57 protein-coding genes and 1 tRNA gene (2 of these 58 running past the window's edge) are annotated in these 57,671 nt (G+C 34.9%); 28 read left to right on the forward strand and 30 right to left on the reverse strand.

What is annotated here, in order from left to right:
* Window positions 1–198: the 3' portion of a hypothetical protein gene (locus B0I10_RS15605; protein ID WP_181456885.1), read on the forward strand. The gene continues 45 nt to the left of window position 1, outside the view; the window shows 198 of its 243 coding nt (coding positions 46–243); its start codon lies beyond the left edge, outside the window; its stop codon occupies window positions 196–198.
* Window positions 199–215: 17 nt separating this feature from the next.
* Window positions 216–2,279, forward strand: coding sequence for a glycosyltransferase family 9 protein (locus tag B0I10_RS04140; protein WP_112085231.1), 2,064 nt, complete (start codon window positions 216–218; stop codon window positions 2,277–2,279).
* Window positions 2,280–2,348: 69 nt separating this feature from the next.
* Here the strand turns inward: B0I10_RS04140 and B0I10_RS04145 are convergent, their stop codons facing one another.
* The 4 genes from B0I10_RS04145 to B0I10_RS04160 form a co-directional block, all read right to left on the reverse strand.
* Window positions 2,349–2,732, reverse strand: coding sequence for a hypothetical protein (locus B0I10_RS04145; protein WP_112085232.1), 384 nt, complete (start codon window positions 2,730–2,732; stop codon window positions 2,349–2,351).
* 122 nt (window positions 2,733–2,854) lie between these two features.
* Window positions 2,855–3,265: a BrxA/BrxB family bacilliredoxin gene (locus B0I10_RS04150; RefSeq protein WP_112085233.1), complete on the reverse strand. Its 411-nt coding sequence runs from the start codon at window positions 3,263–3,265 to the stop codon at window positions 2,855–2,857.
* Between the two features lie 124 nt (window positions 3,266–3,389).
* Window positions 3,390–4,514, reverse strand: a complete 1,125-nt coding sequence (locus tag B0I10_RS04155; RefSeq protein ID WP_112085234.1) for an ATP-binding protein — start codon at window positions 4,512–4,514, stop codon at window positions 3,390–3,392.
* A gap of 123 nt (window positions 4,515–4,637) precedes the next feature.
* Entirely contained in the window at window positions 4,638–6,938 is a 2,301-nt protein-coding gene (locus tag B0I10_RS04160) for a TonB-dependent receptor (protein WP_112085235.1), read from the reverse strand.
* An 86-nt stretch (window positions 6,939–7,024) separates the two neighbouring features.
* Between B0I10_RS04160 and B0I10_RS04165 the strand changes: the two genes are divergently transcribed.
* Both B0I10_RS04165 and B0I10_RS04170 read left to right on the forward strand, forming a co-directional pair.
* Window positions 7,025–7,678, forward strand: coding sequence for a metal-dependent transcriptional regulator (locus B0I10_RS04165; RefSeq protein WP_112085236.1), 654 nt, complete (start codon window positions 7,025–7,027; stop codon window positions 7,676–7,678).
* 1 nt (window position 7,679) lies between these two features.
* Window positions 7,680–8,501, forward strand: coding sequence for a ZIP family metal transporter (locus tag B0I10_RS04170; RefSeq protein WP_112085237.1), 822 nt, complete (start codon window positions 7,680–7,682; stop codon window positions 8,499–8,501).
* A gap of 190 nt (window positions 8,502–8,691) precedes the next feature.
* Here the strand turns inward: B0I10_RS04170 and B0I10_RS04180 are convergent, their stop codons facing one another.
* Window positions 8,692–10,932: a TonB-dependent receptor family protein gene (locus B0I10_RS04180; RefSeq protein WP_112085239.1), complete on the reverse strand. Its 2,241-nt coding sequence runs from the start codon at window positions 10,930–10,932 to the stop codon at window positions 8,692–8,694.
* 292 nt (window positions 10,933–11,224) lie between these two features.
* Between B0I10_RS04180 and B0I10_RS15610 the strand changes: the two genes are divergently transcribed.
* The 3 genes from B0I10_RS15610 to B0I10_RS04190 all read left to right on the forward strand — a co-directional run bounded on the left by B0I10_RS15610 (window position 11,225) and on the right by B0I10_RS04190 (window position 14,142).
* Complete coding sequence (locus B0I10_RS15610) at window positions 11,225–11,380, forward strand: hypothetical protein (protein ID WP_181456886.1); 156 nt, start codon at window positions 11,225–11,227, stop codon at window positions 11,378–11,380.
* 94 nt (window positions 11,381–11,474) lie between these two features.
* On the forward strand, window positions 11,475–13,508 hold the full coding sequence (locus B0I10_RS04185; protein ID WP_112085240.1) for an ATP-binding protein: 2,034 nt from the start codon (window positions 11,475–11,477) through the stop codon (window positions 13,506–13,508).
* Window positions 13,480–14,142: a response regulator gene (locus B0I10_RS04190; protein WP_112085241.1), complete on the forward strand. Its 663-nt coding sequence runs from the start codon at window positions 13,480–13,482 to the stop codon at window positions 14,140–14,142. Before B0I10_RS04185 ends, B0I10_RS04190 begins: the two co-directional genes overlap by 29 nt.
* A gap of 103 nt (window positions 14,143–14,245) precedes the next feature.
* On the opposite strand, the gene B0I10_RS04195 is transcribed toward B0I10_RS04190, so the two are convergent.
* From B0I10_RS04195 to B0I10_RS04215, 5 genes are all read right to left on the reverse strand, one after another.
* Window positions 14,246–14,440 carry a hypothetical protein gene (locus B0I10_RS04195; RefSeq protein ID WP_112085242.1) on the reverse strand — a complete coding sequence of 65 codons (195 nt, stop codon included), beginning with the start codon at window positions 14,438–14,440 and terminating at the stop codon, window positions 14,246–14,248.
* A 20-nt stretch (window positions 14,441–14,460) separates the two neighbouring features.
* Entirely contained in the window at window positions 14,461–14,646 is a 186-nt protein-coding gene (locus tag B0I10_RS04200; protein WP_112085243.1) for a Thivi_2564 family membrane protein, read from the reverse strand.
* A gap of 132 nt (window positions 14,647–14,778) precedes the next feature.
* The gene (gene feoB, locus B0I10_RS04205; RefSeq protein WP_112085244.1) at window positions 14,779–16,884 is read right to left on the reverse strand and encodes a ferrous iron transport protein B; all 2,106 of its coding nucleotides are present in this window, start codon (window positions 16,882–16,884) and stop codon (window positions 14,779–14,781) included.
* Between the two features lie 8 nt (window positions 16,885–16,892).
* Window positions 16,893–17,126: a FeoA family protein gene (locus B0I10_RS04210; RefSeq protein ID WP_112085245.1), complete on the reverse strand. Its 234-nt coding sequence runs from the start codon at window positions 17,124–17,126 to the stop codon at window positions 16,893–16,895.
* Between the two features lie 77 nt (window positions 17,127–17,203).
* Entirely contained in the window at window positions 17,204–17,875 is a 672-nt protein-coding gene (locus B0I10_RS04215; protein WP_112085246.1) for an SCO family protein, read from the reverse strand.
* Window positions 17,876–17,992: 117 nt separating this feature from the next.
* Here B0I10_RS04215 and B0I10_RS04220 point away from each other — a divergent pair, with 117 nt between their 5' ends.
* Both B0I10_RS04220 and B0I10_RS04225 read left to right on the forward strand, forming a co-directional pair.
* Complete coding sequence (locus B0I10_RS04220; protein WP_112085247.1) at window positions 17,993–21,373, forward strand: T9SS type A sorting domain-containing protein; 3,381 nt, start codon at window positions 17,993–17,995, stop codon at window positions 21,371–21,373.
* A 3-nt stretch (window positions 21,374–21,376) separates the two neighbouring features.
* Window positions 21,377–23,431 carry a M13 family metallopeptidase gene (locus B0I10_RS04225; protein WP_112085248.1) on the forward strand — a complete coding sequence of 685 codons (2,055 nt, stop codon included), beginning with the start codon at window positions 21,377–21,379 and terminating at the stop codon, window positions 23,429–23,431.
* Between the two features lie 247 nt (window positions 23,432–23,678).
* On the opposite strand, the gene B0I10_RS04230 is transcribed toward B0I10_RS04225, so the two are convergent.
* The 9 genes from B0I10_RS04230 to B0I10_RS04270 all read right to left on the reverse strand — a co-directional run bounded on the left by B0I10_RS04230 (window position 23,679) and on the right by B0I10_RS04270 (window position 30,107).
* Window positions 23,679–24,845 (reverse strand): iron-containing alcohol dehydrogenase, encoded by a 1,167-nt coding sequence (locus B0I10_RS04230; RefSeq protein WP_112085249.1) that lies wholly within the window; start codon window positions 24,843–24,845, stop codon window positions 23,679–23,681.
* Window positions 24,846–24,990: 145 nt separating this feature from the next.
* Window positions 24,991–25,371, reverse strand: coding sequence for a hypothetical protein (locus B0I10_RS04235; RefSeq protein ID WP_112085250.1), 381 nt, complete (start codon window positions 25,369–25,371; stop codon window positions 24,991–24,993).
* 230 nt (window positions 25,372–25,601) lie between these two features.
* Entirely contained in the window at window positions 25,602–26,183 is a 582-nt protein-coding gene (gene nadD, locus B0I10_RS04240) for a nicotinate (nicotinamide) nucleotide adenylyltransferase (RefSeq protein WP_112085251.1), read from the reverse strand.
* Between the two features lie 17 nt (window positions 26,184–26,200).
* Entirely contained in the window at window positions 26,201–26,566 is a 366-nt protein-coding gene (locus B0I10_RS04245; protein WP_112085252.1) for a four helix bundle protein, read from the reverse strand.
* Window positions 26,567–26,636: 70 nt separating this feature from the next.
* Complete coding sequence (gene gmk / locus B0I10_RS04250; RefSeq protein WP_112085253.1) at window positions 26,637–27,209, reverse strand: guanylate kinase; 573 nt, start codon at window positions 27,207–27,209, stop codon at window positions 26,637–26,639.
* The gene (locus B0I10_RS04255; protein WP_146740308.1) at window positions 27,202–27,822 is read right to left on the reverse strand and encodes a hypothetical protein; all 621 of its coding nucleotides are present in this window, start codon (window positions 27,820–27,822) and stop codon (window positions 27,202–27,204) included. The genes gmk and B0I10_RS04255 overlap by 8 nt, the downstream gene beginning before the upstream one ends.
* Window positions 27,823–27,908: 86 nt before the next feature.
* Entirely contained in the window at window positions 27,909–28,769 is an 861-nt protein-coding gene (locus tag B0I10_RS04260; RefSeq protein ID WP_112085255.1) for a YicC/YloC family endoribonuclease, read from the reverse strand.
* A gap of 95 nt (window positions 28,770–28,864) precedes the next feature.
* Complete coding sequence (locus tag B0I10_RS04265) at window positions 28,865–29,758, reverse strand: DMT family transporter (RefSeq protein WP_112085256.1); 894 nt, start codon at window positions 29,756–29,758, stop codon at window positions 28,865–28,867.
* Window positions 29,751–30,107 carry an arsenate reductase family protein gene (locus tag B0I10_RS04270; protein ID WP_112085257.1) on the reverse strand — a complete coding sequence of 119 codons (357 nt, stop codon included), beginning with the start codon at window positions 30,105–30,107 and terminating at the stop codon, window positions 29,751–29,753. Before B0I10_RS04270 ends, B0I10_RS04265 begins: the two co-directional genes overlap by 8 nt.
* 151 nt (window positions 30,108–30,258) lie before the next feature.
* Between B0I10_RS04270 and B0I10_RS04275 the strand changes: the two genes are divergently transcribed.
* Window positions 30,259–30,332 (forward strand) — tRNA-Ile (locus B0I10_RS04275).
* A 249-nt stretch (window positions 30,333–30,581) separates the two neighbouring features.
* Here the strand turns inward: B0I10_RS04275 and B0I10_RS15615 are convergent.
* On the reverse strand, window positions 30,582–30,740 hold the full coding sequence (locus B0I10_RS15615) for a hypothetical protein (RefSeq protein WP_181456887.1): 159 nt from the start codon (window positions 30,738–30,740) through the stop codon (window positions 30,582–30,584).
* 19 nt (window positions 30,741–30,759) lie between these two features.
* Here B0I10_RS15615 and B0I10_RS15890 point away from each other — a divergent pair, with 19 nt between their 5' ends.
* On the forward strand, window positions 30,760–30,834 hold the full coding sequence (locus B0I10_RS15890; protein ID WP_394336174.1) for a hypothetical protein: 75 nt from the start codon (window positions 30,760–30,762) through the stop codon (window positions 30,832–30,834).
* Window positions 30,835–30,854: 20 nt separating this feature from the next.
* Here B0I10_RS15890 and B0I10_RS04285 read toward each other — a convergent pair whose 3' ends face one another.
* Window positions 30,855–31,445 (reverse strand): riboflavin synthase, encoded by a 591-nt coding sequence (locus B0I10_RS04285; protein WP_112085259.1) that lies wholly within the window; start codon window positions 31,443–31,445, stop codon window positions 30,855–30,857.
* Between the two features lie 58 nt (window positions 31,446–31,503).
* On the opposite strand from B0I10_RS04285, the gene pdxA reads away from it, so the two are divergent.
* The 8 genes from pdxA (at window position 31,504) to B0I10_RS04325 (ending at window position 39,888) form a co-directional block, all read left to right on the forward strand.
* Window positions 31,504–32,553 (forward strand): 4-hydroxythreonine-4-phosphate dehydrogenase PdxA, encoded by a 1,050-nt coding sequence (gene pdxA / locus B0I10_RS04290; protein WP_112085260.1) that lies wholly within the window; start codon window positions 31,504–31,506, stop codon window positions 32,551–32,553.
* 84 nt (window positions 32,554–32,637) lie between these two features.
* Window positions 32,638–33,177, forward strand: a complete 540-nt coding sequence (locus B0I10_RS04295) for a YceD family protein (RefSeq protein WP_112085328.1) — start codon at window positions 32,638–32,640, stop codon at window positions 33,175–33,177.
* Between the two features lie 9 nt (window positions 33,178–33,186).
* A complete protein-coding gene (gene rpmF / locus B0I10_RS04300; RefSeq protein WP_026709628.1) occupies window positions 33,187–33,381 on the forward strand; it encodes a 50S ribosomal protein L32 in 195 nt (64 codons plus the stop codon).
* A gap of 163 nt (window positions 33,382–33,544) precedes the next feature.
* Window positions 33,545–34,543, forward strand: a complete 999-nt coding sequence (locus B0I10_RS04305; protein ID WP_112085329.1) for a beta-ketoacyl-ACP synthase III — start codon at window positions 33,545–33,547, stop codon at window positions 34,541–34,543.
* 23 nt (window positions 34,544–34,566) lie between these two features.
* Entirely contained in the window at window positions 34,567–35,061 is a 495-nt protein-coding gene (gene accB, locus B0I10_RS04310; protein WP_112085261.1) for an acetyl-CoA carboxylase biotin carboxyl carrier protein, read from the forward strand.
* A 91-nt stretch (window positions 35,062–35,152) separates the two neighbouring features.
* A complete protein-coding gene (accC, locus tag B0I10_RS04315; RefSeq protein ID WP_112085262.1) occupies window positions 35,153–36,499 on the forward strand; it encodes an acetyl-CoA carboxylase biotin carboxylase subunit in 1,347 nt (448 codons plus the stop codon).
* Between the two features lie 543 nt (window positions 36,500–37,042).
* On the forward strand, window positions 37,043–38,359 hold the full coding sequence (locus tag B0I10_RS04320) for a glycosyltransferase (RefSeq protein WP_112085330.1): 1,317 nt from the start codon (window positions 37,043–37,045) through the stop codon (window positions 38,357–38,359).
* A gap of 194 nt (window positions 38,360–38,553) precedes the next feature.
* The gene (locus B0I10_RS04325; RefSeq protein WP_112085263.1) at window positions 38,554–39,888 is read left to right on the forward strand and encodes a sigma-54-dependent transcriptional regulator; all 1,335 of its coding nucleotides are present in this window, start codon (window positions 38,554–38,556) and stop codon (window positions 39,886–39,888) included.
* Here B0I10_RS04325 and B0I10_RS04330 read toward each other — a convergent pair.
* From B0I10_RS04330 to B0I10_RS04345, 4 genes are all read right to left on the reverse strand, one after another.
* Window positions 39,877–42,291 (reverse strand): hybrid sensor histidine kinase/response regulator, encoded by a 2,415-nt coding sequence (locus B0I10_RS04330; protein ID WP_112085264.1) that lies wholly within the window; start codon window positions 42,289–42,291, stop codon window positions 39,877–39,879. The two genes, B0I10_RS04325 and B0I10_RS04330, sit on opposite strands and share 12 nt — an antisense overlap.
* A gap of 133 nt (window positions 42,292–42,424) precedes the next feature.
* On the reverse strand, window positions 42,425–44,860 hold the full coding sequence (locus tag B0I10_RS04335) for a ribonucleoside-diphosphate reductase subunit alpha (protein ID WP_112085265.1): 2,436 nt from the start codon (window positions 44,858–44,860) through the stop codon (window positions 42,425–42,427).
* A gap of 136 nt (window positions 44,861–44,996) precedes the next feature.
* Window positions 44,997–45,974, reverse strand: a complete 978-nt coding sequence (locus tag B0I10_RS04340; protein ID WP_112085266.1) for a ribonucleotide-diphosphate reductase subunit beta — start codon at window positions 45,972–45,974, stop codon at window positions 44,997–44,999.
* 257 nt (window positions 45,975–46,231) lie between these two features.
* Window positions 46,232–46,804, reverse strand: coding sequence for a DUF3109 family protein (locus B0I10_RS04345; protein ID WP_112085267.1), 573 nt, complete (start codon window positions 46,802–46,804; stop codon window positions 46,232–46,234).
* A 125-nt stretch (window positions 46,805–46,929) separates the two neighbouring features.
* Between B0I10_RS04345 and B0I10_RS04350 the strand changes: the two genes are divergently transcribed.
* Genes B0I10_RS04350 through B0I10_RS04360 form a run of 3 tightly spaced genes read left to right on the forward strand, consistent with a single transcriptional unit; the run spans window position 46,930 to window position 48,356 of the window.
* Window positions 46,930–47,505 (forward strand): MarC family protein, encoded by a 576-nt coding sequence (locus tag B0I10_RS04350; protein ID WP_112085268.1) that lies wholly within the window; start codon window positions 46,930–46,932, stop codon window positions 47,503–47,505.
* 39 nt (window positions 47,506–47,544) lie between these two features.
* Complete coding sequence (locus B0I10_RS04355) at window positions 47,545–47,745, forward strand: hypothetical protein (RefSeq protein WP_112085269.1); 201 nt, start codon at window positions 47,545–47,547, stop codon at window positions 47,743–47,745.
* Window positions 47,746–47,747: 2 nt separating this feature from the next.
* A complete protein-coding gene (locus B0I10_RS04360) occupies window positions 47,748–48,356 on the forward strand; it encodes an FAD-dependent oxidoreductase (protein WP_112085270.1) in 609 nt (202 codons plus the stop codon).
* A gap of 343 nt (window positions 48,357–48,699) precedes the next feature.
* Here the strand turns inward: B0I10_RS04360 and B0I10_RS04365 are convergent, their stop codons facing one another.
* The 3 genes from B0I10_RS04365 to B0I10_RS04375 are packed head-to-tail and all read right to left on the reverse strand — an operon-like array spanning window position 48,700 to window position 51,342.
* On the reverse strand, window positions 48,700–50,271 hold the full coding sequence (locus tag B0I10_RS04365; RefSeq protein WP_112085271.1) for a S41 family peptidase: 1,572 nt from the start codon (window positions 50,269–50,271) through the stop codon (window positions 48,700–48,702).
* A gap of 25 nt (window positions 50,272–50,296) precedes the next feature.
* Window positions 50,297–50,725 carry a deoxycytidylate deaminase gene (locus B0I10_RS04370; protein WP_112085272.1) on the reverse strand — a complete coding sequence of 143 codons (429 nt, stop codon included), beginning with the start codon at window positions 50,723–50,725 and terminating at the stop codon, window positions 50,297–50,299.
* 23 nt (window positions 50,726–50,748) lie between these two features.
* Window positions 50,749–51,342, reverse strand: coding sequence for a HupE/UreJ family protein (locus B0I10_RS04375; RefSeq protein ID WP_112085273.1), 594 nt, complete (start codon window positions 51,340–51,342; stop codon window positions 50,749–50,751).
* A 175-nt stretch (window positions 51,343–51,517) separates the two neighbouring features.
* Between B0I10_RS04375 and B0I10_RS04380 the strand changes: the two genes are divergently transcribed.
* Complete coding sequence (locus B0I10_RS04380; RefSeq protein ID WP_112085274.1) at window positions 51,518–51,949, forward strand: tellurite resistance TerB family protein; 432 nt, start codon at window positions 51,518–51,520, stop codon at window positions 51,947–51,949.
* A 108-nt stretch (window positions 51,950–52,057) separates the two neighbouring features.
* Here the strand turns inward: B0I10_RS04380 and fbp are convergent, their stop codons facing one another.
* Complete coding sequence (fbp, locus tag B0I10_RS04385) at window positions 52,058–53,065, reverse strand: class 1 fructose-bisphosphatase (protein ID WP_112085275.1); 1,008 nt, start codon at window positions 53,063–53,065, stop codon at window positions 52,058–52,060.
* Window positions 53,066–53,336: 271 nt separating this feature from the next.
* Between fbp and B0I10_RS04390 the strand changes: the two genes are divergently transcribed.
* From B0I10_RS04390 to B0I10_RS04400, 3 genes are all read left to right on the forward strand, one after another.
* The gene (locus B0I10_RS04390) at window positions 53,337–53,807 is read left to right on the forward strand and encodes a GNAT family N-acetyltransferase (RefSeq protein ID WP_112085276.1); all 471 of its coding nucleotides are present in this window, start codon (window positions 53,337–53,339) and stop codon (window positions 53,805–53,807) included.
* Between the two features lie 44 nt (window positions 53,808–53,851).
* The gene (locus tag B0I10_RS04395; RefSeq protein ID WP_112085277.1) at window positions 53,852–55,105 is read left to right on the forward strand and encodes an aspartate kinase; all 1,254 of its coding nucleotides are present in this window, start codon (window positions 53,852–53,854) and stop codon (window positions 55,103–55,105) included.
* 181 nt (window positions 55,106–55,286) lie between these two features.
* On the forward strand, window positions 55,287–55,862 hold the full coding sequence (locus tag B0I10_RS04400) for a fasciclin domain-containing protein (RefSeq protein ID WP_112085278.1): 576 nt from the start codon (window positions 55,287–55,289) through the stop codon (window positions 55,860–55,862).
* A gap of 107 nt (window positions 55,863–55,969) precedes the next feature.
* Here the strand turns inward: B0I10_RS04400 and B0I10_RS04405 are convergent, their stop codons facing one another.
* Window positions 55,970–56,641: a glycosyltransferase family 2 protein gene (locus tag B0I10_RS04405; RefSeq protein ID WP_112085279.1), complete on the reverse strand. Its 672-nt coding sequence runs from the start codon at window positions 56,639–56,641 to the stop codon at window positions 55,970–55,972.
* A gap of 151 nt (window positions 56,642–56,792) precedes the next feature.
* On the opposite strand from B0I10_RS04405, the gene B0I10_RS04410 reads away from it, so the two are divergent.
* Window positions 56,793–57,131 carry a DUF202 domain-containing protein gene (locus B0I10_RS04410; protein WP_245942948.1) on the forward strand — a complete coding sequence of 113 codons (339 nt, stop codon included), beginning with the start codon at window positions 56,793–56,795 and terminating at the stop codon, window positions 57,129–57,131.
* A 240-nt stretch (window positions 57,132–57,371) separates the two neighbouring features.
* On the forward strand, window positions 57,372–57,671 hold the 5' portion of the coding sequence (locus tag B0I10_RS04415; RefSeq protein ID WP_112085280.1) for a hypothetical protein. It continues 3,108 nt past the right edge of the window; 300 of the gene's 3,408 nt are visible here — the first part of the coding sequence; its start codon is at window positions 57,372–57,374; its stop codon lies beyond the right edge, outside the window.

Here is a 57,671-nt window from a genome sequence, read left to right on the forward strand (position 1 = left end):
GTAAGTTCCGCTTTAGTAATCACGGGAAGTTTAGTTGCTTCATGTTCGTCAGACAGTGATGATTCTTATGATGACGGTTATTATGACGATGGATACTACGATGACGGCTACTACGACGATGGCTATTACGACGATGGCTATTACGACGATGGCTATTATGATGATGGTTACTACGATGATGGCTATTATGATGATTAATCTTCTATAACTATTCATTGAAGAAAATACTTTTTTTACATGATACCGACACCTCATTAAAACGTGGTGCCGAGTTAACTATAACCCAACTGGTGGCTCTTGGCAATCAATTGGGTTACTTTGTTGAAGTGGATTTGTTGACTGATTTTGAAGTAACAAAAAGTAGAATTCAGCAGTCAGACTTAATTGTTTTAAATAATACATCACGATGCCGGTTTGAAAAAAAATTACTTCATTATTTAGTTGATAAAAAAGTAAATTACATCAAAATTGAATTTGATTATAATTTTTGCATCCGAAGAAATATTTTATGCACTGTTGACAGAGGAATCAGAAATTGTTGCGACAACGAAAAATACCATTTGTACCATCAAGTTTTTGGCAATGCAAAGTTGAATGCATTTCAATCTCCCAAACATTTTGAAGATCATTTTGCTTTTTATGGAGAATCTGTTGCCAATAAAATTGTCATGCCACCCACGGTTGAGGTTGATAATTTGCATATTTCGGATCGTAAAAACGAAACAGTTATACCTTTTTTTGGTGATTTAAGTTATTTGAAAGGTGGAGAAGCTTTGTTGGATTATGCCATTGAAAATCCACAATTTACTTTTCAAGTGTATGGGAAAAATGAGTTGAGAAGAGAATTGCCTTCTAATGTTATTTTGAATGATTATATTCCAAATGAAGAAGTTCTACAAATTCTTGGTCAATCAAAGTACTTTTTCTGCAAACCGGTTTGGCCGGAACCATCCGGAAGATTGGCAGCCGAAGCTTTTTTGTCGGGTTGCCAAATGATTACGAACGACAGAGTAGGAACATGGTCTTTCGATTTTTATCCCAACGATAAGGAAAGAGCCAAACAGGAAATGAAAGAAACGCCACAACTATTTTGGGACAATGTAATTCGAATTTTAAACCAAAATGAAAGCGAAAATGTTTCCGATTTAGGTCATGTTTTGGTTTATAAAAGTTATGGCGGTTTGGGCGATATTTTCTTTTGTTTGCCCAGTTTAATCAATTTAAAAGAAGTTTCTAAATCGGTGAGTTTTGCGGTTCATCCTAGATTAGTTTCTTTCTTTACGAGGTATTTTAAAGAGATTGCGATTGTTGATGAAGAAAAAATCAAAGAAAAAGAATTCGATTTTGATAAAATTATTGAATTAGGAAATTATCCTGCTTTCCGTGGTTATGATTGGCCAAATGCGGTCAAATATTCAACACATAAAAAAGTAAAACAACATTCCATTCAGCATCACATTGACGGATTAGCAAAGTTTCATAAAAATTATTCTAACGAAAACAAAGGTTATCCCTATTTTGAAAGAGATACCGATTATGAAAATCCGTATTACACCGTTCATCCCGGTGCCGGTTTTTTATTAAAAATATGGCCAACGGAAAGTTATGCTAAATTAATTGAGGAGTTACATCATCTATTTCCAAAACTAAAATGTAAAATTATTTTGGGGAAAGAAGATCCAAATCCTGCTGATTTTTTCACGAAAGAAATGCCTCATATCGAGTATGTTACCGGAGGTTTAGATGATATTGGAAAAGCCATGGAATCCGCATTTTTCCATATTGGAAACGATGCCGGAATCACGCACGTAGCCGGAGCATTTAACGTTCCGACCGTTGGAATTTACGGCCCAACCGGACCTGGTTCTTGGGGCAGTTTTGCCAAGTTTAATGAAATTATCTGGGGAAAAAAAGGCAATTGCGAGTTGCGTTGCAACTATGATGTTATTATCAATTGTCCGGATCGGGTTTGTTTGTCTTCCACAACGGTTCCACGTGTTTTAAATGCCTTGTATTCACTTTTGCAGAAAGCTTACGAAGAAATTGCTTTCGATTTAAAGGTGAATCCGCTTTTAGAAGTTGATTTTTCTGAAAAAGATTGTTTACTTAAAATCAATCAAAATGAATTATTGATTGAATACCGCGACTTATCAATGAAAAATTCCGTCGAAGAAATTTTAAAAGGAAATTTTAAAGAGAATTATTCAGAAGAAGAAGAATCGCTTATTCACGTTTTTATTGAACAAAAGGTGCTTTTTTGCATTCCTGAATTTAAATAATTTAACCCATGAAAAGAGAGTTATTCTCTTGTAAAAACAACTCTCTTTTCATGGGTGATCAATTTTTTACTAATTGACAACTATCACACAACCGCCATTAGCACATTCCACCGTTTGGGGAGGTTGAACAACCGCACAGTCCGAAACTGCATTCGTTTGAATATTGTATTCCAAGTTTAATTGATTATAACTTTCAACCATTACCTCTAATTCGTTTAAGTTTATGGAGGAAGGGAAAGTTAAATACTCAACAGGGCCACCACAAGGTTTTACGCCAAATGTAATTGTGTTGCAGTTTTCGGAGTTGTAACATTCAAAACTAGCGATGTAATCAATAATTTCTTGTTTTTTGAAACTTAGTTGTTCTGATGTAATAGGATCAGAATTATTGTCATCACACTGAAAACTTTGAAGCAACAAGGCCAATACAAATAATTTTAAAATAAATTTCATAGCTTTTTTTATTGGTTAACATATGTAGGATGAAATATTTTTTCAAAGGTTGCGTTTTTAGTTGAAATAAAAAATCCTTTCAAATTTACATCTGAAAGGATTTAATTTTTATAAAATAGAGTTTAACAAAACTCGTTATAAGCATCTTTTAAATTCTCTGCAATCATTTCTGCAGGGCGACCTTCAATATGGTGGCGTTCCAACATGTGAACCAATTCACCATCTTTAAACAAAGCCATGCTTGGCGACGATGGAGGAAAAGGAAACATGTGTTGTCTCGCGGCATCAACAGCATCTTTATCAACACCTGCAAAAACAGTCACTAATTGATCCGGTTTTTTAGCACCGTCTAAACTCATTTTTGCTCCCGGTCTTGCATTTCTGGCAGCGCATCCGCAAACCGAATTCACAACTACCAAGGTTGTTCCTTTTTGTGAAATTGCATTTTCCACCGCTTCTGCACTATGTAATTCTTGAAAACCTACTTCCGATAATTCGGCTCTCATTGGTTTTACCATTTCTTCTGGATACATATTATTTTTGATTATTAGATTTTTAGATTTTTGTATTCTCGGTTTCTCAGCATGCAAAGTTAGTAAGAAATCATTTTGATTGGATGATTTGAATCATAAAGATTTGTTATGGTTTGATAAGCAATTAGGTTACAAAATCAAGATAATTTTCTGGTGTAATAATATTTATTTCCGCCTCAGGATAGTTGGATGTAAATGTTTTTGTTGTTTTGTGATTCTTTTTGCTGTTCCATTTGAACTCGTAGGCAAAAAGATTACCGTTTTTTTCTTCCAAATAATCTATTTCCTGTTGTGCTTTCGTTCGCCAAAAATAGGTGTTACAGTAATTTTTATTATACACGTTTCTTTTCATTCGTTCCGCAATTAAATAATTTTCCCACAAAGCTCCAACATCTTGTCTTATTGCAATTGACGAAAAATTATTAATCATTGCATTCCTGATTCCGTTGTCGTAAAAATAAATTTTCCTGGAAAATTTCAATTCATTTCGCAAATTTCTACTAAAACTGTTTAATTTAAAAATAACGAAAGATTGTTCTAACAAATCTATATAGCGTTCAACTGTTTTGCTATCTAAACCTACTAAACCTGCAATTTCATTATACGATACTTGAGAACCTACTTGCAAAGCTAATGCTTGAAGTAATTTTACTAATTTTTCTGGTTTTTTAATTCCGTCTAACATCAAAATATCCTTAAAAAGATAACTGTCAGCTAAGTTTTTCAACAAATCTATTTCGTCTCCTTGGTTGTTTACAACATCCGGATAATAGCCGTAAATTAATCGATGTTGAAGTAGTCTGTTTTCATTTAAAACACCATATTGATTTATGAGCTCTTTAGTGGAAAATGGGAATAACTTATATTCCAGTTTTCTCCCTGTTAAAGGTTCGTTGGTTTTGTTTCTTAATTCAAAAGCGGAAGATCCTGTGGCAATTATTTTGATTTCAGGATAATTATCATGCACTAATTTGATGGTTAGTCCAATATCATCTATACGTTGAGCTTCGTCAATTATCACCGTTTTGTGGTTTCCAATTAATGCTTTTAAACTGATGGAAGATTGGTTTTGAAGCATCATCCGCACATCACTTTCATCTCCATTTAGCCAAAGTACGCTTTCTTCAGGTCCTATTAGTTTTTTTAATAAGGTTGTTTTTCCGGTTTGTCTAGCACCAAACAACAGAATTACTTTGTGTTTAAGCAAACTTTTTTGCACTGTTTCAAAAAGCTCTCTTTCAATACTCATGACTTCTTTTTTGAAAACAAATGTACTAAATTTGTATTAAAACACTCAAAAGTTATGTTTTTTTTGGATTCAAATCCTCAAAAGTTATGTTTTTTTTGGATTCAAATCCTTAAAAGTTATGTTTTATAACAAATCAGTTCCTATTTTTAAACCAATAAATATCGTTCTTGGTCGAGATGGGCCGTAAATATAACTCGCATCTCTATTCACACCCTGGTCAAAATCATTTTGATATTGATTAAAAATATTCTGAATTCCACCACTCAATTGAAGGTGCATTTTTTCTTTTACCACAAATGTATACGATGATTTTAAATTGACTTCATAAAAATCTCCGGTGGTTTCCAAACGATCGTCGGCGATAAATCCGGCATAATGTTGAGCATACATTTTTCCGGTGTAAACCACAGAAATATTGTTTTGAAATGCTTTTTTAGGTGAAAAAGTTGCCATCATATTGCCATACACATTTGGTGAACGAAAGAAATTTCGATTCGTATTCGTCAAATTTTCACTCCATTGAACCGGTTCGTCATACAACGCTTTTTGAATCGTTGCTCCGGCTTGAAACTGCCATTTTTGTCCCGGAGCATATTTTGCTTCTAAATTAATTCCGTAAACATCAGCCCCTTTTCCATTGCGTTTTTCCCAGATCGTTTCTGATAGTTGTTCTAATACAAACGGGTCGTTTAATCGCGTGTAAAATGCTTCAAAGGTTAATCCGGCTTCTGAATTGGGTGAGATTTTACTCCAATCTAACGAAGTTAAAAAAGAATGGGATGTTTCCGATTCTAATCCGTCCGCTAATTCAACTAAAGCGACTTCTCCGGCGGCAATTCGGGCATGAATATCTTCCGAGAAAACTTGTGGAGCTCTAAAACCTTTGGCATAACTGTTTCGCCATTGCAAATTTTCTTTAAAATTATAGAGAATGTTCAGTCTTGGATTAAAAATCACGGCTTCATCGGCAGCATTGTGAAAATCGGCACGCAATCCGCCTAAAACTTTCAGTTTTTCATTGACTTTCCACTCTTGCTGAGCATAAATCCCTAAAATATCCAAGGTCTGATTTACAAACGCATTATAACCCGGTTTTTCATCCACCATTTTTTCTTTTTTATATTCTGTTCCTGCTGTCAACGTGGCCGATCCGCCAAAAAAAGATTCTTGTTTTCGATTGTATTGAGCACCACCAATAAATGTAATTACTTCTGTATTTCCATAACCGCGAATACTTTCTTCATAATCGATATTGCCAAATTCATCATCGGCTCGACCGCCATAAAAATTGTCGTTTTTAGATTGTTGGGTGTTGATGTAAACAGCATATTTATTCTTTTCATTTTCAGAATAATTCTCGAATGTGAGTCCGCCACCCACCATTTTGGATGTAATTTGTTCTGTGGTAAGAGCTTCAAAGGGTTGCAAATCAAAATTATTTTCGCCACCACGTCTGAATTCGTTTATCGTATGAAAATCGGCAGTAATTTTACTTCTTTCAAACGGACGGTAAAACGATTTGAATCCGAATGTTTGGTTTTGCATCGTGGTGATTTCTGTAAAATTATCATCATTTGCATCAAAAGCACCACGGTCACGAAGCATCGCAAAAAGTTGAATACCATGGTTTAAATCATCTGACAAGACTGTTCCGTTTAAAGTCAACGCTTTATCCGGTACTTTTCCGTCAATCAAACCCAAATGCGAATTAATCTCAAAAGAATCTTCAATAGGATCTTTGGTAATGATATTGATGGTACCTGCAATCGCGTTTGATCCATATAACGATGAACCGCCACCACGAACCACTTCAATACGTTCGATCATATTAGTCGGAATTTGATCCAATCCATACACACCATTTAAAGCAGAAAAAATGGGTCGACTATCCATTAAAATTTGAGAATAGGCTCCATCTAAACCGTTCATTCGAACTTGTGTAAATCCACAATTCTGGCAATTGGTTTCCATTCGCAATCCGGGTTGAAAGCTCAAACCTTCGGATAAGCTAATGGCTTGGGCTTTTTGTAAAACCTCCGAATTGGTAACGGTTACAATCACCGGAGCTTCCGTTCTTTTCTGCAATCCGCGAGTGGCTGAGACAACCACCTGATTCAGTCCGAAAACACTTTCTTCTAAATTAAAATCCAAATGAATTTTTCCACCGGATGTAACATTAATATTTTTTTCCTGGTTCTTAAAACCAATCGCTTGCACAATGATGGTCTGCTTTCCGGACGGAACTTCAATCGAATAATTTCCGTTTTCATCAGAGGAAGTTCCTGTTGTTGCATTCTTTAATAGAATGCTTGCAAACGGAACCGCTTGACCTTCAGATAAAACATGACCCACAACGGTTCCTTTTTCTTGACCTTGTGAAAATAGTGTAAATGATAATGTGACTAAGAGGAGAATTTTTTTCATACCAAAAAATAAATTTAGACAAAACTAAAAATTATTTTACTCATATCAAATTATCTTAGTATATTTGTTTTAAATTAATTGAATTTATGACCTATTCGGAAGAAAATTATATCAAGGTAATTTATCATTTATCGTTGGTTTCGCCCAAAGGAATCAACACGAATGCGATTGCCGGAATGATTGAAAGTAAGGCTTCTTCGGTAACGGATATGGTTAAGAAATTAGCCGAAAAAGAATTGGTTGATTACCAGAAATACCAAGGTGTGACGCTCACTCAAAAGGGACTTCATGCGGCGAAAATGATTGTGCGAAAACACAGATTGTGGGAAGTTTTTTTGGTTGAAAAATTAGATTTTACATGGGATGAAGTGCATGCTTTGGCAGAGGAATTGGAGCACATTAAATCGGAGAAATTAATCAACCGGTTGGATGAATTTTTAGGCTTCCCTAAAGAAGATCCGCACGGCGACCCGATTCCGGATCGATATGGACAGATGATAAAAGTGGAAAAACAATTACTTTCTGAAGTGGGTTTGAACAAAAAAGTGATGTGTTTGGGTGTAAAAGATAGTTCGCCTAGTTTTTTGCAATATTTAGATAAACATCAAATTTCGTTAGGGTCGGAAATTGAAATTATCAATAAAGAAGCCTTTGATATGTCGTTGACTATTTTAATGAATGGGAAAGAGATTTTAATTTCGAATAAAATTGCCGGTAATTTATTTGTAAAAGTAATATAATATGTTTGATAGCATTGTTGCCTACTTATCGAGTATTGATCCTATTTTAGCGGCTTTGTATGCCACTTTATTCACTTGGTTTTTAACCGCTTTAGGCTCATCAGTTGTTTTCTTTTTTAAGACAATGAATCGTGCCGCCTTAGACGGAATGCTTGGTTTTACAGGCGGAGTGATGGTTGCTGCGAGTTATTGGAGTTTGCTTGCGCCTGCCATCGAAATGTCGGAAGGAGAAGGTTTTGTAAAAGTAATGCCGGCCGCGGTTGGTTTTCTACTAGGAGCTTTTTTCTTATTTGGTTTGGATAAAGTTTTACCTCATTTACATATCAATTTTAAAGAAACAGAAGGTGTAAAATCACCCTGGCAAAAAACAACACTTTTGGTTTTGGCTATCACGTTACACAATATTCCGGAAGGGTTGGCGGTTGGTGTTTTATTTGGTGGTGTTGCTGCCGGAATTCCCGAAGCATCGATTGCCGGAGCTACGATTTTAGCGATTGGCATTGGAATTCAAAATTTTCCGGAAGGAATTGCCGTTTCGATGCCGTTGCGACGAATGGGAATGAGTAGAAAGAAAAGTTTTTTGTACGGACAATCGTCTGCTTTAGTTGAACCGATTGCCGGCGTTTTGGGAGCGGTTGCGGTTACTTTTTTTACACCAATTTTGCCTTATGCTTTAGCCTTTGCTGCCGGAGCGATGATTTTTGTGGTGGTGGAAGAAGTAATTCCGGAAACACAACAAGACAAACATACAGATATTGCTACTTTAGGATTCATTGGTGGATTTGTGGTCATGATGAGTTTGGATGTGGCGTTGGGAAGTTAACGACAACCACAATCATCGCTACCGCAATTCTTCTTCGATTTTTTTTTACCAAAAAAATGAAAATAGAGCACAGCGATGGCAATTCCTAAAATGATAAATGCGATTATTTCTTGAAAATCAATCATACTACAAAGATAAAAGGTTCTCCATTAAAAACAGAGAACCTTTAACAAACAAATATAAAACACTTTTAAAATTGTGCTGTAATTCCGAAATGGATTCCGAATGGCATTCCCGGACGGAGCCCGGCTGGCACTCTTGAAACAGCGTATTCTTTATCTAAAATATTCACGATATTACTCATTAAACTTACTTTTTCCGTTAAATGATATTTGGCCGAAGCATCTACAATAAAATTGCTTTTTACCAATTCATTTTCTGGGATCGAACCTTGTCCGGCAATCGTTCTAAACTGATCATTGTATTTTCCGCTTATGGAAACATTGAATTTTTTGTGATCTAATCCTGCAATGATAGAAAATTGATTTTTGGCGATGTATGGAATTTCGTCACCCATTTCGATTGTTCCCCACGCTTCAGTTCCACTTGTGAAATTGTTTTTTAATTCAGTGTCGGTATAGGTGTAGCTAATGGTAATGGGTAATTTAAATTTAGAATTTTCATCATTTAAAACATCATACGAAACCAAAACTTCCAAACCTTGCACTTGTGCTGCTCCGGCATTAAACAAATCGCCTGTTCCGGTTCCACCAGCTGCATTCGTATCGGCACCTTGCAATCGGTTGAAATCATTATAAAAAGCGATAATTTCTCCAGATAATGCTTTTTTAGTGAATCGGAAGCCGGCCTCATAATTCATGCTGCTTTCTCCCTTGTCTTCTTCATTTACACCTGGAGGAGAAAATCCTTTATGTAAACTAGTAAATGCAGAGTAATTATCATTAAACTTATATAAAATACCTAAACCGGGAATGAATTCTTCGGTTCTGTTTTGTCTGCGATTTAAGTTTGTTCCGGTTCGGTCTAAATCGGCTGTTCCATAATTCAAACTGCGACGAATGATGTTTTCATATCTCATTCCCGGTGAGAACGTAAATTTTTTGTACGTTAAATTATATAAAACGTGAGCAGAAACCGCTTCGGCACTTTCAACACGGTTATCTTGTGTTCCGGGAGTTCCGGCAACCGTTCTGAATAAGGCATTGTTTTCGATTTTATAACGGTCATCCCACTGAAAACGGTCTTCACTATCTAAATGATAACGAACACCAAAATCAATATCGTGTGTAACTACATTACTGTTAAGTTTGAAATTAACCACCGTTTGAATCCCTTCGGCTAAGTATACACGATTATTATTTCGCATTCTCAATGCGTTATCAGCGGTATTAACTGCTCCTGTTATAATGTCATAACCTGCTTGATTAGTTTCTGGATTATCTAAAATAGAGGCTAAAGAAACAGTTGAACCGCCTACATTGACATCGTGTAATTTATACCAATTTCGTTTAAAATTATTGCGGTAGGCTTTAGTAGTGATGGTCAAATAATCAACCGGAATAAATAAATGCGTTAACATTAATTGGTCGTGTTTCGTATCGATTTTATCTGCTTCGGAAGACAAATAACGACGGTAAGGGTTGTTATCAAAATCAGCTTGCGTTAATCCTAAATAGGTTTCATCTGAAAACTCATTTGATAGCTGAGCTTTCAACGTTAAAGATTGAAACATTTTTGCTTCGGGACTTGTGTTCACTCTAAATTTGGCCACATAATCATTTCCGTTGAAACCTGTTGTGTTGTTGCTAAAATCAATTTTTTTGAATCCTTCCGAATTTCTATTGTTATATTCTACCAAATAACCAAAGTTATTAAAGTTGTCACCAACATTTACATAGGTGTTTCTAGTGTTAAAACTTCCCATTGAAGCCACTACTTTTCCCGAAAATTGCGATGGAATTTGGTTTGAAACCATATTGATCGCACCGCCGGTTGTATAAGGACCGTATTGAATTTGGCTTCCACCTTTTAAAATCTCAAAACTTTGAATTCTATTTACAGTAGGAAAATAGTAGGCTGCCGGAGCAGAATAAGGAGCTGGTGCAATTAAAATACCATCTTCCATTAACGTTATTTTTGAAGCTCTTGACGGACTTGTACCTCTTAATCCAATGCTTGGACGAAGTCCGAAACCTTCTTCTTCTACCACATTCACACCCGGAACAGTTCTCAAAATCCTATTGATATCTGAATAATTGAAGGTTTTTAATTCTTCTGGAGAAATAAAATAGGTTGAACCGGCTCTATTTTTTGCTTTGAATTTGCTTCCTACCAAAACATCGGCATTAACTGTAACACCTTCTAATCTTCTAACAGTGTCATTTAAAGCTAAATCCTCTTGTGATTCTGAATTTTGAGCAAAAGAAAAGCTTGATAAAGCAAGCAATAAAAGGGAAACAATATTTTTCATTTTTGTTATTTAGAATTAATCTACGTTGCAAAAGTAATTATAGTTTTTATTTAGACAAAATATAAATAATAAATATTTTCAACTTTTTTTAACCTGTTGAAAATGAATAAATAGTGTTTTTAGTTTCTTTTAAAGAAACCCTAAAACCCATTGATTGAGTTGTTCAAATTTTAACAAAATAGGTAGAAAATGTGCAATGAACGATAGGGGCGAAGTTATACTTTTGGCAAATAATAAGGGAATGACTCTTTTATTGTAGAAAAAACTAAATAACTTAAAAAAACCTAATACCATGAAAAAAGCATTATTTATCTTAGGAATTATTTTAACATTTGCTACAACTACAGTTTCTTGTACTACAGACGATATGGAAATGGAAACACAAGGAAATACAACTATTACAGAAAACAACGATCAAACTAACATTGATCCGAAAAAAGGAAATTAATTAATTGGTTTTGAAGTAATACGTCGAAAAGTAGCTGTAAAGGCTACTTTTTTTTGTTTAAAAAAGTACCTTTGTTACAATTCAAGTAAAAATTATGACAAAGTACCTCGCGATAAGTGTACTGCTACTTTTTTTATACGCCTGCAATAAAAAAGAACACTATTTACAGGGTTATGACAAAATAGATAGTTTAATAACAACTGTTAAGAATCAAAATTCCTATTCTGCTGAGGTAAACGGAATGTTGTCTGACGCTTACACGCTTTTAAATGAAAAGCCAAACGATTCGATAAAGCGACTTTACATGCTAAAATTATCTGATCAATATTATAATTTTGGTTTAAAAGACGATTACCTTAGGGTATGTAAACTCAATTTAGAGTTGTCTTTAAAGGCAAAAGACAGTTTGCGTTTAGGAATTATTTACAATGACATAGCTGATTATTACAGAGGGAAATCATTTAACGATACGGCTTATATCTTTTATAATAAATCGCTCCATTTTCTCGATAAGAATAATTTTGAAAAACGTGGACGAGCCATTCTGAATAAAGCTTATTTGTTACGTTTTGAAAATAGTTTAGTTGAAAGTGAAATTCAAACCATTAAAGCCCTGGAGGCAGCTAAACAATCAGGTAATAAACGATTAATCTACGATTGTTTAAACAATTTAGGAATTATCAACAACGATATAAAGAACTACGATTTAGCCTTAGATTATCATCAACAAGCACTAGAACAATTAAATAAACTTAAAAGTGATCCTCAATATTTTATTTTGGTGGCTCAAACAAAAAATAATATGGCGGTTTGCTATCATCGATTGCAAAATAACAGCAAGGCCATTACACTTTTACATGAGGCAACGAGTTCCAAAAATTTAAAAAACGAGAGTATCCTTTTATATGCCGTTTTAATTGATAATTTAACTTATTACAGATTCAAATCAAATCAAGAAGTTAGACAAGAAGATTTTGATCTTCCGTTAAAAATTAGAGATAGTTTAGACAATAAATTAGGTGTAATTGTGAGCAACACCCGAAAAGGAGAGTATTTTTTGAGTCAAAATGATACTGCCAAAAGTGTTTCTTATTTTTTGAAAGCAAAAGAAATCGCAAAAGACATTAAAAGTCATCGTGATGAATTATTGCTTTTAAATTTTTTAGCCGAAGCAGAACCGGATAAAAGACTTTTTTACAAAGAAAAATATATTCAACTTAGTGATAGTTTAATGGAATCTGAACGAGCAGTGCGAAATAAATTCACACGCATTGAGTATGAAACAGACGAAATTATTCAGCAAAAAGAAGTCTTAGCAAAGCAGCAACAATTTATTGTATTAACATCTATTTCAATCATTTTACTTCTCATATTAACCTATATTATTTTCCGGCAGAAAGCCAAGCAAAAGGAATTGCTATTGATTCAGGAACAACAAAAAAGTAATGAAGAAGTGTATCAATTGATGATTGATCAGCATCATAAGGTAGAAGAAGGTCGGGCTTTGGAGAAAAATAGAATTTCGCTTGAACTTCACGACGGAACTTTGAGTATGTTGGCCGGAATACGCTTCAATTTATATGGATTTCAAACGGAGGAAAATGCAGAAATAAATGAAAAATTCCTAAACCAAGTTGATCAAATCAAAACGGTTGAAAAAGAAATTAGAAACATTGCTCATGATCTGAAAAATAATTTATTTATAAAAAAAGAAAGTTTTTTAATGCTTTTAAATGATTTTATTGAGGACCAAAAAATAATTTCAAAAATAAATTATGAATTGCAAATTGATTCAGAAATTGAATGGGAAAGCCTTAGTCAATCGTTAAAAATAAATTTTTTCAGAATAATTCAAGAAGGTGTTTACAATAGCCAAAAGTATGCTCAAGCAAAAAACATTTCGATTTCTATTCAACTCAGCAAAAAAAATATGGAACTTTGTGTAAAAGACGATGGTGTAGGGTTTAATTCAGAGGCAAAAACAAAAGGAATCGGTTTAGAAAACATCAAACAAAGGGTTTCTGCTATGGAGGGCTTTGTTAAAATAAAATCAATCAATCAAATCGGAACGCAAATTATTTGTAAAATACCATTTCACTATGAATATCAAAATATTGATGATAGATGATCATCCGCTTATTCTAGAAGGTTACAAAACAACTTTAGCTCAAAATAAGTTAGGAATAACACTTTTAGCCAGAACCATAACTTCACTGGAAGAAGGGTATAATTTAGCTCAAAACAAAGCAGAATTAGCACAATACTCTATTTGTTTTATTGACAGGAATATGCCACCTTTTCTTGAAAAAGATATTGAAAACGGCGAAGATTTAGCGGTTTTACTCAAAGCCACAAATCCAGATTTAAAGATTGTTATTTTGACTTCTCACGACGAGCCGATCTTGCTTTATGAATTAAAAAACAGGCTCCAGCCAGAAGGAATTTTAGTCAAAAGTGATTTGGATTACAGAAGTATGCAAGATGCTTTTCAAAAAATTGTTGATGGGAATTATTACTATAGCCAAGTGGCGAGGCAAGGTTTTGATACGATTAAAAAACACTTAAATATTTTTGATCAAACCGATCGTAAAATAATATTATTGCTTTCACAGGGCCTACGAACAAAAACGTTGCCTGAATCGTTAAGTATAACACTTAGTGCAATTAACAGTAGAAAGAAAATAATAAAAGATAAATTAGGAGTGCCACATGGTGATGACGAAGCAATTGTAAAAGCAGCCAGAAGAGTTGGTCTTTTATAATTAATTTAAGAGGGCCATCCCACTATAAATAAACAAAACTTCCCAATAAACAGGAAGCTTTATTTCAAACTAACGTAAAAACCAATTTTTTTAAAGAAATTAGTTATGATTCATCTTTTGTGGTTTTAATCAATCCTATTCCTGAGACAAAAAACACCAATCCCAAAATGCCATAAACTAATGCTGTTTTGAGTGTCTGATTGTTTTCGCCTAGGGTAACTGTTAAATAAGCTGTATAAATTAGCCCTGCTATTCCTAGTATTGTTAGAATTGTTCCAAAAATTCTTTTTAAGTTCATGCGTTTTGGATTTAGTTGTTTTAAACAGTTATATTACTCAATGAATCAAATAATCCAAATACTTTTAGTAACCAGATTATTACTGCAATTACTACAACTAAATTAAAAATACTCTTAATTTTTTTATCCATTGGGATATAGGTATTTACCACCCAAAGTAAAAACCCAACGATAATCAATACAATTAAAATGTTTAGAATCGGCATGTTTCTTTTTTTTAAAATTAGACTTCAAAGATATAGTCAGAAGTATCAATTACATTTATAAAACTATGGGCAAAAGTTGTATAATTCCCATGGATATAGCATTTGATTTTAAAAAAGAATAAATTTGGGTATTTAATCTAACAATTGAAAAGCAACAAACGCCACTAAATAGGCAAATCCACTCATTACAAAAAGTTGAATCATGGGCCATTTCCAAGAGTTGGTTTCTTTTTTAACCACAGCCAACGTACTCATGCATTGCATAGCAAAAGCATAAAAAAGAAGAAGTGAAATTCCCGAAGCAAAGGTATAAATTGGTTTTCCGGACGCTGGATGAACTTCTGCTCTCATGCGTTTTTTAATGGTATTTTCTTCTTCATCGTGACTGCCAACGCTATAAATAGTAGCCATTGTTCCCACAAAAACCTCTCTTGCAGCAAAAGAGGCAACGATTCCAATTCCAATTTTCCAATCGTAACCAAGAGGCTTAATCACGGGTTCAATTGATTTTCCGATTATTCCGATATAAGAGTTTTCTAACTTATACGATGCAATTTTATCTTGCAAATCATCTTCTGCTAATGATTGATTTTGTGGTTCGGATGCAATATTTTTTTCAGCATTTGCAAAATTATCCGTCGGTCCATACGAAGCCATAAACCATAAAATAATTGATAATGAAACAATTATTTTTCCTGCTCCAAAAACAAAAGCTTTTGTTTTTTCAATTACATTCAAACCAACATTTTTGTAATAAGGAATTTTGTAGTTAGGCATTTCAATCACAAAAAAACTCTTGGATTTAAATTGTAGAATTTTGTTCAAAATCATAGCAGAGATAATTGCCATAAAAAACCCAAGCAAATATAAAAGCATTAAAGTCAGCCCTTGCAAGTTTAAAAACCCAAGAATTCTTTTATCCGGAATAATCAAGGCTATTAAAATTGTATATACCGGAATTCTTGCCGCACAAGTGGTAAACGGCGTAACTAAAATAGTAATTAATCGTTCTTTCCAATTTTCAATATTTCGTGTAGCCATAATAGCCGGAATAGCACACGCAGTTCCCGAAATTAAAGGCACAACACTTTTTCCGCTCAGGCCAAAACGACGCATGGTTTTGTCCATTAAAAAAACAACGCGACTCATATAGCCACTTTCTTCCAGCAACGAAATAAAGAGAAATAAAAACGCAATTTGCGGAATAAAAATAACCACACCACTAATTCCAGGAATTACTCCTTGAGCTATCAAATCATTTAGTTTTCCTGCAGGTAAATGTTCGCTAATCCATGTGCTCAAAGAGGCAAACGATTCGTCTATAAAATCCATCGGAACACTTGACCATTCAAAAACAGATTGAAAAATCAAAAATAAAATTCCCAAAAAAATTACATAACCACCAATTTTATGGGTAAGAATTTTGTCTAACCTATTGCGTAAATCTTTTGCTTTTGTAACATCAACTTTTTTAGCTATTTTGAGTAAATCATTGATAAACTGATAGCGTTTCACGGTTTCCTTGTGCTGGAGTTTTTTTAATTCATCATCTGATTTTGAAAAGGAATTGTTCTGAATTACATTTTTTGAAAGCTCTCCAAAATTTACATCCTGAGAAATAACTAACCAAAGTTTGTACAATTGTTGGTTGGGATAGATGCGCCGTAAATTGTTGAAGTAGTCCAAGTCAATGTCGGAAGCATTTAAGCAGGGTTCTGTTGAAAGCGTTTCATAATTAACAATCAAATCTTTCAATTCAGCAATTCCGGTTGCTTTTCTGGAACTGATTAATGCAATTTTTGTTTTTAAAGCTGCTTCTAATTTTGGAATATCCAGTGAAATGCCTTTTAAAGCCATTTGATCAGCCATGTTGATGACTAAAACAGTTGGAATTTCAAGGTCTTTAATTTGAGTGAAAAGAAGTAGATTTCGTTTTAAATTTTCAACTTCGGTTACCACCACAACCACGTCCGGATAGTCCTTGTCGTTCTTGTTTAAAAGCAATTCGATTACTAAATTTTCATCCAACGAATTGGCATTTAAACTGTATGTTCCAGGCAAATCTAGAACCATTGCCTTTTTATTTTGTGATAAACTGCAGGAACCAACTTTTCGTTCAACCGTAATTCCGGGATAGTTTCCAACCTGTTGTTTCAATCCTGTAAGTTGATTAAATAAGGATGTTTTTCCCGTATTTGGATTTCCGACAAGAGCAACTTTTATTGGCGAATCTTTCATGTAAGCAATTAATTTTCGATGATTTCAACAACAATATCGCTCGCCATTTCTTTTCGAATCGCCAAATGTGTGCCGTTGATGTTTAAATAAAGAGGATCGCCAAAAGGGGCAGTCTGAACCAATTCTATGGAGTGACCTTCCATGCAACCCATTTCAATTAATTTTAAAGGAATTGTATCTAAATTAAACGAAAGGATAATCGCTTTTTGCTCTTTTTGAAGTAGGTCTGCGGTTGTTTGCAACTTTATTTAGAATTAATATAAATACAAAAATACAGCTTTTTAATTTGTATATGAAAGAGAATTTTCAAAAAATGAAGTTAATTTTTTTCGGTTATCAAAAAGCGAATGTCTTCGATTAATCTGTTGATTTCTTCTTTATTTGTTCCGTCATAAAACCCACGAACACGTCTTTTTTTATCCACTAAAATGAAATTTTCGGTGTGAACCATATCGTATAGTTCGCCTTCGGTTTCCGTTTTTACCGCCAAATACGATTTTCGGGCAATGTAAAAAATATCTTTTTTGTCGCCGGTAACCAGATTCCATTTTGAGTCTATCACGCCTTTTTCTACAGCATATTTTTTTAGAACGGGAACACTATCAATATGAGGCATCACAGTATGAGATAACAACATCACATCCTGAACATCTTTAAAAGCATTTTGAATTTCTACCATATTGTCTTGCATAATCGGACAAATTGTAGGGCAAGTCGTAAAGAAAAAATCCGCTACATAAATTTTTCCTTCATAATTTTTTTGGGTAATGATTGCTCCATTTTGATTGGTAAAAGAAAAATCGGCAATGGTGTGGTATTTGCTCACATGTTGAACTGTACTGTCAACCAATTCCGGATTCACATCGGAAGGGTTGAAAATAGGTAGTTTTTTCTTGGGTGTTAATAAGTAAAAAGAAATCGAAAGAAAAACAACCGAAAAGGTCAGAAAAGCTAAAATTTGAAATTTATAGCGTTTAATATAAGATAACATAGCATTTATTTTCACAAAGGTAAAAAAGATATTGCCAAAACTTCTGCTTCTACAACTGTTAATTAATAGTTATGAATTGAAAACGTTTTTCTATTTTTGATTATTAATCCAAATTAGATGAAGAAAATTCTACTAGTATTGATAATAATTCAATGTTCGTTTGCTTTTGCTCAGTTTAATTCAACCGCTCCTTGGATGGATACGGTTCAGAATAGCGACGATAAGGAAGCAACGATAGATGAAATCAAAACAGCTTTTGAGGCCTATTGGCAGGATAAAAATCATGAAGCCAGAGGGAGTGGTTACAAACCTTTCATGCGTTGGGAAACTCATTGGCGAAATAAGGTTGATGAAAACGGAAACCTAATGACACCTGCTCAAATGTGGGAAGCATGGAATCAAAAACGAGAAAGACTTTTGAGTCGAAACGAAGTATTGAACGACCTTAGCAATTGGCAACCTTTAGGGCCTTTTAATCATATTAACACGGGTTCCTGGTCGTCCGGACAAGGAAGGGTGAATGTGGTGGTAGTGGACCCAAACAATGCCAACACCGTTTACATTGGTGCACCGGCCGGAGGAATTTGGAAATCTACTGATGCTGGTCAAAACTGGACTCCGTTATCGGATTATTTACCGCAAATTGGCGTTTCAGGTATCGCAATAGACCATACTAATTCTGACATTATATATATAGCTACGGGCGATAAAGATGCCAGTGATACATATTCAATAGGTGTTTTAAAATCAATTGATGGAGGCCAAACCTGGAACACAACCGGTTTAACGTTTAACAACACATCCACAGTAGCAGCAGATATGTTTATGCACCCAAATGACCCATTAACACTTTGGGTAGCCACCAGTGCTGGTCTTTTTAAAACCTCTAATGGCGGAATAACTTGGACAAACAACCTTAACGGAAATGTGAAAGATTTAAAACTAAAACCGGGCAATCCAAACATTGTTTATGCGGTTACTAACAATCGTTTTTATCGTTCAACCAATGGAGGAAATAGCTTTACTATGATTACTTCCGGCATGCCAGCCAATTCTGGACGTCTAATTATTGATGTAACGCCTGCTAATCCGGAATATGTGTATGTGTTGAGTGCCAGAACAAATTGGAGTCATCAAGGACTTTATAAATCAACTAATTCGGGAATTAATTTCAGCATGACGCAAAATACTGTTGATATTTTTGAAGCAAATCAAGCTTGGTTCGATTTAGCTTTGGCCGTTTCAGATACAAATCCGGAAGAGGTTTATACCGGCGTTTTAAACATTTGGAAGTCATCTGATGGAGGTAATAATTTTACTAAAATAAATAGTTGGTCAAACCCTTTTCAAGCGACTTATACACACGCAGATATCCATTTTTTACGTTTTTATAACGGCATCTTATACTGTGGTAGTGATGGGGGCGTTTATGTTTCAGATAACAACGCGTCGTCGTTTACCGATTTAACCGCAACAGCACAAATTGGTCAGTTTTACAGAATTTCGGTCTCTAAGCAATCTAGTTCTAAAATTGCAGGCGGACTGCAAGACAACGGGGGATATGCATTCAGCAATAATCAGTGGAAAAATTTCTACGGTGCAGATGGCATGGAAACAGCTATCGATCCAAACAACAGCGATAGGTATTTCGGGTTTATTCAAAATGGAGGTGGATTGTATTTTACCAACAATGCTGGGGCATCACTTTCAGGGTCAATTGGAGCACCGGAGGGAGAAAACGGAAATTGGATTACGCCACTAGTGTTTAATGCTGCGGGTGAATTATTTGCCGGTTATTCCAGTTTATACAAGCTGATTAATGGTTCCTGGCAAAATGTTTCAATAAACACCTCCTTTAATGGAAATATTGAACGAATTGTTGTTGACCCATCCAACGATGATATCATGTATATCGCTGATGGTCAAGATCTATACAAAAGTATAAATAGAGGAGTGACGTTTGAGTATGTTTTTACTTTCCAATCTACAATCACTTCAGTCGAAGTCAATGTCAACGATAACAATATTATTTACGTTACAGCATCAGGAATTAATGGAGTCGTATCCAAATCGATTAACGGTGGCTTATCTTTTTTTAACTTTGCTCAAGGATTGCCATCAATTGGAAGAAATGTTATCAGACACCAACCTAACCACCCTTTAAATCCCGTTTATCTAGGAACAAGTCTAGGCGTTTATTACCGTGATGATTCAATGAATTCGTGGACACCATATGATACCAATTTACCAAATGTGGCTGTTACTGATTTAGAAATTAATGTTTTAGACGAAAAAATTGTGGCTTCAACCTACGGAAGAGGTGTTTGGATGTCTCCTATTCCTTCGCAATTAGCTGATAATGAAATTGCATTACTTGGTATTGAAAATCCTTCTACATCAAATATTAATTGTAGTACGGATAGTTTATCATTTTTAGTCAAAAACACCGGTTTATCAACCATTACTGATTTTACATTAAATTATTCTATTAACGGTGCAGAAGCAAGTTATAGTTGGAGTGGAAATTTACCATCATTAACCAATTCAACAATTGAAATTCCAAACATTACTTTGATTAGAGGAACTTCAACTATTCAAGCAAACGTCGTGATGGCGAATGATGCTTTTTCAAATAATAACATAATAAATAGTCAAATTTTAAATAACGATAATGGACAAGTAGGCGAAGTAAATACATTTGAAACGCAAGAATCTGAATTATTGACTAATTATGAAGGAGTCGAAAATAGCTGGCAAAGAGGTGTTCCTTCAGGTATAATACTAAATCAAACGTCATCGGGATCAAGTGTTTACGGAACCAATTTAAACGGGAATTATCTTAACAACACAAAGGCATTTTTATATTCGCAATGTTATGATTTAACACAGATTACTAATCCCGTAATGCGTTTTAAGATGGCGTTTGACCTAGAGTTAAATTGGGATGTACTTTATTTGGAATACTCAACTGATTTTGGCGAAAATTGGTCTGTTTTAGGAACAGCCAATGATATAAATTGGTACAACAGCAATAGAAATCCACAAAGTGGGGGAGATTGTGAAATTTGTCCCGGAGCTCAATGGACAGGAACAAATGCTACTCTATCTGAATACAGTTACCAGCTCAACGCAATGACCAACGAAAGTAATATCATCTTCCGATTTGTGTTTCACTCCGATTATGTAATTACACAAGAAGGAGTAATTATAGATGATTTTGTAATCGACGGAACCCTATCAAATCAAGAGTTTGCATTCAATTCAATCGCAGTTTTTCCAAATCCTACCAAAGGTTTATTTACCTTATCGTATGGAAATTTTAAACCGCAACAAATTGAAATTTATGATGTTACAGGAAAGAAAGTGCTTTTAGTTGACAACACTAAATTACGCGAAAATCAAACAGAATTAAATTTATCAGCTGTTTCAAATGGAATTTATTTTATTAAAATTTCAAATGAAAATGGTCAAACCGTTAAACGAATAATTAAAAATTAATAAATGAATACTATTAAAAAAAATCTTTTGTGTGTTTTAACAATTTCTGCTTTCACCAGTGGATTTGCTCAAGAAACTAAAAAAGAAACCATTGGAATCAACTTGGAATATATGGATAAATCCGTTAAACCAAGCGATGATTTTTTCAGATTTGTAAATGGAAATTGGTTAGATAAAAATGAAATTCCAGCAGACAGAACGCGTTGGGGAAGCTTTGATGAACTTCGTAAAAAAACAGACGATGACATGAAAGTTATTCTCAATGAAGCGTTGCAAAATCCGGCTTATACAAATGAAACCGATCAAGGAAAAGCACTAAATCTTTACCGTTCAATAATGGATACAGTTTCTAGAGATAAACTTGGAATCAAACCGTTGGAACCTTATTTGAAAAAGATTAATGCGGTAAAAAATGTTTCTGATTTAAAGAGACTTTTAATCGAAATGGAAACGCAAGGCGGCATTGGTTTTTTTGGCGTCGGCGTGGGAACAGATGCTAAAAACAGTAACCGAAATGTAGTGAATGTCGGATTAGGAAGTTTAGGCTTACCGGATAGAGATTATTACATTTCAGACGAAAAAGACAGCAAAGAAAAAAGAGAAAAATACCATGCTCACATTGTCAAAATGATGAGTTATCTAGGTGAAAAACCAGATCAAGCCAAAGCGAGTGCTGATCAAATTTTAGCTCTTGAAATTGCTATGGCTACCCCTCGTTTAGATCGTGTAGAAAGAAGAGACAGAAGAAAAACATACAACCCCATGACGGTGGCCGACCTTCAAAAATTAACGCCAACAATTAATTGGGCAGAATATTTAAAAGGCGTTGGCTTGCCGGTAGTGGATACCTTAATTGTTTCGCAACCAAAATACATGACCGCTTTAGAAACTATTTTCAAAGAAAATAAAGTAGAAGACTGGAAAGCCTATATGCGTTGGACATTGCTAAACCGGTCGGCAGGAATGCTTTCTACCGAAATTGGAAATGCTAACTGGGAATTTTTTGGAAAAACATTAACCGGTGCAATAAAACAAAGACCCTTGGATGAAAGAGCTTTACAAACTGTAAATGGCTCATTTGGTGAAGCATTAGGTAAAATTTATGTAGAGAAAAAATTCCCACCAGAAGCGAAGGAAAAAGCACAAAAAATGATAGATAATGTGTTTTTAGCCTTTGAAAACAGAATCAATAATCTACCTTGGATGGCACCATCAACAAGAGCAAATGCAATTGCGAAGTTGAAAAAATTCAACGTAAAAATAGGTTATCCTGACAAATGGAAAGATTATTCTAAAATAACCATCATTAGTCCGAAAGATGGTGGAACTTATTTTGAAAATTCTAAACGAATTACGAAATGGCGTAACGACGAGAATTTTGCTAAACTTGGAAAGCCGGTCGATAAAACCGAATGGGGAATGTCTCCTCAAACGGTAAATGCTTATTACAGTCCGTCGTTTAATGAAATTGTTTTCCCGGCAGCTATTCTTCAACCACCTTTTTATGATTACAGAGCAGATGAAGCGGTGAATTATGGTGGAATTGGAGCGGTAATTGGTCACGAAATTTCACACGGTTTTGACGACAGCGGTTCACGTTACAACGCCGATGGAAATTTAGTTAACTGGTGGAGTGACGAAGATTTAAAACAATTTACAGAATTAGGCGGAGCTTTAGCAGATCAATATTCGCAATTAGAACCGTTACCGGGAATTTTTGTGGATGGTAAATTTACATTAGGAGAAAACATTGGCGATTTGGGTGGAGTAAGTGCCGCATTAGACGGATTGAAAATCCATTTGAAGAAAAGTGGAAATCCTGGTTTAATTGATGGTTTTACGCCGGAACAACGTTTCTTTATTTCTTGGGCAACCATTTGGAGAAGCAAAGCCAGAGACGAAGCGATAAAAAACTTAGTAAAAACGGATACGCATTCTCCTGGTCAGTATCGGGCGTATGTTCCGCTTCAAAATGTAGATGCTTTTTATGAAGCATTCAATATTAAACCAGGCGACGGAATGTACATTGCCGAAGACAAAAGAGTGCGAATTTGGTAATTATTATAAAATATTAAAAATCAATACAATAAAAATAAAAACACTACGTTTTAACTCAACAATCATTTGCTCAAGGGCAAGTTAGAGTTAGTTAAATTTTGTTTTGGTGTTTTGAAAAAGGCGTTCCGGAAATTACTTCTGGAACGCCTTTTGAATTTTTTTCTGAGTGGCTGAGTTACTGAGAACGTGAGTTTCTATGGAATACGATAATGATTGCATTTTTATCTCAGCCACTCAGCTACTCTTTCTAATAACTCATCTCCACAATTTGTCTCACTTTTTCTAATGTGATATTTTGTTTTTCACCCATCGCTTTCCAACCTCTTTCTTCAAAACGATTTACGATAAAATCGGATGCTTTTTCATAATCGGAAGTATAGTTAGAAAGTTTGGTTTCCATTCCCATTTTATGAAGGAATTCAACAGTTTTTTCAATGGCTTGCGTTGCTTTTTCTTCAATTGAGTTTCCTTCAACATTCCAAACGCGTTCTCCGTATTGAGCTAATTTTTCTTTCTTCGTTTCAAACATCGTGCGGTACAAATTCGGACCAATAATAGCTAGTGTTCGGGCATGATCAATTTCGTATAAAGCCGTTAATTCGTGCCCAATCATGTGTGTTGCCCAATCACTCGGAACACCTTTTTGAATCAAACCATTTAATGCCATTGTTGCACACCACATAAAGTTGGAAGCCAATTTATAATCGGATGGATTTTGAACCACGTCCGGACCAATTTCAATCAACGTTTGCAAAATACTTTCGGCAAAACGGTCTTGTAAAAGAGCATCGTGCGGATAGGTGAGGTATTGTTCCATTACATGCGTAAAAGCATCGACCACGCCATTTTCTAATTGTCTTTTAGGTAAAGAAGCCACCACAGTTGGATCACAAATTGAAAATTGTGGAAACAATGCACTTCCGCCCAACGTTAATTTTTCTTGTGTAGCTTCGATCGTCACTACTGCACCGGAATTCATTTCGCTACCGGTTGCAGGTAAGGTTAAAACCGTCCCAAACGGAATGACTTTAGAAACATCTTTGAACAAAACGCGTTTTTTCAAAATTTCAATCGCATCGCCTTCAAAATTCACGGCTCCGGAAATAAATTTTACTCCATCAATCACACTTCCGCCACCAACGGCCAAAATAAAAGTGATTTTTTCGTTGCGAATGATTTCTACCGCTTTCATTAAGGTTTCATAACGCGGATTGGGTTCGATACCACCAAATTCTACAATTTCAAAACCGGAAAGTGCTGATTTTACTTGATCATAAATGCCGTTTTTAAAAATACTTCCGCCACCATAAGCCAATAAAATTTTGCTGTTTATCGGAATTAATTCAGGTAGTTTTGCTATTTGACCCTTTCCAAAAATGTAATTGGTTGGGTTGTATAAATCGAAGTTTGTCATTGTATGATTGTTTAAGAGGTTAAATGTTTAAGAGTTTAAAAGGGTTACTACTTAAACGCATACAAAGTTACAAAACGATTAAAAGAACAAGTGGTAAAGGAGTGTTAAGAGATATTATATAAAAAGGAACTTTCTTTCAAACAAATCATTTTGTTACTTTTCTTGCTAACTTTTCTTTCAATAAAAAAAGTTCAAATTCTTTGTAAACAGTATTTGATGTAAGTAAAGAATCTTTTTTTAAAAGCATAAAATCAAATTTATCAGATGAAGTGAATTCAAAATCATTGATTTTTGTATTTACAGACTTACTAAACACATCTTTTATTTCCTTAAAAGTGAGACCATTTGATTGTAAAATAGTATCTTTTGATGAAAAGTCTAAATTAATCTTTTTTTCGGAAATGAAGTTATTATCAACTTTATAAATAATTTTGATTCGATCAGATTCGTAATTTTTTTCAATGTTTTCACCGCATGAGATAAAGACGATGCAAAATAGTAATAATATAAACTTCGTTTTCTCCATTTTAAACTTTTTATAAATCGGTTGTTCTACTTCTTAATTCCTCTCCTGTAATTGCGCTTTTTATTTCCTTTTTAAAATCAAAAGAATTTTGTTGCTTTCTAAAATCATCAATTTGCCAAATAATTGTCTTATCCTCTAATGAGGATAACCATTTAATTAATTCTGTTTTTTTGTTGCAACACTCATTAATTCAAAAACTTTATTCAAAAACACAAAAAATTACTTTTATATTACCTCCTATAAAACAAATTATGATCTAAAAAAGCCCACACGTTTTCGGGTAAAACGGCTCTCACATTTTTGCCGTGTTTGATACTTTCGCGAATAAAGGTAGAGGATAATTCAATCACCGGAGCACCTACTCGATGAATTTTTGGATGATTGATAAATTGTTCGTCAATCACACCGGAGTTTAATCTCGGATAGATAAAAATGTCATGGTTTTGAAGAATAACTTCATAATTTTTCCATTTATGAAGTGAATTTAAATTGTCTTCGCCCATAATTAAAGCAAATTCATAATTCGGATATTTTTCCTGCAAATGAGCTAATGTATTAACGGTATAATTCGGTTGAGGTAATTTGAATTCGATATCCGTTGGTCTTATTTTCGGATAATCTTTGGTCGCCAAATGAACCATTTCCAAGCGATGGTAATCATCCAACAACGTACTTTTTTGTTTATGCGGGTTATGTGGCGTAACCACCATCCAAATTTGATCTAAATCGGAATATTCAGCCATGTGGTTGGCAATGATTAAATGCCCCACATGAATGGGATTGAAGGTGCCGAAATAGAGACCGATTTTCATAGATTAGTTCTTAGTCCTTAGTTTTTGAGAGTTTTTGAAAAGGAATAAATCATTTTTGACTCTTCCTGAATCATAAGTATGAGTTCATCAAATAAAGTTTCATCTTTAACAAAATCTAATTCTTTGGAAATAATGAGTTGTGTTTCAATTTCATTTAATGATCCCTTAGCGATATCAAGAAAATAACTGAATGATTTATCTGTATTTCTTCCAAAACCTTCAGCTATGTTAGATGGAATTGAAACAGATGCTCTTTTTAATTGACTTGTTAAAGCAAATCGTTCGTCATCAGGAAATTTTTTAACTAGTTTATAAATTAAAAGGACAATTTTTATGCCTTTTTGCCAAATAAGTAAATCTTTGTATGAATTTACAGCTGCCATAAATATGTTTTTTATTAAGTACTACAACCTAAGGACTAAGGACTATTTACTAAGGACTATTCACTAAATACTATCGACTAACAAATTCCCTCACCAATTCATATGCTTCCGCTTTTGCGATCTCCAAATCATAATTTTTAATTACTTTATCAAATTGTGGTGCTGTTGCCAATTCTACCGATGCTTTCGCAATTCGCATATTGATTTTGTCTTCACTTTCTGTAGAACGTTTTTTTAATCGAATTTTCAACTCGTCAATGCTGGGAGGTTTTACAAAAACGGCTAATGTTTCGGTCCTAAATTTCGATTTTATTCGCAATCCGCCCGCTACATCAATATCAAAAATAACATTTTTTCCTTTGGCCCAAATGCGTTCGACTTCACTTTTTAAAGTGCCGTAAAAATTATCGCGGTATACTTCTTCCCATTCCACAAAATCTTCGGCTTTGATGTGGTTTTTAAATTCTTTGAGCGATATAAAATAATAGTCCTTTCCGTGTACTTCTTCGCCTCTGGGTTCCCGCGTGGTACAGGAAACTGAGAATTCCAAATTCAAATCAGGTTGTGCTAGCAAATGTCTCACAATTGTGGTTTTTCCTGAGCCCGATGGTGCTGAGAAAACCAATAATTTTCCTTTATTCATGGTGTTGTTTTGCGATGGGGAGTGAACCAAAATACATACTTACTGACTTTTTACCATCTCGTTTAATCTTGATCGGAAGTGACTTTCCTTTTTCTAACCCCCACTCATCAAGTAAATCTGTATTGATGTAAATAATTTCTATTTTATCTGAGCTTTTTTCCAGTTCCTCTAGCCAAAGAAGGTTTTCTTTGAATCTCTTTTTCGATTCCAAATATTTGTTCCAGGTTTGAAAAAGATAAAATTCGGCTTCGGGGAGCGAATTTTTATCAATCTTCTCGCCATTCTGATTAATCAATATGGCGAGAAAATCGTCTAGCGAAGGCTCAGCTACGTCAGTACAAGGTGTATATTTTTCTTCAAAGTTTTTAAAAGCTTCCTGCATCTGTATTCCAGAGCATTCCTCGGTTCCTAAAAAGCAGTGTTTTTCGCCAGTTTTTGCATTGAAAAGCATCATATCTGAATTAAAACCAAAGAGAAAACGATTAAAAATTTCTGTGGAATCTCTTTTACTTTTTACCGTTAAGTAATTCGTATTAATGTCAAATTTATTTTCAGCAAGATAACGCTGAATGCTTTCTCTAGATTCAACTTTAGGATCCTTTAATCCTGTCAAAACCCTAATCGTGGGTCCGCAGGAACTAAAAATAAAAACTAAAAGTAGGAACAACCAATGCCATTGATTTTTCATAATACTTTAAATTACAGCACGTTCAAAACTTGTTCTTTAATTTTCTCCAATTCATCTTTCATCATTACCACTAATTTCTGCATTTCGGAATGATTGGATTTAGACCCCATGGTATTGATCTCGCGACCAATTTCTTGCGTAATAAAACCTAATTTTCGTCCGTTTGCTTCCGTTCCCGCAATGGTTTCGATGAAATAATTGAGGTGATTTTCTAAACGCACACGTTCTTCCGTAATATCATATTTTTCGAGGTAAAAAATCAATTCCTGTTCAAAACGGTTTTCATCAACGTTGGCACCTAATTCGTCTAATGCGGTTCGTAAACGTGTTTTCACAGTTTCAATTCGCTCCGTATCCATACCTACGGCCTGATTCATATAATTGCGAATGTTTTCAATTCGAATAACAAATTCGCTTTCAAGCGATTTCCCTTCGTCTACACGAAAAGAAGCAATGTTTTTCATCGCATCATCCACAACTTTTAGAATTTCATTCCATTCATTTTCATCAATTTCGTCGCGTTCTGTTTTAAGAGCATCGGGCATTCTGACGGCCATTTTCATCAATTCGGTTTCGTCGGCATTTGGAATTACCGCTTTCATTTGATTGATGTAACCTTTCACAATTGGCACATTGATTTTGGAGGAAGTTTCTTCGCCAGTCACTTCAATAAAAATTGAAAAATCTACTTTGCCCCGTTCTAATTTTTGAGAAATCACATTGCGTAAGCCCAACTCCATTTCACGGTAAACAGAAGGCATTCGCACATTCAAATCGAGTCCTTTGCTATTTAGTGACTTAACTTCTACAGTGATTTTTTTGGTTGAAAGTTGCTTTGATGCTTTTCCAAAGCCGGTCATTGATTGTATCATAAATTGTAAAAAATGTTTTCAAAGATAATTAAAATGTTGTTAGTAATTAGTGAATAGTGACTAGCAATATAGTATTATTAGCCAATTACTAATCACTATTCACTAATTACTTTTTTCTTCTGTGTTACCAAATAAACGCCTATGAATATCAAAATTGCTGAGCCGATTTTTACCCAACTCAAATCGTCTTTTCCTAAACTTATGGCAAAAATAGTAGCAAATAATGGTTGAAGATAGATGAATACTGCAACAGTAGTGGGTTTTAATTCCCGCATCGAAACTAAGTTTAATAAATACGTCAAAAAGGTAGAAAAGACAACTACAAAACCTATTTTCCAGTAAATTTCTGTTGGAATTATGTTCCAATTTACGGCATCAAATTCGTTCCATCCAAAGGGCAAAACCATAAGAAAACCAAAGGTGTAAATCCATTTTACAAACGTAAATGCATTGTATTTATCCATCAATTTTTTTACGATGATGAGATAAAAACCATAGGAAACAGCATTAATGAATACCAATAAATTCCCAAGCATTTCGTTCGGAGCATTAATCATTGATTTTCCATAAAGAATAAGTGAAATAGTTCCTGCTAAGCCTAAGATGATTCCGAAAATTTTTCTCTTTATCATGCGTTCTTTCATAATAATAGCTGAAAGAATAAGCACAATCATGGGTGTGGTAACCATCAAAACTGCTCCCATGATGGGTGAAGTATAACTTAAACCCTTAAAAAAAGTGAGCATGTTTAACGCCACGCCAAAAAAAGCAGCAGCAATAATTCTGGGAAAATCAGTTAAAGCAATTTTTTCTTTTGGACCAAAAAGCGAAACCATCCAAAACAAAATTACGGAACCTCCAACCCGAAGTAAAATGAATCCGAATGGTTCAATAAATGCGGGCATAACATCTTTGGCAATGGTAAAAGTGACACCATAAATTATGGAAACCAAGGTGGCCGCCATCAACGCCCAATGTCTTTTACTCATTTGCTAAAAAACCGATGGCTGCTTGAACTGTTTTTGGACTGTTTCCGATGAAAATATTCTTGTCAATCACAATAACCGGACGGTTTAAAAACGTATAATGTTCTAAAATGTATCGTTTGAAATCAGCTTCGGTGAGTTTTTCATCTTTCAAACCCATTTCTTTATATAATTTAGCTCTTTTGCTAAAAAGCACTTCGTAGTTTCCGGCTAGTTGATGAATTTCTTCTAATTGTTTAACAGTTATAGGCTCTTCTTTAATATCCTGAAATATAAAACCGGTTGTATTTGGAAGTGATTTGATGATTCTTTTACAAGTATCACAGGTTTTGAGGTAGAAAATTTTTCGCATCACAGTTTTTTTGCAAAAGTAAGTACTTTTTGACTAATTCTAAATCAACAAATTAAAGTGTTCTTTCCTTTAGCTTAAACTAAAGTCTACAATAAAACGATTTATATTTTGAGTAAATCAAAAATAGTAGTAATATTGCACTCTCTAAACCGGTCCTATAGCTCAGTTGGTTAGAGCACCTGACTCATAATCAGGTGGTCCTTGGTTCGAGCCCAAGTGGGACCACTAAACCTCTCTCTAATGGGAGGTTTTCTTATTTTTAAAAGTGTTATTGCCATTTTTTTGGATAATTATAAACCAAAAACAAACATTTTACGTTAATATAATTTTGAAATCAAATAAGTTAACAAAAAAAATGTATTTTTGGCGATGAATTTTGAATTTCAAAGAATAACGTTAAAAAAACAACAACATAGTTTTTGTTTTATAGAGATTTTTACTTTATTTGTCAAAATATTTTGTTAAAGAGAAAATTTATTTACTTTTACACCCTATGAGAATTGTTCCAAATAAGTTTTTAACCACCCTAAAGGGTTGCTTCATAGGGATGGTTTCGTTAACTACTATTGCTTCAGCATCAGCAGCGAACCCAAACCCTCCGCCTCCCACTCCGCCTCCGCCGGGTTTACCCATTGATGGAGGAATTGTTCTTTTGTTACTACTAGGTTTGGTATTTGCTTTTTATAAGTACAACTACAATCAAAACATAAAAAAAACGCTGAAATAATTCAGCGTTTTTTATTTTTCTTATTTTCGAAGTTCATTTAATCGAGAAACATACTTTCCAATCACATCAAATTCTAAATTAATCACAGAGCCTTTCTCTATCAAATGAAAGTTTGTGTGTTCATATGTATATGGGATAATAGCTACGCTAAATTCATTTAGTTTTGAGTTAACAACCGTTAGACTTACACCATTTACAGTAATAGAACCTTTTTCAATTGTAATATTATTCAAAGAAGCATCGTAATTAAAGGTATAATACCAACTTCCATTAGCTTCCTCTACAGCAATGCACGTTCCAATTTGATCCACATGTCCCTGAACAATGTGCCCGTCTAGTCGATCCCCCAATTTCATTGCTCTTTCTAAATTGACAGTATCTCCTTCTTTCCAAGTGCTTAAATTAGTTTTGTCTATTGTTTCTCCTATGGCTGTAACAGTGTAATTGTCATTATCAATAGCCACAACGGTTAAGCAAACCCCATTGTGGGCAACACTTTGATCTATTTTTAATTCGGAGGTAATGGTGGAAGTAATTGTAAAGTGAACATTATTCTGTTCTTTTTCAATAGATTTTATTCTTCCGAGAGTTTCTATAATACCGGTAAACATTTGTAGTTTTATTTTTGTAAATTTGCACTTCAAAAATAGCAATAAATTACGTCTTGTCATGGTTAAAAAAGCAGAAATTATTCTTGTGGGAATTTCAATCGGAGATTTAAACGGAATTGGAAGCGAAGTCGTTCTCAAAACATTTGAAGATTCTAGAATGTTGGAGCTATGTACTCCTGTTATTTTTGCCAACGTAAAAATGTTGTCTTTTCTAAAAAAAAGTTTTGAATCTACCACAATACTTCACGGAATTGACAATTTAGATCAGATTGTTCCCGGTAAAATAAATGTTTTTAATCTTTGGAAAGAAAGCTTTAATCTAGAATATGGTGCTGCCAATGATATTGTTGGAAGTTATGCGGTAAAATCATTTGTAGCTGCAACAAAAGCATTAAAAGAAGGAGTTATAGATGTTTTAGTTACAGCTCCAATCAACAAATATAACATCCAGTCGGATGAATTTAAATTTCCGGGTCATACCGATTATTTAAATCAAGAATTAGAAGGTGATGCTTTAATGTTGATGGTAAATGATTCGTTGCGAATTGGATTATTAACCGATCATATTCCGGTGACTGAAGTTTCTAAACACCTAACCGAAAAGTTAATCAAACAAAAAATTGAAACGGTAAAGAAAACGTTAATCCAAGATTTTAAGATTGGAAAACCAAAAATTGCTGTGTTAGGGTTGAATCCGCATTGTGGAGATAATGGTGTAATTGGTAAAGAAGATGATGAAATCATCCGTCCAACCATCAAAAAAATGTTTGATTCCGGAACTTTCGTTTTTGGTCCGTATGCTGCAGATAGTTTTTTCGGAAATAAATCACACGAAAAGTTTGATGCTGTCATTGCTTGTTATCACGACCAAGGATTAATTCCGTTTAAAACATTATCGTTTGGAAATGGCGTTAATTATACCGCCGGATTAAACAAAATCAGAACGTCACCCGATCACGGAACCGCATTTGAAATTGCCGGAAAAAATCAAGCCGATTTTAATTCATTCAAAGAAGCGGTTTATTTGGCAATCGACATTTATAATTCCAGAATTGAATACAACCAAATTACCGAAAAACCCCTGAAAACAAAGGAAAGACAGTTTTAAACAAAAAAATGTTCATAACTGTCTTGCATTTGCGATAATTTTATATCTTTGCAAACCGAATTTTTGGGACAAATTGCTGTTGAGATGAAAGTATCTAATGAATATTTAATTCCGTTTATCGGATTAAAGCAGGGAAAACATCAATTTGACTATCAAATAGATAAAACGTTCTTTGATCGCTTCGAATATGATGAATTTGAAAGTTGCAATGTTAAAGTTGATGTTGTTTTAGAAAAAAAATCAACAATGCTAGAATTGCATTTCAAGCACAAAGGAACAGTTCATGTACCTTGTGATTTAACCGGAGAGCCATTTGATTTGCCTATTAAAGGTAAAATTAATGTGGTAGTTCAGTTTGGTGATGCTTTTAACAATGAAAATGAAGAATTGCTCATCCTTCCGCACGGCGAACACCAAGTGGATGTATCACAGTATATTTATGAAATGATTGTGCTTTCAATTCCATTAAAAAGAATTCATCCCGGTGTAAAAGACGGAACATTGAAATCGGAAGCAATCGAAAAATTACAAGCACTGACAGTCAAAGCGAAGAAAGAAGAAACAAAAAGTGAAGAAACTGATCCTAGATGGGATCAATTAAAAAAACTATTAACGGATAAATAATATAGTAAAATGGCACATCCAAAGAGAAAAACCTCGAAAACCAGAAGAGACAAAAGAAGAACTCATTATAAAGCAACTGCTGCTCAAATTGCAACTTGCCCAATTACAGGTGAGGCACATTTATACCACAGAGCGTATTGGCATGAAGGTAAAATGTACTACCGCGGACAAGTAGTAATCGACAAAACAGAAGCTGTTGCTTAGTACTTTCTTATCGTATATAGATAAACTCTCACCTCGTGGGAGTTTTTTTGTTATACCTTTATTTTAACAAAAATAAGCCAACCCAAAACAATCAAGTTTAGATTTTTTTTTGTAATTTCCACCTCTTTTATCCTTTATGGGAAAAGAAAAACAATCAAACCCTATGAGTAAAATAACAGCCGCCATAACCGCAGTGGGTGCTTATGTTCCGGACTTTGTATTATCTAACCAAGTACTTGAAACCCTTGTGGATACAAATGACGAATGGATTACATCCAGAACCGGAATAAAGGAAAGAAGATTATTAAAAGAAGAAGGAAATGGAACTTCTTTTTTAGCGATAAAAGCCGCTCAAAATTTAATTGAAAAAAGTAAAATCAATCCGGAAGAAATAGATTTAGTAATTGTTGGCACCGCAACACCGGACATGCCCGTAGCTTCAACCTCTGTGTATGTGGCCACTCAAATAGGTGCTGTAAATGCATTTGCCTATGATTTGCAAGCGGCTTGTTCCAGTTTTCTTTACGGAATGTCTACAGCAGCAGCCTACATTGAATCAGGCAGATATAAAAAAATACTTTTAATTGGAGCAGACAAAATGTCTTCCATCATAGATTATACCGACCGTGCAACCTGTATTATTTTTGGAGACGGTGCAGGAGCTGTTCTTTTTGAGCCTAACCATGAAGGTCTTGGCCTTCAAGATGAGTTCTTGCGAAGCGACGGAATCGGACGTGAATTTTTAAAAATTGATGCCGGCGGATCTATTCTTCCTCCATCGGAGGAAACTGTAAAAAACAGAAAACATTTTGTTTATCAAGATGGTAAAACGGTTTTTAAATATGCCGTTTCAGGAATGGCGGATGTGAGCGAAAAAATCATGCAACGCAACAACTTAACACATGACGATGTAGATTGGTTGGTGGCTCATCAAGCAAATAAACGAATCATTGATGCCACTTCAAGTCGAATGGGGGTTGATGAGAACAAAGTACTTATCAATATTGAAAAATATGGCAACACGACTTCGGCAACATTACCCTTATTGCTAAGTGATTTTGAACATAAATTAAAAAAAGGAGATAACCTTATTTTTGCCGCTTTTGGTGGCGGATTCACTTGGGGTTCAATCTACTTAAAATGGGCATACGACAAAAAATAAAAACTAAACTAAACTAAAATATCATGGATATTAAAGAAATTCAAAACCTAATTAAATTTGTAGCAAAATCAGGAGCTACCGAAGTAAAATTAGAAATGGATGATTTTAAAATCACCATCAAAACCACCGAGGCAGGTGCTGCAGAAGCATCTTATTTTCAAAATTATCCAAATGCTCAACCGATGCAAATGGTTCCGCAACAACAACAGCAACCACAAGCTCCTGTTCAAGCTGCTCCGGTTGTACCGGCTGTCGTAGAAGCAGATGAAAATTCGAAATATGTGGTGATAAAATCACCAATGATTGGAACTTTATACAGAAAAGCGGCTCCGGATAAAGCTCCGTTTGTAGAAGTAGGTGCAACGATTTCAAAAGGTGACCCGGTTTGTGTGATTGAAGCAATGAAATTATTCAACGAAATTGAGGCAGAAATTTCAGGTAAAATCGTGAAAATTTTAGTAGATGATATGTCGCCTGTTGAATTTGACCAACCTTTATTCTTAGTAGATCCATCTTAAAAAGTTAGAAGTTAAGAGTTAGGAGTTAGAAGTTTTTCTATCTTTTTAATTGTCTAATTGACACCTTGTCTAATTATCTAATTTAAAAAATATGTTTAAAAAAATATTAATTGCCAACCGTGGAGAAATTGCACTTCGTGTGATTAGAACCTGTAAAGAAATGGGCATTAAAACAGTTGCGGTGTATTCTACTGCCGACGCTGAAAGTCTTCATGTGAAATTTGCAGACGAAGCGGTTTGTATTGGTCCGCCACCTAGTAATTTGTCTTATTTAAAAATGTCAAATATTATTGCAGCGGCAGAAATTACGAATGCTGATGCGATACATCCGGGTTACGGATTTTTGTCTGAGAATGCTAAATTTTCGAAAATTTGTCAGGAACATGGTATCAAATTCATTGGTGCTTCACCTGAAATGATTGATAAAATGGGTGACAAAGCATCCGCCAAAGCAACTATGAAAGCCGCTGGAGTTCCTTGTGTTCCCGGTTCGGAAGGATTGTTGGAAAGCTACGAGCAAGCCGAAAAAATTGCCAAAGAAATGGGTTATCCCGTGATGTTGAAAGCAACGGCCGGTGGAGGTGGAAAGGGAATGCGTGCCGTTTGGAAAAAAGAAGAACTCCTCAAAGCTTGGGAAAGTGCTCGTCAAGAATCGGCAGCAGCCTTTGGAAACGACGGGATGTATATGGAAAAGTTGATTGAAGAACCTCGTCATATCGAAATCCAAGTGGTGGGTGATGCATATGGAAAAGCCTGTCATTTATCAGAAAGAGATTGTTCGGTGCAACGTCGTCATCAGAAATTGACGGAAGAAACGCCTTCTCCCTTTATGACGGATGAATTGCGTCATAAGATGGGTGAAGCGGCTGTGAAAGCGGCTGAATTTATAAGTTACGAAGGAGCTGGAACAATTGAGTTTTTGGTGGATAAACACCGTAACTTCTACTTTATGGAAATGAATACACGAATTCAAGTAGAGCATCCTATTACGGAACAAGTGGTGGACTATGATTTGATTCGTGAGCAAATATTAGTGGCTGCGGGTGTGCCAATTTCAGGTAAAAATTATCTACCGCAATTGCACTCGATTGAATGTAGAATTAATGCGGAAGATCCTTATAATGATTTTCGTCCTTCGCCGGGGAAAATTACAGTTCTTCACGCACCTGGTGGACATGGCGTTCGTTTAGATACGCACGTGTATGCAGGTTACACGATACCGCCCAATTATGACTCAATGATTGCAAAGTTGATTACCACGGCCCAAACCCGTGAGGAAGCAATCAACAAAATGAAGCGTGCGTTGGATGAGTTTTATATTGAAGGAATTAAAACTACCATACCATTTCACCGCCAATTAATGGAAGAACCGGATTATGTTTCCGGAAATTATACCACAAAATTTATGGAAAGTTTTAAAATGAACGATCCGGAATAAATAGGAAATCCTTGAGTTAAGTTAGTAATCAGTTTACTAATTTGAGCCACCAATTTTATAAAAAATGAGTCCGAAAAATATCGGACTCATTTTTTTTTAGTTCAATCTTTATGTTATGCTTTATATTTTTCCTTTTATACAATCCAAACTGTGTAACCTGCATTTGATTTGGGTAAAATATACACAATTTAATAAATATTAAAAAAAGTTATGTATCTGTAAATCAATATTTTGTAGTTTAGGCATGCAGCTTGCTTGCCGTTTGTAGTATATTCTCAATTACACATAGATTCAATAATAGCATGTTAAAAAATAGAGAACGTCAACTACAAAATTAAAATAAGGATGGAAAGCCAAAATTTAAATTCAACCAAATCTTTCTCCTCTCAAAAAGAGAAAAGAATTCATGATCACAACGTGTACAGTTTTATCTTACCTGTTTATAGCAAGTCGTTACATCAGATTATTTCCATTGGATATTTCAGGATTCAGGAATATATAAGCAACTTTTATTCAAAGACAAATGATACAAAAGTTGGTTTAATGAATAAAACTGTCTTAATCAGTACATTTTTAGTCATGATGGGTGCTGTATTTTTGGTATATGAATTACAACCAAGTTTTGAGCAGTTCAATTTAGAACGAATGAACACTACTTTAGGCATGACTTTTTTAGTCTTATCGATTACTTTAGTGGCATATAAAATTTGCTTTTTCCTTTTTAAAGCATATTTATATTTTCGCTATACAGCTATTGAATCGGTTTCAGATGAAGAGCTTCCAACGTGTACGATAATTGTGCCTGCTTATAATGAAGGTAAATTGGTTTGGGAAACATTAAAAAGTATAGCAAACAGCGATTATCCGAAGGAAAAACTACAATTATTAGCGATTGATGATGGAAGTAAAGATGACACTTGGTATTGGATGCAACAAGCTAAATTGCAATTGGGTGACCGACTAACAATTTTTCAACAGCCGGAAAATAAAGGAAAACGTCATGCTCTTTATCGTGGATTCAACCTCGGAACCGGTGAGGTTTTTGTGACGATTGACAGTGATTCGATTGTAAAAAAAGATACTTTGCGAAATTTGGTGAGTCCATTTGTTACGAATGATAATTGTGGTGCTGTTGCAGGAAATGTTAAGGTTTTAAACAACGAAAAAGCCATGTTGCCCAAAATGTTGAATGTGAGTTTTGTGATGAGTTTTGAATTTGTGCGTGCGGCCGAAAGTATGTTAGGTTCGGTGCTTTGCACCCCCGGGGCTTTAGCAGCTTATCGAAGAGAGGCGGTATTCAACTGCCTTCCGGAATGGATAAACCAAACCTTTATGGGTCAACCTTCTGACATTGGAGAAGACAGAGCCATGACAAATATGATTTTAAAACAAGGACATCATGTTTTATTTCAAAGAAACGCACACGTGTTAACCAATGTGCCTGAACAGTATAAAGGCTTATACAAAATGTTTATTCGATGGGGAAGAAGTAATGTGCGTGAAAACATCATGATGGCAAAATACGTTTTTTCTAATTTTAGAAAAGAATCAACAGCAGGAGCAAGACTTTTATTCGTTAATCAATCGCTGAATATCATCATGGCCTATCCGTTTTTGTTGTTTATGTTGTTTTTTGTCGTAACACATCCCATATTATTTTTAAGTTCAACATTAGCAAGTATATTAATTATATCGTCTTTCCCTGTGTTGTTTTATGCAAAAAGATACAACTTATCTGAATCGATTTGGGCTTATACTTACAGTATTTTATACACTTTTGGTCTTTTCTGGATAACACCCTATGCCATTGCCACAGCGGCTAAAAGTGGCTGGTTAACCAGGGAGTTGCCGACAAAATAATTTGAAGTTCAGCTTTTATTTTAGCAGAATAAAAGATGTTAAAATTTGGTTTATCATGTATACTGAGATAAATTTCCTAATTAAATTTATCTACATCAAAAGAGGTCTCGGGGTGACCTCTTTTTTTATTTAAACAATTTTTAAGAAAAACATCAAGAGAATCGCTTATTTTAGCTAAAACATAAGCTCAACAAATGAAGAAGATTTTATTGATAGAAGATGATATTGCCTTTTGTAAAATGGTGAGCACTTTTCTGTCTAAGAATAATTATGCCGTTTCAACCGCTTATTCTGCCTCAGAAGCTAAAAATATCGCAAAAGAATCTGATTTTGATTTAATCATCTGTGATTTGCGTTTGCCTGATAGCGACGGAATTGAACTGATGAGCGAGTTAAAAGCTAGCTCTCAAGATATTCCGGTAGTGTTAATGACAGGTTATGCTGATGTAACTACAGCCGTGAAGGCTATGAAAAAGGGGGCCTCAGATTATATTTCAAAACCTTTTGTTCCAGAAGAAGTTTTATTGGTTTTATCAAATGCGTTGTCTAAAAATGAAGAAAAGGCAATTCTATCAAAAACAACAGATCAAAAAAAGGCAGTAACAACTACAGACTTTGTTGGAGGAATTAGTGCCGTTTCAAAAGTGATGAATAGCCACATTCAATTGGTGAGTCCTACTAATTTATCGGTTTTGATTATTGGAGAAAGTGGAACAGGAAAAGAAGTTGTGGCCAAAGAAATTCATAAACTCAGCCATCGAAAATCGGCTCCTTTTATTGCCGTAGATTGTGGTGCTATCCCGAAAGAATTGGCTACCAGTGAGTTTTTTGGACATTTAAAAGGATCGTTTACTGGAGCCGTGACAGACAAAATCGGTCATTTTGAATCGGCTAATGGAGGAACGTTGTTTTTGGATGAAGTGGGAAATTTATCCTATGAAAATCAAATACAGTTATTACGAGCCTTGCAAGAGCGAAAAATTAAAAAAATTGGAAGCAGCACAGAATTTGATGTAGATATACGTGTAATTGCAGCCACAAATGAAGACTTAAAGGAAGCTGTTAAAAATGGTGCTTTCCGAGAGGATTTATACCACCGATTAAACGAATTCTCCATCGTCGTGCCGACTTTAAACGAACGGAAGCAAGACTTATTGATGTATGCCGATTTCTTTTTAGAAAAGGCAAACGAGCAATTAAATAAAAATGTTTTAGGTTTTTCACCGGAAGTCATTCGGATTTTTCAAGCCTATTCATGGCCGGGAAATTTAAGAGAATTGCAAAATATTATACGCCGTTCAACTTTGTTAACACAAGGAAGTTTAGTTGAAAAAGAAGTAATTCCACCCGACTTTTTTGAAGAAGAAAACCAATCTAAATCAGTTTTTTCAAAATCGAATAACGAAAAAGAAATGATTATTAAAGCTCTTCAATTGTGCAACGGAAATAAATCGGAAGCTGCAAAAATGCTTGAAATAAACAGAAAAACGTTGTACAACAAATTAAAATTATATCAGTTAGAGGAGTAATTCTTTTTGAATAAGCGTTAGTAATCGAGTTGCCTTCTCATTAATTTCATCAAAAATAGTTTTTTGTTCTTCCATTGATAATTCGGTTTTTTCGCATTCCTCTAATTGTTGAAGCAAGAGCACGGTTTCTTTCGCATCCAATTGACTCATCATCGGAATCATGCGGTGCGAAATGGCGGCTATTGTTTTTTTATCTGAATTAGAAATGGCCTCTTCAATGATGGCAAGATTGGAAGAAGTATTTTCTATAAATGCTTTTAAAACTTCCTTGATTGCAAGGTCATCGCCATCTAACATTGTTTTCAGGCTCTTCAAATTATATTCGTTTATTGATACTTTTGATACGTCTTTCAAATCGGGTTTAACAGCAATATTTATGTTTAACACATTGTTCAAAACATGCAATAGCTCCGCTGATTGATAGGGTTTGTGTAATACAGCAGAAAAACCTTTTTCAGTATAAATGTGTTTTTCCAAATTCCTTTGTCCGGTAATCGCAATAATCGGAATTTCCTTTGGAATCTTAGAAATCAATTCAAAACCGCTCAATGTTGGCATTTGAATGTCGGTAATAATTGCGTCATAAACATCTGTTTTTAATGAGGAAATTAGTTCTTCAGGATCATCAAAAGAGCTTACATTGAAATGGTAAATTTTTAAAAATTCGGTGGTTAACTGTAGAAGGGAACTATCATCATCTACCACTGCAATGGTAAATTTTTTGTTTTTATTTTCCGTAACAACAAGAATTTCCTTTTTATTTTCAGTCATTTTTGCGGGCAAGGTTAATTGGAAAATGCTTCCTTTGTTTACTTCACTTTGCACGGTCAAATTTCCATATAAAATTTCAGCTAATTTTTTGCAAATAGTTAATCCCAATCCGGTTCCACCGTATTTTTTTTCAATGGAGGTATCGGCTTGTGTAAATTCGTTAAAAATTAAATTTAGTTTACTGCTTTCTATCCCAATGCCACTGTCTTGAACCACAATGGTTAATTGATTTTTGATATAAGTTGTATTGATTTTTATAAAACCCTTTTCAGTAAATTTATAAGCGTTTCCAATAAGATTGTTCAAAATTTGTCTGATGCGTAATGCATCATTTTCAATTGATAAATTGGCAATAGAATCTAATTCAAATTGTAATGAAATAGGTTTTGATGGATATAAGGATTGGATGCTTTCGGCTACTTCGACAATCAATTTATCTAATTCGAAAACCGTGTTTTCCAGTTCAATTTTACCGGCTTCGATTTTGGAAAAATCTAATAAATCATTCACCAGTTGATTGATGTAGATTGATGAACTTTTGATATTTGACAAATAATAATTCTGCTTTTCGGAAACCCCGCCCATACTGATTAATTCGCTAAAACCTTGAATCGTATTTAAAGGTGTTTTTAAATCGTGGCTTACGGTGGCAATCAATTGCTCTCTGGCCGTTAAAAGTGATTCTGTTTTCTTTTTTTCAATTTCCAATTGTTTTCTGTACCGTTGATTTTTTAGAAAATCACTTGTAATAAGAAGGAAAAATAACCCGGTCATTATTAACCCGATTACTGCCGCCATGGTTAAGATGGAAACTGTTTTTTGTTGTGCTTCTTCTCTGGAAAAATTGTTTAAGTTTGCTTTTTTGATGACATCCGATTCAAATTCAACCAAAATTTCATTTAGCTTTTGCGAAATAAATAAATCGTTTCGAAGCAATTCTATTTCTTTGTTTTTTTGAGTAGTCGTTTTTTCTTGATTTTTTAACCGAACTTCTTCTAAAATTTTCTTTGAAGAAACAAGAATTGAATCAATTTGCTTGTCGGTTAAGGTTTTTTCTGATTCTTTGGGAACATTTTCATTCAGATAATCCACGTAATCTTGATACACTCTTCGTTCATAGGTGGAAAGCTTGGAAGGATCTATTTTTAAACTTTCCAATGTGATTTTACCCATCGACTCTTCAATTCGAGTTAAATTGCGCAATGCATTATCAATTGGAAAGTAGGTGTTTTGTGATTTATTGATTTTTTTTAATTCTTCGATATTGGAAACTTTTTGTTGTAGAATAATTTTTAAACTATCTAAAAGAACTATTTGTTTTTCGTTATCAATTTTTTTTCCAAAGGAATCAATTGCGGTGCTTAAGCTTCGGTTTTCTTGATCGAATAATTCAAAATCTTTTGCCAGATTGGTTTGAATGGCTACCCGTCCTAAATTATCAACATCATAAATTTTTGAAAGTAAGGAACCTAATCGAATGAGTTTTTGGTTTTCTTCAATCGATTGTTTTTCGTAATTAGAAAAAAGTCTGTTTTCTTTCAGCAACATAAATCCCACGGCAATCACAAGGGAAGCAATGAGCAAATAACTCACGAGCACTTTGAGCGGAATAGAACTTGATTTTACAGCCATTCTCAAAGATAAAAATATCAAAAGCTACTATTTCCTTATAAAGTGTTAAAAATAAAAAACACCGAATAAAAACCATTTAGTGCTAGACTCTTTTAGGTTTTATTCAGCGTTTTTATTTGTAATGATTATCTGTTTACGACCCGCACATCTCACAATCGTCCGGACCGGCAGTTTTAGCCATTTCAATCATGGCTCGGTATTCTTCTTGACTCATTTCAACTGGTTCATTGAGTACTGCAATTGATTCTAATTTTTTAGCAACAACTGGTTGTTCGATTACTTCTACTGGTTCTGCTTTTTTATCGTTGTTTAACGTGAATTTAATCGCGTCTACAGCTGATTTGGTTCGCAAGTAATACATTCCGGTTTTTAAACCGGATTGCCACGCGTAGAAATGCATGGAGGTTAATTTAGCATAGGTTGCTCCTTCCATGAATAAGTTCAGCGACTGCGATTGGTCAATGAAATAACCACGTTGGCGTGACATATCAATGATGTCTTTCATGCTCATTTCCCACACGGTTTTGTATAACTCTTTGATATCTTGCGGAATGCCTTCGATGTTTTGTACGGAACCATTGTGCCGCATGATTTCTTGTTTTAAGGTGTCGTTCCACAAACCAAGTTTTACTAAATCTTCTAACAAGTGTTTGTTTACAACTATAAATTCGCCTGATAGCACTCTTCTGGTATAAATATTAGAGGTATATGGTTCAAACGCTTCGTTGTTTCCTAAGATTTGTGATGTGGAAGCGGTTGGCATTGGAGCCACAAGCAATGAGTTTCTCACCCCGTGCTCCATTACTTCTTTACGCAAACTTTCCCAATCCCATTTCCCGGATAAATCGCTGTCTTTTAATCCCCATAAATTGTATTGGAATTCTCCTTGTGAAATGGGTGATCCTTTGAAAGTGGAATAGGGTCCTTCTTCTTTTGCCATTTCCATAGAAGCGGTTACCGCAGCAAAATAAAGGGTTTCAAAAATATCTTGGTTCATTTGTTTTGCTTCGTCGCTGGTGAACGGCAAACGCAATAAAATAAACGCATCAGCCAAACCTTGCACTCCCAATCCAATTGGACGGTGACGCATGTTTGAGTTTTCCGCTTCGGGAACCGGGTAATAATTTCTATCGATTACGCGGTTTAAGTTACGCGTCACACGTTTGGTAACATCGTATAATTTCTGGTGATCAAATTTTCCATTTTCGATAAACATTGGCAACGAAATAGAAGCTAAATTACACACAGCTACTTCATCCGGTGCGGTATATTCTAAAATCTCGGTACACAAATTCGATGAACGAATGGTTCCTAAATTTTTTTGGTTTGATTTGCGGTTGGCTGCATCCTTGTACAGCATATACGGCGTTCCGGTTTCGATTTGTGATTCAAGGATTTTCTCCCAAAGTTCACGAGCACGAACGGTTTTTCTGCCTTTTCCGGCGGCTTCGTATTTGTGGTACAAAGCTTCGAATTCATCGCCATACACGTCACACAAACCCGGACATTCGTTTGGACACATTAACGTCCACGAAGCATCGTCTTGCACGCGTTTCATAAACAAATCGGAGGTCCACATGGCAAAGAACAAATCTCTGGCACGCATTTCTTCTTTTCCGGTATTCTTTTTCAAATCTAAAAATTCGAAAATATCAGCATGCCACGTTTCTAAATAAATGGCAAAACTTCCTTTTCTTTTTCCGCCACCTTGGTCAACGTAACGGGCTGTGTCGTTGAAAACACGTAGCATCGGAACAATTCCGTTAGACGTTCCGTTTGTGCCTCGAATGTAAGATCCTGTTGCACGAACATTGTGAATGGATAGTCCGATTCCGCCTGCAGATTGCGAAATTTTTGCGGTTTGTTTTAAGGTATCATAAATTCCGTCGATGCTATCATCTTTCATCGTCAATAGGAAACATGACGACATTTGTGGTTTTGGTGTTCCGGCATTAAACAAGGTTGGTGTTGCGTGGGTGAAGAATTTTTTCGACATTAATTCGTAGGTTTCTTTCACTGCTTCGATGTCATTCAAATGAATTCCAACCGAAACACGCATCAACATATGTTGAGGTCTTTCCACAATTTTTCCGTTGATTTTTAATAAATACGAACGTTCTAATGTTTTGAAACCGAAATAATCATAATTAAAATCTCTGTTGTAAATAATCATGGAATCCAATTCCTCTGCATTGGCCATGATTGTTTCGTATACCTCATCGGAAAGCAATGGTGATTTTTGTCCCGTACGTGGATTCACATAATGGTACATGTCTGACATTGTTTCTGAAAACGACTTTTTGGTATTTTTATGTAAATTGGAAACTGCAATACGTGCTGCTAATTGTGCATAATCCGGGTGAGCAATCGTCATTGAAGCAGCCGTTTCTGCTGCCAAATTATCTAATTCTGAAGTGGTTACACCATCATACAATCCTTCGATTACTCGCATGGCTACTTTTACAGAATCAACCAAATCATTCAATCCGTAACATAATTTTTTAATTCTGTCCGTGATTTTGTCAAACATTACCGGCTCTTTGTGGCCGTCTCTTTTTACTACATACATACTGCTACCTGTTTTTTAAAACAATAAATCCCTTTATTGTTTTGGGTTATTCGTTAGTTGGTTTTGGGAAGCTAATCCCGGTATTTATAGAATCAACTCTGTCAGAGTTTGAAACGTTGACGAGGTTTAATTTAATTTAAAAGTCGGCGTCGAAACTAATTTTTTGCGAATCAGAATCCGTACTCATTACTCCTGCTTTTTGGTATTCTGCCACCCGTTTTTCAAAGAAATTGGTTTTTCCTTGTAGTGAAATCATGTCCATGAAATCGAATGGATTTGATGAGTTATACACTCTATCACAGCCTAATTCTACTAATAAACGGTCGGCTACAAATTCCAAATATTGTGTCATTAGTGTGGCATTCATTCCAATTAAACTCGCTGGAAGTGATTCGGTAATGAATTCTCTTTCAATGGTTAGTGCATCTGTGATAATTTCGGTAATTCTTGTTTTCGAAACTTTATTCACCAAATGGTGGTTGTGTAAATGCACGGCAAAATCACAGTGAACGCCTTCGTCACGCGAAATTAGCTCGTTTGAGAAAGTCAGCCCCGGCATTAAGCCTCTTTTTTTCAACCAGAAAATCGAACAGAACGCACCCGAAAAGAAGATTCCTTCTACGGCTGCAAACGCAATTAAACGCTCAGCAAACGAATCGGAACCAATCCATTTCAAAGCCCAATTGGCTTTCTTTTGAATCGCCGGAAACACATCTAAGGCATGAAATAACTGATCTTTTTCCTTTTCGTCTTTTACATAGGTGTCAATCAACAACGAATAGGTTTCGCTGTGAATGTTTTCCATCATGATTTGAAAACCATAGAAAAATTTAGCTTCCGGATATTGTACTTCGTTGACGAAATTTTCGGCTAAATTCTCATTTACGATCCCGTCAGATGCTGCGAAAAAAGCTAAAATGTGTTTGATGAAATATTTTTCATCTTCATTCAATTTTGTATTCCAATCGGATAAATCTTGGTGTAAATCAATTTCTTCTGCGGTCCAGAAACTCGCTTCCATTTTTTTGTACCATTCCCAAATATCGTGGTGTTTAATGGGAAAAATCACGAATCGATCTTTGTTTTCTTGCAAAATTGGTTCTACTGCTGCCATCTTTTTCTTTGTTGAGTTATGTTGAGGATTATTATTCGGTAATTGAGAGTTACAAAGATTGCAATTCAAATTGGTAAATGAAAGCCAAACTTATTCACAATCGGAAATAGTTTTTAACAACGGTTAGTTTTTTTCCTACTTTTGAAAAATCTATCTAACTATTTGTTATATAACGTATTAAAAACTACTTTATTGGAGGTCGCGAGGGAAATTCTACTATTTTAAGAAATTATTGGGAAGGGAAATTTTAGTAAAACTTACTTCTCTTTTTGATATTCTACACCCACTTTTTCGAGTTCGTGATACCATTCTTCTCCGAATTTTCGAACCAATGCTTCTTTGACAAATTTATAAACCGGAACTTCCAGTTCTTTGCCTAATGAACATGCAGGACTACAAATATCCCAACGATGGTAATTAACTGCAGAGAAATCAGAGAATTCTTTGATTCGGATTGGATACAAATGACATGAAACCGGTTTTTTCCAATTTACGATTCCTTGGTTATAGGCTTGCTCGATGCCGCACAAGGCGGTTTTTCCATCAAAAATAACGTAGGCACAATCTTTCCCTTCAATTAATGGTGTTTCTAATTCGCCGTCTTCGCCTTTCACCCAAGTTCCTTGTGCTTCAATCGCTTGAATTCCTTCTTTGCGAAGAAAAGGTTTTACTTTTGGATAAATTTCTTCTAAAATTTTAGTTTCTTCTTCACTCAACGGTGCACCGGCATCGCCATCTACACAACATGCTCCATGACAAGCGGATAGATTGCAAACGAATTCTTTTTCCAGAATTTCTTCTGAAACAATGGTTTTACCTAGTTGAAACATTTTAAAAGATGCAAAGTTTAAAGGCACAAAGGTACAAAGGTTTCCGAGAAACTGATTGTTATAATTAATGGTATTTTATGGAAAAGCCGTTTTAAAACTCTAATTTTGCTCAAAATTTGTATAACATGGAATTAGATATAAGAGAAATTTTTACAGCAACCATGGTGCTTTTTGCCGTAATTGATATTGTAGGAAGTATTCCAATTATTATTGATTTAAGACAAAAAGCCGGACACATTCACTCAGAAAAAGCTTCTATTGTGGCATGTATCATTATGATTGCCTTTTTGTTTGTGGGAGAAACGATTTTGAAATTAATTGGCATCGACATTAATTCATTTGCTGTTGCCGGTTCATTTGTGCTTTTCTTTTTGGCATTGGAAATGATTTTAGGAATCAAATTATACCGCGATGAAGATACAACTTCAACTTCCATCGTGCCTATAGCTTTTCCGCTGATTGCCGGAGCCGGAACGATGACAACGATACTTTCAATTCGAGCAGAATTTCAAACAATTAATATCATTATTGCCATTGTTCTGAATATTATCTTGGTGTATGGTGTGTTAAAATCATCCGCCAGAATTGAACGTTTTCTGACCAAAAATGGACTTAGCGTGATTCGAAAAGTGTTTGGTGTAGTGCTACTTGCCATTGCTGTTAAATTATTTGCGGCTAATGTTAAAGGTCTTTTTGCATAGACTAATAAAACTTATATTTGTATCATTATTTTACTAGAAATGAAGATTTTCACTTACATCATTATTGCCTTGGCATTCGGATTAATTACTTTTAATGTTACTCAGTTAGATTTTTCTAATCTGTTTGAACAAGAAAGTATGATTGCCTTAATCGGAATTGTCGCTGCGTCTTGTGCAATCATTATCCTTCTTATTTTTAGAATGTCTAAATCCATTGAAGACAAACTAAAAGACCAATAATTATGTTGGATGTACTCATCATTGGCGGTGGCGTTTCGGGAGTTTCTTGTGCTCTTTTACTTGGCTCTGCTCATTCAAAACCATTTGCTTTCGATAAAAAAATCGCTTTAATTTCCCACCAAAAAGCTTCCTCACTGCAAGATGCATTGTTTAATAATGCGTATGGTATTGAAGCCGGAAAATTAGGCAGTGAATTATTAACCGAAAGTGTAGCTCATTTGTCATCGGTTTATCCGCACATTCAACAAATTCCAAACGAAAAAGTACTGAAAATTGAAGGTGAAAACGGAAGTTTTTCGGTTACAACCAACAAAAATATATATCAAACGAAATTAATTGTAATTGGTATTGGAGCAGGTAATCCTTTTACGATTGAAGGTTTAGAAGAATTTGTAGTGCCACATCAAAAAACAAATCCGGAGAAAAACCGAATTCAATTAAGAAACCACGATCATTTGGTGAAAGACGGAGTTTACGTTTGCGGTGTTTTAGCCGGATGGCGAAGTCAGTTGTCTATTGCTGCCGGAAGCGGTGCTGCTGTGGCGACGGACATTTTAACGTTGTGGAATGGTGGTGTGCACGTTCAGGTGCATGATAGCACGAAGAAATAGTTATCGGTTGTCTGTTATCTGTCTGACCGAAAAATTATCGTTTCATTTCTTACGAAAGCAGGTTTCACAATATCAAATCGCCAATTTTGATTAATTTGAGGGAAATAGTGATGCATTCTATCTAGAAATTCATCCCAGCCTTTTGTTTCTTCAGTAAAAAGAAGTTTGTAATCTTTAAAAAAAAGTTCAATACAAATTACATCTTCTGCAAATATATCAACTTTATATGCGATAATTTCTTCAACTTCATTCCATTTATAAAACTTTCGGATTTTATAAAACTCAGTTGAAAAGCCATCTTCATAAAAAAAAATTGACTAAATCTGTCATCATTAAAATTGAGTTACTTCTTCAATACCTCCTGAATCATCAAATCATTTTTCAATCGAATTTCAAAGTATTTTTCTTCATCAAACAATTGTCGAGCAAATTCTGCCATCAAATAGATTTTTACCATCGCTTTATGGCTGTCTAAATTTAACGAAACTCCGTTTGATTTGAGGTAATTTTCAAACTTATCTACATATATGTTATTTACTTCGAACTTCTTTTTAAAGAAATCAAAAGACAATCCTTCAAATTCTTTTCGGTTTTGGTCTAATTGTTCAAACACAAAATAGCTTACAATGCCGGACTGCATGAGCATTTCGGTGGATTCATCACCATGTTTTCCGTTTAGTGGCACAAAAACATCGGGAATAATTCCGCCTCCGCCATACACCGTTCTGCCTTTTAAGGTTTTAAATTTTAAACTGTCAGCTACTTTAATGCTGTCTTTTTCGTATAATTCTCCGCTGTAAAAACGTTTTTCAAATTCATTAAAATAGTTCTCATTCCCTTCTACATATGGTTTTTGAATTGATCTTCCCGAAGGAGTGTAATATCGAGCAACAGTTAAACGAATAGCCGAACCATCGCCCAACGGCATTTCGCGCTGCACCAACCCTTTTCCGAAAGAACGTCGTCCGATAATCCGACCGCGATCATTATCCTGAATGGCTCCGGCTAAAATCTCGGAAGCAGAAGCAGAATTTTCGTTGATTAAAACAATTATTTTTCCGTTTTCAAAAAGTCCGCCACTCGTTGCTTTCGTTTTATCAATTCGTCCTTTTTTATTTTTGGTGGAAACAATGGGAGCGTCTTTCACTAAAAAATCATCGGCAATTTTAACGGCTTGGTCTAAGTAACCGCCACCGTTATCACGTACATCTAACACAATGGTTTTGGCTCCTTTTGCTTTGAGTTTTTGTAATTCGATTTTAAATTCTTTATAAGTAGATTCTGCAAAACGGTTGATTTTGATGAAACCGATTGTTGGATTAATCATCAAACCAACATCGACACTCTTAATCGGAATAATATCTCTTTTTAATTTGACTTTGAGTTGCTTATTTTCGCTTTTTCTGAATAATGTCAGTGTAACTTCTGAACCAACTTCGCCTTTTAATTTTGGAAAAAGAGAATCGTTTGGCAATTTTCTACCGAATAATTTATACTTGTCGGCATACAAAATTCGATCACCCGATTTAATTCCGGCTTTTTCCGATGGGCCACCATGTAAAGGTTTGATTACCGCAACAGAATCTTTGTACATGTAAAAGTTCACACCAATTCCAACAAAATCGCCACGCATGGATTCTGAAACGCTCTCAAATTCATTTTTGGTGATGTAAACCGAATGTGGGTCTAATTTTTCAAGAATACCGTTAACGGTTAAATCAACTATACTATCGGTATCAATCTCATCAACATAATCTCTTTCGATAAAATCGATTAAACGGTTCAGTTTGCTTTTATGACTATTGGGTGAATAAGAAGCCTGAGGAGAAAATGTATTCAATTTTCCACCAACAACTACTCCCAAAGCAATAGCAGAAAAGAGTACAATAGGCCAATATATTTTTTTAATTTTCACTTTGTGGCTTTCCTAACAGGAAAAATTATTCTAACTCTTCAATTAATTCAACTTCAACACCTGCTTTTTCTAAGAATTGAATTCCGCTATCATCTTTGTAACCAGCATGGTAAACTACTCTTTTTATACCGGATTGATGAATGAGTTTACTACATTCTTTACACGGTGAAAGCGTAATATAAAGGGTTGCTCCTTCACACGATTGAGTAGAACCTGCTACTTTTAAAATAGCGTTCGCCTCTGCGTGAAGCACATACCATTTAGTAACATTATCTTCATCTTCACAACAGTTTTCAAAACCGGAAGGCGTTCCGTTGTAACCATCTGAAATAATCATACGGTCTTTCACAATGATCGCACCTACTTGCTTTCGTTTACAATAGGATAAACGGCTCCATTCCTTAGCGATACGAAGGTAGGCTTTGTCGTATTTATTTAATTTCTTTTTATTCATTTTTTAACATCCGTTGTATTATATTATCCTCTCCAAAGGTCGCTACCAATAATCATCGGAAGAACTACTCCGATTACAAAAGACGACATCACCAATGTCCAATCCCGCTTTGAAAAACGGAAAAATGTTTGAACAATATACGACAAAAGTAAAACAATAAATACAACTATAATTTGAGCGACTTCGATTCCGAGTGCAAATTCTAAAAGCGGGACTAATTTATCAACATTTTCGCCCGGTAAAATGGACTTAAAATAGTTTGAAAAACCCAATCCGTGAATAATTCCGAAAAATAATGTCACAAAAGCGACAAAGGTTATGCTTTCTTTTTTTCCTGATTTTCCGGCGGTAAAAAGATGGAAAAGGGCTGTAATTAAAATAGTAATCGGAATCATAAATTCAACCAAACTGGCTTTAATAATGACCACTTCAAAAACGGAAAGTACAAGAGCCAATGTATGACCTAATGTAAAAAGCGAAACTAAAATAAGTACTCTTTTCCAATCTTTAAAAGTATATGGAACCGTTAACGCGATGAGAAAAAGCACATGGTCATAACCGTCTATATCAAGAACGTGTTGAAGACCAATGTTAAAATACAACCAAAATTCAGACATAGATAATAGATTTAAAATTTAGGGAATTCAAACTTACGATTTATTTTGAAACTGCTAATCTTGAAACCTTTAAATTGATGTTAAAGAAACGCTTTTCATGAAAAGAAAAATAGGGATTTCTTTTAAAAAAATTAGAAATAGAATTATATTTGCATAACCAATTTAATACAAACATATGTCAATTTCAGAATTATTCGATAGCGGATTTAAAAACAGAAATAAAGGTCATTTTTCAGCCATTGTTCGTGTCGCTTTGAGCGATGGTAACATAACATCAGAAGAAAAGGCGTTTATTGATAAACTTGCCAAAAACTTGGAGATTTCTAAAGATGAATATGAAGAAATCATGGAAAACCCAATGAAATATTCTATCAATCCACCATATCTTTATATTCACCGTTTAGAGCGATTGTATGATTTGGCTAGAATGGTTTATGCTGACCATGTTTTGGGACCAAAGCAAAAAGAACTTTTAACAAAGTTTGCCTTATCGTTAGGATTTACACCCGGAAACGTGAATTATATTGTTGATAAAGCCCTTTCGCTGTTGGAGCATAATGTAGATTTGGATACGTTTTTGTTTGAGATGCAAAATATGAATAAATAAACGAAAAGCCTCAAAATTTTGAAAATGCCCCAAAAAGTTACACACTATTTGGGGCATTTTTTAGCGAAAGAAAGGTAGGATTAGTTTAAACTTTTAAGCCATTAAAATTTATTTATACTTCGCCATAAATTCTTCTGCCTTTTCTACCATTTTTCGGCTACCACAAAAGAAAGGAACGCGTTGATGCAATTCGGTGGGCTGAAGTTCCATAATACGATTGAAACCGTCAGATGCTTTTCCGCCGGATTGTTCGGCTAAGAAAGCCATTGGGTTACATTCGTATAACAAACGAAGTTTACCATTGGGAGCTTTTGAACTCGTTGGATAAATGTAAATTCCACCTTTAATCATATTTCTGTGAAAATCGGAAACCAAACTTCCGATGTAACGGGAAGTGTACGGACGATCTTCTTCTTCTAACTGACAATATTTTAGATAATCTTTTACGCCTTGCGGAAAATGAACATAGTTTCCTTCATTTATCGAGTAGATATTTCCTGATTCGGAATAACGCATATTTGGATGGGAAAGGTAAAATGTACCAATCGCCGGGTTTAACGTAAATCCGTTTACACCGTGACCTGTGGTATAAACCAACATTGTTGATGTTCCATAAATTACATATCCTGCGGCTACTTGACTCACACCGGGTTGAAGAAAATCTTCGATTGCGACCGGAGTTCCCATTGGAGTTTTACGTCGGTAAACGGAGAAAATTGTTCCCACCGAAACGTTTACATCGATATTAGATGAACCGTCTAATGGATCCATTAAAACCACATATTTGTTGTTATGACAGTTGTCGCTGCCGGCAACGGTGATGAAGTCATCGTTTTCTTCGGAGGCAATTCCGCACGCAATTTCTCGGTTGATAAGGGTTTGAATAAAGACTTCGTTGGCATAAACATCTAACTTTTGTTGGTCTTCGCCTTGAATGTTTTGTTCGCCTGCCGCTCCAACGATATCGACCAATCCGGCTTTGTTTACTTTGTAGTTCACTACTTTGGCCGCTAGTCGGATGGAGTTGATGATGCGTGATAATTCTCCGGTTGAATATTGAAATTCTTCTTGCTTTTCGATGATGAACTCACCTAGTGTTTTGTTTCTCTCTTCCATTACGAAAACGTTGTAGTTGTATTAGTGGCACAAATATCGAAATTTTTGTGATACAAATCAGATTATTATTTTGTTATCTTAAAGAATTGTATTTTTGTGCACGATTAATAGCCCTGACAGTAGCGGAAAGCACGCAGCAACAGAGCTTTAAAAGGCTTGAAGCGTCAAAGCGACCAACGGAAGCTCTTGACGGTTTATAGCATTTTTAGCTTTGTGGCGATCCCGATAGCTATCGGGATGTAGCGGATGGCAGGAATAGCTTCCAATAAAAATGAACATCAGAAAAGGAGAAATAAACGATATGCCCGTTGTTTTGAAGTTGATTCAAGAGCTTGCCGTTTTTGAGAAAGAACCCGATGCAGTAGTCGTTACGGTGGCCGATTTAGAACGTGATGGTTTTGGAGAAAAGCCACTTTTTCAAACGTTTGTGGCCGAATTGAATGGCGAAATCATTGGAATGGCGTTGTATTATTATCGGTATTCAACTTGGAAAGGGAAGACGATTCATTTGGAAGATTTGATTGTGAAGGAAGCTCATCGTGGCACTGGAGCGGGTTTGGCTCTTTACACCGAAATTATGAAGCAAGGCAAGAAAGACGCGGTGCGACGCATTGAATGGAATGTGCTGGATTGGAATGAACCGGCGATTCGGTTTTATGAAAAATCGGGTGCGAAGGTGTTGGATGATTGGCGAGTGGTGCAGATGGATGAAGAGGGAATCGAAAAATTTTTGAAAAAATAACTAATTGACTAATTGCCACATTGGCAAATTGACTAATTGAACTCATGAAAATATTCAAATTTGGAGGTGCATCAGTGAAAGATGCCGAAGGTGTAAAAAACGTATTGTCTGTGCTACAAAAAGTGGGACACGAAGATGTGTTACTTGTGATTTCTGCCATGGGAAAAACCACCAACGCGTTGGAAGTCGTGATTAAGCATTACTTTGAAAAATCGCCCGAATTGAAAGCTTCTATTCAGGAAGTACGAAAGTACCATAACCAGATTTTGTTGGAGTTGTTTGAAGATGATAAACATCCGGTTTTTAGAGCGGTGAACGTTCATTTTGAGGAATTGGATTATTTTTTGAGCCACAACAAATCGCCTAATTACAACTTTGTGTATGATCAGGTGGTGAGCTATGGTGAAATTATTTCGACGACGATTGTGAGTCACTATTTCAACCATTGCAACATGAAAAACAATTGGTTGGATGTTCGTCAGTTTATAAAAACCGATGCGACCTATCGTGATGCGATTGTGGATTGGGAGCAAACGCATAAGTTGATTTCAAAAAATGTAAAGAAAAAAGCGTTGAACATTACGCAAGGTTTCTTGGGTTCGGATGAAAATAATTTCACCACCACGTTAGGCCGCGAAGGCTCGGACTATACAGCAGCTATTTTTGCGTATTGTTTGAATGCCGAAAGTGTCACCATTTGGAAAGATGTTCCGGGAGTGTTGAATGCAGACCCAAGGTATTTTGAGAATGCTGTTTTGCTGAATCAAATTTCGTATCGTGAGGCGATTGAGTTGGCGTTTTACGGAGCTTCTGTCATTCACCCGAAAACATTGCAGCCTTTGCAAAGAAAGGAAATTCCGCTATTTGTTAAATCATTTATCAATCCGCTTTTGCCGGGCACTAGAGTGTATAAAGGTGCTGATTTGGAACCGCAAACGTCCTGCTTTATTGTAAAAAAAAATCAGTTATTGATTTCGCTTTCGTCGATTGATTTTTCGTTTATTATGGAGGAAAACATCAGCGAGATTTTTGCGTTGTTTCACGATTATAAAATAAAAGTAAGTTTGATTCAAAATACGGCGATTAGCTTTTCGGTTTGTATCGAAGATAAATTTGGAAACTTTCCGGAGTTGAAAAAGATTCTTTCCAAAAAATTTAAAGTTTCGTATAACGAAAATGTTTCGCTCTATACGATTCGTCATTTTACTGAAAAAGCGGCTCAGATGGTAGAGGAGAACAAAACGGTTTTAGTGAAACAGATTAGCCGAGAGACGTTGCAGGTGGTGGCAAAAGAGTAGTTTCATGTTTCAAGTTGCGGTTTTCCCCAATCTTGTCATGCCAACGGAGGAGGCATCTCACAAAGTTTGGTTAACGGATAAAAACGATAACAGCTAAAATTTGTTTAATCTTTTGTTAAAAAAATTAAACAAAGATTTAAAACGGGTATCTTTACATTCTAATTAATTAAAAAAAATAAAAATGAAACTAATTAAATCATTGACCATTTTATCATTAACAGGTCTTATTTTTGCCTCTTGTGGTGAAGCCAAAAAGGAAGAAGTTACGGAAGAAGTAGTAACAGTAGAAGAACCAGCAGAAGTCATTGAAACTCCAAACATTGTTGGTGTAGCTTCTGGAAACGCTGATTTCAGCACTTTAGTAACGGCTGTTGGAGCAGCGGAATTAGTTGAAACATTAAGTAGCGATGGGCCATTTACTGTTTTTGCTCCAACTAATGCAGCTTTTGAAAAACTTCCTGCAGGAACCGTAGAAACATTATTAAAGCCGGAGAGTAAAGACAAATTAATAGCCGTGTTAACGTACCATGTTGTAGCCGGAAAGTTTGAAGCTGCTCAAGTAATTGAGGCTATTAACGCCAATAACGGTAAGTTTGAAGTAGCTACTGTTCAAGGCGGAAAAATAACTTTGAGTTTGGTGGACGGTAAAGTAGTTTTAACTGATGCCAATGGAGGAAAATCAATTGTAGTAATTGCAGATGTTGCCGCTTCAAATGGTGTGATTCACGCCATTGATACTGTGGTAATGCCAAAATAATAAAGGTTATTATTTTTTCTTAAAAGAGCTGTTTTGCATTAAAACAGCTCTTTTTTTATTGAATTTAATGAAAGAAACAGAAGTAAAAATTATCAAATAAAGTAAAGTTAGTGCAAATTTCCATCAAACGGAATACAGTACTTTTCCTTTTCCGGGGGTCCGCCCCATTTTTGAATATAATATCTTCGGTTTTTGAAAAAACTTTCATTGAGTTTAGGATTTTTTTCAATCGACATCGAATTTCTAAAAATAACCGGATTAAGTTTTTCAGTATAAACCATATTCATATCCAGCAGTTTCATACGGTAATGGGCATCATTATCTTCAAAATAAGCAGGAAAAATATTCTCATCAAACTTTCCAAATTCTTTCCAAGCCTGAACAGTAAGAATATAGGCACTCCATTGTTGGTAAGAATTAATAAAGTGCATGTTTTTCCAAATTTGTAAAACAGATTGAATTTGTGTTTCCGTTTTGCCTAAATAAACATCATCGTTAAGCATTAACACATGTGTAGCTCCATTATTGTCAGCAAATTCCATGAGTAAATTCCAACTTTTGGCTACACCTAAATTGGCTTCCGGTCGAAGAATTTCAAAGTTATGATTGCGAGAAATGATTTCCTGATTCCCATTATCGCAAATCACAATAGGAGTTTCGTTGAAATCTTTAAAATATTTAGCTAAAGTTTCGTTCAATAAATCTGCTCGGTTGATGGTTGGGATAGCTACCACAAAGCGAATGGGTTCTTTTTTTAACGAAACAAACGGTTTATACATTTTGGCTTTTATTACAAACCAAAAATAGTGAAATGAACTGTAAAATACCAAGCGATAAAATACCAAATCTAAAATTTTATTTTTGTTTCATTCGATAAAATAAGGTTTTATACTTAACTTTATATTCAATCCAAAATAGATTTTCCTTACTATGGCAATGAATATTAAAAGAATCTTTAGTTTTTCCAGCAAATTTGAAAATCGGGACGAAATCATTCTCCGCGATTATTTGGCGATGGAAAGAACCAAGTTAGCCAACGAAAGAACCTTGCTTTCTTACATAAGATCATCACTTTACTTATTATTAGGTGGGATTGCTATCATTCAATTAGAAGGTTTTGAAAGCATCAAATTTATTGGCTACATCTCATTGGGATTAACGATAATATTGGTAATTATAGGTATTTATCGCTTTCAAAAGCTAAACCGCCAACTGAAAAATTATTATAGTCAAATTGAATTGATGATTAAAGAAAAAAAAGAGTCATAGTTTTTAAAGAACGTGTAAGCACAAACAAAAATGTTTTAATTTATTGTAATTGAAGATTGTAACCTTATGGTGCTCTTTCTTTTTATAAAATATGAATTCGGTTTTTATATTTCTATTGCTAGCAATTTCTTTTATAAAAACCAGCATTTATTTAGAGAACGTATTCCAATTATAAACATATTAACCCACATTTTTAACCTTTAAAAATACTACTTTTGGGTTTTTAGAGTTACTATAACTATGTTGAAAAATTGCTTTTTAGGGATGTTGTTGCTTATGGTTTCCGGGTTGTGGGCTCAGGAAAGCGAAACACCTTATAAAAAGAAAAAAATTACCGTTTCAACCGATACGATTTCCCTGGAAAAAGTGAGTATTAACAAGTCGTTTTTTAAAGTTTTAGATGGAAATGACAACCCAATCGATACCGCTTTTTATACCGTAAATTTCCAAAAAGGAACACTTGTTTTCAAAAACAAGTATCAATCCAACGACACATTGACCGTTCGATACCTTACTTTCCCGGAATATTTAACCAAAACA

Source organism: Flavobacterium lacus, from assembly GCF_003268815.1.
In the GTDB taxonomy this organism is placed as follows: domain Bacteria; phylum Bacteroidota; class Bacteroidia; order Flavobacteriales; family Flavobacteriaceae; genus Flavobacterium; species Flavobacterium lacus.

Bases quoted from the DNA above. Each gene is read 5' to 3' on its own strand.
- B0I10_RS04145 (WP_112085232.1), bottom strand. From the start codon at position 2,732: ATGAAATTTATTTTAAAATTATTTGTATTGGCCTTGTTGCTTCAAAGT.
- B0I10_RS04150 (WP_112085233.1), bottom strand. From the start codon at position 3,265: ATGTATCCAGAAGAAATGGTAAAACCAATGAGAGCCGAATTATCGGAA.
- B0I10_RS04155 (WP_112085234.1), bottom strand. From the start codon at position 4,514: ATGAGTATTGAAAGAGAGCTTTTTGAAACAGTGCAAAAAAGTTTGCTT.
- B0I10_RS04160 (WP_112085235.1), bottom strand. From the start codon at position 6,938: ATGAAAAAAATTCTCCTCTTAGTCACATTATCATTTACACTATTTTCA.
- B0I10_RS04165 (WP_112085236.1), top strand. From the start codon at position 7,025: ATGACCTATTCGGAAGAAAATTATATCAAGGTAATTTATCATTTATCG.
- B0I10_RS04170 (WP_112085237.1), top strand. From the start codon at position 7,680: ATGTTTGATAGCATTGTTGCCTACTTATCGAGTATTGATCCTATTTTA.
- B0I10_RS04180 (WP_112085239.1), bottom strand. From the start codon at position 10,932: ATGAAAAATATTGTTTCCCTTTTATTGCTTGCTTTATCAAGCTTTTCT.
- B0I10_RS15610 (WP_181456886.1), top strand. From the start codon at position 11,225: ATGAAAAAAGCATTATTTATCTTAGGAATTATTTTAACATTTGCTACA.
- B0I10_RS04185 (WP_112085240.1), top strand. From the start codon at position 11,475: ATGACAAAGTACCTCGCGATAAGTGTACTGCTACTTTTTTTATACGCC.
- B0I10_RS04190 (WP_112085241.1), top strand. From the start codon at position 13,480: ATGAATATCAAAATATTGATGATAGATGATCATCCGCTTATTCTAGAA.
- B0I10_RS04195 (WP_112085242.1), bottom strand. From the start codon at position 14,440: ATGAACTTAAAAAGAATTTTTGGAACAATTCTAACAATACTAGGAATA.
- B0I10_RS04200 (WP_112085243.1), bottom strand. From the start codon at position 14,646: ATGCCGATTCTAAACATTTTAATTGTATTGATTATCGTTGGGTTTTTA.
- feoB (WP_112085244.1), bottom strand. From the start codon at position 16,884: ATGAAAGATTCGCCAATAAAAGTTGCTCTTGTCGGAAATCCAAATACG.
- B0I10_RS04215 (WP_112085246.1), bottom strand. From the start codon at position 17,875: ATGTTATCTTATATTAAACGCTATAAATTTCAAATTTTAGCTTTTCTG.
- B0I10_RS04220 (WP_112085247.1), top strand. From the start codon at position 17,993: ATGAAGAAAATTCTACTAGTATTGATAATAATTCAATGTTCGTTTGCT.
- B0I10_RS04225 (WP_112085248.1), top strand. From the start codon at position 21,377: ATGAATACTATTAAAAAAAATCTTTTGTGTGTTTTAACAATTTCTGCT.
- B0I10_RS04230 (WP_112085249.1), bottom strand. From the start codon at position 24,845: ATGACAAACTTCGATTTATACAACCCAACCAATTACATTTTTGGAAAG.
- B0I10_RS04235 (WP_112085250.1), bottom strand. From the start codon at position 25,371: ATGGAGAAAACGAAGTTTATATTATTACTATTTTGCATCGTCTTTATC.
- nadD (WP_112085251.1), bottom strand. From the start codon at position 26,183: ATGAAAATCGGTCTCTATTTCGGCACCTTCAATCCCATTCATGTGGGG.
- B0I10_RS04245 (WP_112085252.1), bottom strand. From the start codon at position 26,566: ATGGCAGCTGTAAATTCATACAAAGATTTACTTATTTGGCAAAAAGGC.
- gmk (WP_112085253.1), bottom strand. From the start codon at position 27,209: ATGAATAAAGGAAAATTATTGGTTTTCTCAGCACCATCGGGCTCAGGA.
- B0I10_RS04260 (WP_112085255.1), bottom strand. From the start codon at position 28,769: ATGATACAATCAATGACCGGCTTTGGAAAAGCATCAAAGCAACTTTCA.
- B0I10_RS04265 (WP_112085256.1), bottom strand. From the start codon at position 29,758: ATGAGTAAAAGACATTGGGCGTTGATGGCGGCCACCTTGGTTTCCATA.
- B0I10_RS04270 (WP_112085257.1), bottom strand. From the start codon at position 30,107: ATGCGAAAAATTTTCTACCTCAAAACCTGTGATACTTGTAAAAGAATC.
- B0I10_RS15615 (WP_181456887.1), bottom strand. From the start codon at position 30,740: ATGGGTAAACCCGGCGGAGGCGGAGTGGGAGGCGGAGGGTTTGGGTTC.
- B0I10_RS04285 (WP_112085259.1), bottom strand. From the start codon at position 31,445: ATGTTTACCGGTATTATAGAAACTCTCGGAAGAATAAAATCTATTGAA.
- pdxA (WP_112085260.1), top strand. From the start codon at position 31,504: ATGGTTAAAAAAGCAGAAATTATTCTTGTGGGAATTTCAATCGGAGAT.
- B0I10_RS04295 (WP_112085328.1), top strand. From the start codon at position 32,638: ATGAAAGTATCTAATGAATATTTAATTCCGTTTATCGGATTAAAGCAG.
- rpmF (WP_026709628.1), top strand. From the start codon at position 33,187: ATGGCACATCCAAAGAGAAAAACCTCGAAAACCAGAAGAGACAAAAGA.
- B0I10_RS04305 (WP_112085329.1), top strand. From the start codon at position 33,545: ATGAGTAAAATAACAGCCGCCATAACCGCAGTGGGTGCTTATGTTCCG.
- accB (WP_112085261.1), top strand. From the start codon at position 34,567: ATGGATATTAAAGAAATTCAAAACCTAATTAAATTTGTAGCAAAATCA.
- accC (WP_112085262.1), top strand. From the start codon at position 35,153: ATGTTTAAAAAAATATTAATTGCCAACCGTGGAGAAATTGCACTTCGT.
- B0I10_RS04320 (WP_112085330.1), top strand. From the start codon at position 37,043: ATGAATAAAACTGTCTTAATCAGTACATTTTTAGTCATGATGGGTGCT.
- B0I10_RS04325 (WP_112085263.1), top strand. From the start codon at position 38,554: ATGAAGAAGATTTTATTGATAGAAGATGATATTGCCTTTTGTAAAATG.
- B0I10_RS04330 (WP_112085264.1), bottom strand. From the start codon at position 42,291: ATGGCTGTAAAATCAAGTTCTATTCCGCTCAAAGTGCTCGTGAGTTAT.
- B0I10_RS04335 (WP_112085265.1), bottom strand. From the start codon at position 44,860: ATGTATGTAGTAAAAAGAGACGGCCACAAAGAGCCGGTAATGTTTGAC.
- B0I10_RS04340 (WP_112085266.1), bottom strand. From the start codon at position 45,974: ATGGCAGCAGTAGAACCAATTTTGCAAGAAAACAAAGATCGATTCGTG.
- B0I10_RS04345 (WP_112085267.1), bottom strand. From the start codon at position 46,804: ATGTTTCAACTAGGTAAAACCATTGTTTCAGAAGAAATTCTGGAAAAA.
- B0I10_RS04350 (WP_112085268.1), top strand. From the start codon at position 46,930: ATGGAATTAGATATAAGAGAAATTTTTACAGCAACCATGGTGCTTTTT.
- B0I10_RS04355 (WP_112085269.1), top strand. From the start codon at position 47,545: ATGAAGATTTTCACTTACATCATTATTGCCTTGGCATTCGGATTAATT.
- B0I10_RS04360 (WP_112085270.1), top strand. From the start codon at position 47,748: ATGTTGGATGTACTCATCATTGGCGGTGGCGTTTCGGGAGTTTCTTGT.
- B0I10_RS04370 (WP_112085272.1), bottom strand. From the start codon at position 50,725: ATGAATAAAAAGAAATTAAATAAATACGACAAAGCCTACCTTCGTATC.
- B0I10_RS04375 (WP_112085273.1), bottom strand. From the start codon at position 51,342: ATGTCTGAATTTTGGTTGTATTTTAACATTGGTCTTCAACACGTTCTT.
- B0I10_RS04380 (WP_112085274.1), top strand. From the start codon at position 51,518: ATGTCAATTTCAGAATTATTCGATAGCGGATTTAAAAACAGAAATAAA.
- fbp (WP_112085275.1), bottom strand. From the start codon at position 53,065: ATGGAAGAGAGAAACAAAACACTAGGTGAGTTCATCATCGAAAAGCAA.
- B0I10_RS04390 (WP_112085276.1), top strand. From the start codon at position 53,337: ATGAACATCAGAAAAGGAGAAATAAACGATATGCCCGTTGTTTTGAAG.
- B0I10_RS04395 (WP_112085277.1), top strand. From the start codon at position 53,852: ATGAAAATATTCAAATTTGGAGGTGCATCAGTGAAAGATGCCGAAGGT.
- B0I10_RS04400 (WP_112085278.1), top strand. From the start codon at position 55,287: ATGAAACTAATTAAATCATTGACCATTTTATCATTAACAGGTCTTATT.
- B0I10_RS04405 (WP_112085279.1), bottom strand. From the start codon at position 56,641: ATGTATAAACCGTTTGTTTCGTTAAAAAAAGAACCCATTCGCTTTGTG.
- B0I10_RS04410 (WP_245942948.1), top strand. From the start codon at position 56,793: ATGGCAATGAATATTAAAAGAATCTTTAGTTTTTCCAGCAAATTTGAA.